Genomic DNA, 56,834 nt, shown 5'->3' with positions numbered 1-56,834 from the left:
ATGCTCCATCAGCATGTCCTCGAGCTCGTCCATGGAGATCGGCGTCGGAATGATGCCCTTGCCGCCATTGTTGTGAACCTTGGTAGCGAGATTGCGATAGTGATCGGCCTGTTTCGAGTCCGGCGCATACTCAAGCACTGTCATGCGGCGGAGTTCGGCATGCTGCACCACGTTGTCGCGCGGCACGAAGTAGATCAGCTGCGTGCCTAGCTTCTTGGCCAGTGCCTCCGCCAGTTCCAGCTCCTTGTCCGTCTGTCGTTCATTGCAGACCAGGCCACCCAGTCGCACACCGCCCGAGTTGGCGTATTTCAGGATACCCTTGGAAATGTTGTTGGCGGCATACATGGCCATCATTTCACCGGACATCACGATGTAGATCTCCTGCGCCTTATTTTCACGGATTGGCATCGCAAAGCCACCGCAAACGACGTCGCCGAGCACGTCATAGGATACGTAGTCAATGTTCTCGTAGGCGCCGTTCTCCTCGAGGAAGTTGATTGAAGTGATGACGCCACGACCGGCGCAGCCGACGCCTGGCTCAGGACCACCCGACTCCACGCAGCGGATATCTTTGTAGCCGACCTTCATCACGTCCTCTAGTTCAAGATCCTCCACGCTGCCGGCGCTCGCCGCCAAGCTCAGAATCGTGTCCTGCGCCTTGGCGTGCAGGATCAAGCGAGTCGAGTCCGCCTTAGGATCGCACCCGACAATCAGGATTTTCTGACCCATCTCGGCCAGCGCCGCCAACGTGTTCTGGGAAGTGGTCGACTTGCCGATGCCACCTTTCCCGTAGAACGCGATTTGCCTTAGTGAAGACATGTTGCTCTCCATCAACCGATTTGCCAAACGTTGCGCGCTTCTGATGCGCGAGCTTGTTTCTCTCTCAGAAACGGGGCACACGGGTTAAAGGGAAGGAGCACATCGCTCGTCTTACGCGTCGGCGTGCACTCAGCCCTCACTCAGTGTTGCTGCCCGATATTAGCAACCGCCGTGCCAACGCTCATAAGCGCTCCCCAAGTCTTTGATTACATTTGAAAAGCGAGGTGCCCGTGAGTGCGCCTAGCTGTTTTGGAACCTTTCGGTCAGCGCGGCTGTCAGAAAACGAACAAGAGCGGGCAACCGCTGGCGCGAGAAGCCCGTTTGCATGGGCTATCCAATTCTTCAGCCATGGAATGGGACTTGGAATGGTACTTGCTATTCCTCTCGTGAATCGGCTCTCTGGGACTTGAGCAGTGCGACAATGTCGGTTGCGATCCAAACTAACCGGACAGCGGATACCAGCAGCGCTCAGCCAACCGACATTGACGACGATCGGTAAGACCATCGAATGGGCGTAGAACGTAGCAGCCACATGGCAATCCAGCTCGGCCTTCCGACATAGGTATGACATGGCGACAGTCATCTTTTATCAAAAGCCCGGCTGCGCGACCAATACGCGTCAGATTCAAGCGCTCAACGCCGCCGGTCACAACATTATAGCCAAAGATATTTTGACGGAACCATGGACTTCGGACGAATTGCGCCGCTTCTTCGGCAATGCACCGGTCGTTTCCTGGTTCAACCAAGCCGCTTCCCGCATCAAATCAGGCGAAGTCAATCCCGACATGGTCGACGCCCCACGCGCACTAGCGTTGATGTTAGGTGATCCGCTCCTGATACGCAGACCTCTGATCGACGTCGACGGATCACGATGCGCTGGTTTCGATCATGAGCTCGTGCTGTCGCTGCTTGGCCGCAAGGCCCCAGCTGATCTCGAGGGATGTGCGCATGACGCACACGAGACGCGCTGTCTGCAATTGTGAGGCTGGGACAGAACGCTTTGATGTAACGCACCAGAACCAGATTTCCTGCTTCCGGCTTGCTTCGCGATCGCCGATTTTGCCTTCGCTGAGAAGGCCGGCATGGTTGCTCCGTAACACGGATCTCTCCATTTTTCGCCTTGGGTGTGCGCCCCCGATGCGAGGGGTTGCTGCATCGCTACCTTGATCGCGGATGGCCGAGCGGGACTGGTTGGACCAGGGACTCAAGCCAACAAGCAATTCGCTGAAGAGACTGAACTCAGCACAGGCCATGAATCGAACAAGCGATCTGAGCAAAAACAACGACGCTTCGACGGCCGTGCCTCTTATGCAACTCAGCCGTATAATTGCGGTGAGCCTGGCACCTTTTTGATCCGCATCAAATCCTCCGCCGCTCGTCCTGTGTGACAGAGTTCTCGCGCGCCCCATCGCGCGACTATTGGAATGGAGAATTCGATGAGAAAAAACACAATCCTGACGACGACGTCGCTCCTCACGCTCGCGATCTCGTTGGCCAGCATCTCGGCACAGGCTGCGGATCTCGGTCCGGCGCCGGTTTACTACAAGGCGCCTCCGATCGAACCGTTCAATCCATGGATGATCCGCCTGCGGGTGCTCGGCGTTCTGCCGGATACCTCAGGCAGTTCAGTCCACGTCGGCGGGGTGCCCTCACTGTCTTCTCCCAACTCTGGGCTGTCGATCAGCGATCAAGCCATACCGGAGCTCGACATCACCTATTTTTTCACAAAGAACATCGCGGCCGAACTCATTCTCGGTGTGACCCGCCATCAGATCAGCGGCACTGGCGCGCTTACTGGACACGATATCGGCAAAGCCTGGCTATTGCCGCCGACGCTGACGCTGCAATATCACTTTACAGATTTCGGCCCACTTAAGCCTTATATCGGCGCAGGCATCAACTACACCGCATTCTTCAATCAGTCGGCTGCCAATACGTCGTTCGCCGGCCTTACCGTGACCGATCTGCGCATCAGCAACCAGTTCGGCGCGGCAGTTCAATTCGGCTTCGATTACATGCTTGACCGTCATTGGGGCCTCAACTTCGACGTGAAGAAACTGTGGCTGCGACCGAACTATTCTGCGACCGTAAACAATGCGATTCCCGTCTACGGGCGTGCCAATATCGACCCATGGCTCATCAGCGGCGGCATCGCTTACAAGTTCTGACGTCAGGACAGAATCCAGAGAAGAAGACCAGGTTGATCAATCCGGACGCGGCGAGCCGTCGAGCGCGTCCTTCAACCGCACCGCAGTGCGTCCGCGAGCGAGATGGCGTGTCAAAGACGCGTCGTCTCGCGAAGAAAGTGAGCGACATCCACACCTTGGCTTACCCCGTGTCGCGTACAGATCCGACAGCTATCAAAGAAATACGTTCTTGCTTTGTCAGGCGTTGCGACGGCGCCAGTTGCCGATCGGGGCCGGAAATTTTCAAGGCGGTGCGTTGCGCCGTGACAATGACCGTCTGACAAGGGAGTTGACGCTCAAGGTTCAGGGCCCGGGCACGAGCAGCGCTCTAATCTGGGCCCCATCTTACCGAACGTCTCAAAGAGCGCCTTAACGATAAGCTCCATGACGTGCTGCTCGCACGCCCTGACGCCTGAAGGCCGCCCGGTCATCCTGAGCAGACCGACGCGCCGAGGGGACAGCTCATCGACGGAGAAGCTGTCCATGCTCGATTGCCCGGCCAAGCGGCGCGAAGCAAGGCGTTTAGCTGCGCTTTAGCACCATTACGAGGCGGTCGACTCGTTTGCCCTCCTTGAGATGGGACTGCAGGATTTCGTCAACGTCCTCCGGCGTAGTCGCGCGGTACCAGATCCCGTCCGGATATATGACCATCAAGGGACCGGAGTTACAATAGCCGAGGCAGCCAGCCATCGTGAAACCGATATCATTAAGCCCTTGCGCTTCGATCGCCTTGCCCATTCGATCCCACAATGCTTGCGCGCCAGAGGCGCCGCAACTGCCGTGCGGATGGGTAGGTGGACGCTGCGTGTTGCAGGCAAAGACGTGATGCCTATAAATTTGGGGGAGCTCGAATTCGGTTTCTGAATCCATGTGCTTATCCTGTGATCGGTGCGAGTGCTCCGAAAGAGACATGGCCCCGGGCTCGCATCGCCCTCACAGTGTCTCTTGCTGTTGAACGCCGCAACGATCGATTGATGTTACTGATTTCGACGCGCGCCCCGGGAACGCAGGCGAAATGAGCTAACGCGACACTAAATTTAATCGCTGACGATCAGCGACGGATGACGACTCACGTGCGGCACAATTTTCCTGATTCGCTTCAACGTCTTCTCCTATCATCGCAATCTCTTCGCTCCTTCATTGCTCAATGGTCCGGTAGCTCCAAAGCAAGTTCCACACCAGATGCACAATCCTCGCGTTTTTACGACGATCTCTTGTTCTACCAAGGCGCTTCTCATCGTTGATGCTGGAGTTCCGACAATGTCGTTTCTTCTTCTGTTTTGGACAGAACAATCGTTGGCTTCGCGTTTGACGCTCTCCATTCTTCCTGGGCCTTTCGCACCCAGATATGCGGCAGTTGCGATCGCCCCGTTTCGGCCGTTTCATGATCATGTCGTAACAAGCTTCGACAGGCCTATGCCGCTTTTCCAGCGGTGGGCGATGGGCTTTTGAAATCCGACGCCCTGCTCAGCCTTGGCGTGATCGGCTAGCTGCATCATCGGCGCGAGCCACCGTATCCGTTCGCCCAACACTGCATGATGCGCGCCAGCGTTGCCGGATTTCTTTACCTCAACAAGATAGCGCCTGTCGCGAAAGACCAGTCAGGAGTGATCGCGGATCTGCGTTCAAGGTCATTGTTTAGGCTTGCATGGACTTGATCGGCCGCGGCAACACAGCGGTCCCGGATCGCGCCCACAGCCGTGCACGATACCGTCAAGGCGCACTTGCCGCCTAACTGTCGAACAGCGAACACGTGTTGATTCATACATGCGTCCGTAAACTGGCGGCGCCCACTGAGGAGCCGAGCGCTATATATTGAGAGGTCACATTAAGGCGTTTGGCATCGCACTTGCAGCCCAGGCACCAAGCCAGCCATGGCGGAAGGCCAAAAGCTTCGGACACAGGATCGTCATTGTTCCTCCCAAACGATCCTGTCAGTCTGGGTCTCCCCATTCTCGCAGCCCAGGCGGTGTCCTCGGCGGACTTCCAGCCGCCGAGGACATTTTCTTGAACTGTTCTATCGGCCGGCAGCAAAAACCATGTCCCGCCTACCAGGTCCGTTTGGCGAGTTGACGTAAGAGCAGCCTTTTGTTGTTGCGGCGGAGCTCGCCGGGTGTCTGGCAGCAATGCGTTGGATTGCCGTTTGCTCTGACAAGCTAAGAAAGCGTAATACCCATCTGCACCAGCGCTCAGGAGCGACGATTTCGTCCTCTGATAAAATTCCTCAGACAACTTGAACAACAGCCAATGATCCGCCGCTAATCGGGATGGATCGTGATATCCATTGTTTCTTCGCTGTCCTCGAAGCACTCGGAAGCCCGATCCTGCTCCAGCAGCTTGACGCCGCATAGGCAAACGTCACCTTCGATCACGGCGAGCGCAACCGGCTCAAGCGCTTGTCCTTTGCAAGGACCATCGATGCACACTCCGGTTTCGATCTCGAACCTTGCACCGTGCCGGCCGCATCGGAGAAAAGAGCGGTCTGCCGAGAAAAACTCGCCAGAGCCGATGTTGAGCCAGACGCCGTCATGCGGACAACGGTTGACATAGCCAAGATAGTCATTGCCGAAGGTGCGCACCACAATAATGGAAAACAGCCGGCTCTCGCCGCTGTCATCGATACGCGACAGGCTAAAGCCCCTGGCGCCACTCCGCTCGATGGCATCGGCCGGACAGACGGCAAAAACCTCGATCTGATCGCGCATTGGGTTCCCGATCATCGCTTGGTCATCCCGGCCTCGCGGTTTCCTGCTTGAAGGCTTCGATCGTAGTGCGGCTCAGTCGGAAAATGCCACGGCCACGAGCGAGCGGCCGATATGCGGAGCTAGCGCGGGCATTGAGGACTTCAAACCATTGGTTCGGCGTGAGCTTTGCCGGGCGCTCGCTGATCTGGACCACTCTTCCGTTCGGAGCGAAGCGGACGTGAATGATGACTTCTTGTACGTTCATAGTAATCTCTGTTTGACTAACTCGAGACTGCCCAGCCGAAACCGAGGACGGCGTGCTCAGATTCGAGCACCTTGGCGCGTAGGCCTTAAGCCACGGCGTGGGCACGGCACTTTGCGACGATCGAGCATGTTTTCTGCGAGCGCGAGGCTGGCGCATTTCTTCCACAGCATCCCGAACCGTACAAGATGCAGCGGCATGCGGCGTACTCCGCATTTACACGGATCGCTATCTGCCCGCGGAGCATCGCATGACATGCGCTCGGTTAATTTCTCATCTCGCGCGCACCCAAAGCTCGGATTGTGCTCAATCAGTCCTCCTCCTTTCATGTGGTGCATAACGATCATCTCAGTAGATCGCCGCACCTGCGCCCACGTTGATCGAGGCATCTTTCATGGTCTCCACGATAAACGCGATCTGCTTGTTCGCGAGATGGGTGTGAAGCGGAAGCGCTAAAGCGCGATCGGCGACCTTTTCCGTAACCGGGAAATCGCCACGGCGATAACCGAGGTCATAATAGTGGCGTTGCAAATGCAACGGTTGGCTGTAGGCAGCGGATTGAACCTGGGCGGCGCGCAGATCATTGACAATGGCGTCCCGACCGGATCGCGTGAAGCGTGCACCCAATTGAACGAGATAAAGCATCCAGTTCACATCCGTCACATCGGGACCGACATAAGGCGGCTTGATGCCCTCAAATGACTGGATATGTGCGTTATAGAGCTGCTCGATGAGCCGACGCCGCTCCAGGATTTCATCGAGACGCTTCAGCTGCGCCAGCCCCAAGGCAGCCGTGAGATCGCTCATGCCAGCCTGGTAAGGTGCTGTGCTCGCGACGACAACTGAGAATCGCTCCTCCAGGCGGTGGGCGCGATGGCGGCGCAACCGAACCGCAATATCGATGTCATCCGTCACCACCATTGCGCCTTCACCGCAGCTTAGGGCCACCGGCTGGGCAAAGTCGAACACGGCCAGGTCGCCAAATCGGCCGACGAGCTCCCCCTTGTAACTCGATCCGATCGCCTCGGTAGAATCCTCCAAAAGCAGCAGCCGGTGGCGCTGTGCGACCGTCCGTAGTTCTGCCCATGGCGCAGGATGACCGTTCGGATTGGCGGCGACAATCGCCCGCGTGCTGGCCGTAATCCTCTCCTCGACCTTCGCGGGAACCAATGTTCCCGACCAATAGTCGACGTCGGCAAATACCACCCGTGCCCCTGCAAGACTGATGGCATGCGCTGTCTCGCGAAAGGCGTAGGGCGAGGCGATGACCTCGTGCCCTGCTCCGATCCCGAGCGCCTTCAGTGCAAGCAGGAGCCCAATAGTACCACTCGAAACCGCAACGGCATGTTTGCGGCCCAGATAAGCCGCGAAACCCTGCTCGAACGCCTCAGTGATCCGTCCACTGGAGATCTGCGACGAACACAGCAGGGTTTCCACTGCAGAGAGCTCAGCGACGGTAATATCCGGGTCCGACAGTGGGATGAAGGATACATTATTCTCCAGATTGTGAGCGCCACAGCACGGATGCCCTGCAAGCTCAGTACCGCTCACTGCGCAGCGTCTCTTTTGGCCAATATGATGCCAGTCGCCCGCGCCGGATCGGCCGTAAGCTGCACGCAGTGATCCGATCCATCGATCAGATGGAGATCGAAACGTACAAACTGCCGGAATGGCTGATCAGTGATATCCGACGCATCGCAGCGCACACAAGCAAGCTGCGGAAACCGGCGCCGCAGCTCGACAAACGGCTCCTCCTCGGCCCTGTCGACCGCAAGCAGCTGCTCGATTTCAATCAATACCTGCGTAGTGAGCGTCATCGCGGCTCCTCTGAGACCCCTCAAAAGCCGCCCCTCATTGCCAGAACAGATGCTCCGGATCCGCGTTCAATTCCTCGATCGCTGAAGTCAGGCGGTGATATAGGCTGTAAAATTCCCAGATTCCTTGGGCGTGGTTCTTGCAAAACACCTTCCAGATTCCGCTCACGCCATCATAGAGAATCAGCGCGACGTCGATTAGAGCGCCCTCCTTGTCAATATTGCGCGAGCAACAAGGGCTCTCGACGAGGTAGCCGCCCTTCACCGGCGTCACCTTCGGCGAGACGTAGAGATAGCGCGTGCGGGAGCTCAAGCTGCGCTCGATCCGCCTGCGATCAAGCTCGTTGGGGTGCGCCACCAGCCCGGTCTTGACCTTCCTCATCAGCCCGGCATTCATCGCAAAAGCCTCCCTTCAAAGAACTGTGATTTCTTCTTCAAGACAGCCGATGAGCAGCCGCTCTCCAAAATCGACAGTATAGATCGGCACGTTCGCCTCGGTATGGATGGCAACCCTGATGATCTCTCCAACCACTCCGGCGCCGAGCAAGACGCCGTCAGGCTTCGCATTGGGAAAAGAGCCGTCGTTGATGATATCGACTGCGGTCTTAACCCGCTGGCCTCGCCGATATTTTGGAAAGCCGGGTTCACTCATGACACGGCGTCTTCCGGCAATGGCAGATCATCGACCTCCCCGCTGCCATTCACTGGCTCGAGTTCCTTGCGCTTCATGCCAACGCGGTAGCCGCTTTCCAGAAACTCGACACCGTAGATGTAGAACTGCTGCAGGAATGTGCCGATCGAGATGACGTAACCGATCTCACCCTTCTTGACCAAGATGTCGCCAATCTCCTTGCCACGAAAGGTACCATCATTCCGGATCGTGCGATTGGCTCGCACCTTTTGGCTAAAACTGAAGACAGGCGGCTCGTCGAGCTCGACGACGTCGCTGTCGCGAACAATACCGCTCATGTAGCGCTCCTCATGCATCGCTCGCTGGCAGACATGCCGGGGGTGCCGCCCAGCCCGACCAGGAGACATCTTTCACGATTGTGCTCATCCCTCGCCGCACTCAGCCAATTCGTCCACCGCAATGCGGTTCGCCAGTTCGTGTCGACGTGCTGACCAGGATGTCGCTGTACTCGTGCCCCGAGTGACAGCCGTTCTGCGATATCTAGCCGCGCTCTAGCGTATCTGCCCGTAGCTACGCCAAGTAGCCCAGCAACGGCAGCGCGACGCGGCACGATATGGCGAAACTGGACGTCCTTGGCAGAGACCGATTGATTGCGGAGCTGCGCGGCGAAGTGGCGCACGAGAGTGTCGCCAGCTCCTTGTCGGTCAGCATCGGCATCATTTCCCGGTATGAAACGATCTTCCGGCTTGGACCACGAGGCTTGTATAGCCGTCAAGCATCGACAATAAGAGAACGGCATTAGCCTGCGTGGACACGATCGCTCGGACCTCGACGTCTGCGCGCCAAGCGCCGCCGTTGATGAGCGCGGGATTCCGCTAGGAGAACTTCTGGAGACGTTGCCGGCACGATCATTTGCGCAAATAGCCGGACGCCGGCAGTAGCAGCCCTTCTTGCGCGACGGACGGGCGCAGGCACGGTAATTGCAGTGATGCTCCGGGGCGGCGTTGCCAATGTGGTCGATCATCGGATTGGCTGCTCCGCTCAAGGACGTCCGCGAACGATTCGGCACCGATCGTGTCAGTCGGTTCGAGTTCGAACAGCTTGCTGGCGGCCTCGTCCCTTCTTCCAGATTGCCGGCCCATATCGGGAGGCCGGTGAAGTCCTTCAACCTGGAGGGATGCAACCGCGGCATGATGATATCGGCGTGATCAAAAGCAGCATCAGTCACGCTAACCGTCCACCGGTCTTGGCCCGGGACTTCGCCGAACAAAGTACGCGCGATCAGCGCTCCCTGACCGGCAGATGGCGACCTGGCTGCTGCCTCGAAGGTCATCGGCAGCTTCGCTCGCCCGGCCCATTTCGCGATGTTGCGGGTCGGTAAGGCTGATACCGCCGGGCATGCACGGATCGGCGTGGCCTCGTCAGTCACGTCAACGATAGCCGCGCCGCCTAGAAGCCTACGCTCGCAGTTGAGAGGCGTTTTTGGCGCGCAGCGCCAGATGAAATGCCTGCCGGCGCTCCGCTGCCAGCGAGCAACAGCACGATCGCGAGGACATCCGCAGCAGTCGCCTTCGCGAAGGAATGTGCGAAGGTCGAGACCTGCGGTGTTGAAAAAGCGCCGCGCGACGTTTGCAACGCTTTCAGCCCCAGCTCTTGGCATGCCGTTCATGGAAGCTCGCGTTCTAGGCTGGCGCCTGATAGCGGGGCAAGGAGTTGTCAATTACGCAGGTATCGTCGACCGGACAGGCCGCGGCGCATTGCGGCTCGTCGAAATGGCCAACACATTCGGTGCATTTCGTCGCTTCAATGACAAAGCTTCCTCCCTTTTCCGAGATGGCCACGTTTGGGCACGAGGGTTCGCAAGCTGAGCAACTGGTACATCGAGAGGCGATGATCTTGAATGGCATATACCCCCCTTACGCCGCGGAGATCAGAGCTCCCTGGCGGATCGCGGCGTCGCCCCGCCTCTCATGCTGGACATCACCGCTCTTCACCTTGTCGAGATAGGACCTGAACCAGGCGATCGTCGACTTCTCGATGAACTCATGCGCGTATTGATCAACCGGCTCGATCCCGGCCTTGATCAGGTTGCTTTTTGGGCAGCCGCCGATCTTGGCCACGAACACCGCATGGCAGTCATGGATGCCACGGATGATGGTCGAAAGCCTGTCCTCCTCGCCATAACCCTCCTGGCAGTAGACGTCGACGCGACGGTGACCGATGAATTTGGCGCCGGATGTAGAAAGTTCGTATACTTGGAATTCCTTTGCATGCCCAAAGTGCTCGTTGATGAGTCCCGAGCCCTTGGTTGCGACCGCCACCAGAACCGTGATCGCGTTCGTCTCGTCGGCGAACTGTGTAAGCTCTTGTTGGTGGGCCACGACGCTGGCGGCCCGCTCGTCCTCTACCCTGTCTTGATAAGCCTTGCGCGTAGCAAGGTCATATTTGACGTCCATTTTCATGATCTGATCGGTACTAAACTCTGCGCTGCGATCCTCTCCGATCAATCCGACAGCATCAGCGCGGCACTGGCGACAATGCCGCATGATGTTCATCTTCCCTTCACAAGCATCCTGCAGCGTCTTCAATTCCTGCGCCGTCGGCCCGCGTTGACCGTTTAGGCCAAACACTGTGCCGTGCTCAGGCGCGGAGATCAGCGGCATGATATTGTGCAGGAAGGCACCGCGCGCCTTCACCGCCTTGTTGACCTCGACGAGATGCTGATCGTTGATGTGGGGGATCATCACCGAGTTGACCTTGCACAGTATACCCCGTTCGCTAAGCATCTGCAGGCCTTGCAGCTGACGGTTGGTGAGTATCCTCGCCGCTTCGATGCCGATGTAGCGTTTATGGTTGAAGAAGATCCAAGGATAGATCTTGGCGCCGATTTCGGGATCGATCGTGTTGATAGTGATGGTGACGTGGTCGATTTTGGACCTGACGATCGTGTCAACATGGTCCGGCAGAGCCAGTCCGTTGGTCGACAGACATAGCTTGATGTCGGGCGCCGCCTTGGCGACCAGTTCGAATGTCTTGAACGTCTTTTCTGGATTGGCGAGAGCATCGCCGGGACCAGCGATGCCGAGCACGGTCATCTGTGGAATGGTGGTCGCGACCACCAGCGCTTTTCTCACGGCCTGCTCGGGGGTAAGCTTTTCGCTCACCACGCCCGGGCGAGATTCATTGGCGCAGTCATATTTGCGATTGCAGTAGTTGCACTGGATATTGCAGGCTGGCGCGACCGCCACATGCATGCGGGCGTAATGATGATGCGCTTCTTCGCTGTAGCAGGGATGGTTCTTCACCTTTTCCCAGATTTCGCTCGGCAGATCGCCTTGGCTTGTCTGTGACCCGCAGCCTGCTTGGGCTGTCTTGGCTGCGGTGCGACAGCCCTTATGCTCGGCGGCAGACTGCATCATCGTGCCGTTATCCAGCGCAGCTTTGGCGTATCCGCCGCTCCCCACGACCGCATTCATTCTCTTTCTTCCCCGCAGGCACATTGGCTTCCCAGGACCATCCGTGAGCGAGCCTCAAGACGAGGCGTAGCAACTCACATGCCACGGCGCAGAAGACGACATTTGGCCAGCATGTCATGGCGTTAGCCGGCCCGACCGACGTTGAGACATGTAAGAGCGGCAATGATACGCTTGTTAAGAATGCGACAGATACGTCCTCATCCTCACTCAGAACTCTGCGGGCTGGCGCATCAATTATGGTGCCAAAGCGCGCGCAACACCCGGCTTCATCTGAGCGGGCGTTTCGTGCATCACGCCATCTCACAACTGGCGATACCAGTTGGGCTATCGAGCTTCACACATCTAACGCGTGAGCAGTATCTCAACCGCGCAAGGGAGCCGAATCGCAAGTGGCGCCAGACCTTGTTCGAGTAGAAAGCGGAGCTCGTTGCGCAACAGCGTATCCGGATCGACGATCGCATAGTGGGCGCCACCCGAGCGCTTGACAATCTGCCGCGCATAGCTGCGCAACAGCTGGTCGTTAAAGCGACAGCCGATGAAAAGAAAGGTCCGTCCGCTCCGCCTTTCCTTGATGATGTCCAGAATTGGCGTCTGAATGTCGATCTCGGTCAAGGCCTCGACATAGTCAGGATCGGAGATCAGGAAGTGTTGGCCGGGTGCACGCTGCCATGCGGCTTAAAGAGCACCGTCGCCCAGCTGCCGGCCACGGCATTGTCGACCTCTTGGCCAGAGGACTCATAGAAGCGATACCAACGATTCTCGCCAATGCCGGCACGGGTAATACCCTGCACTTCACCCCATCCCTCGCGCTTGCCCAGCGCGGCGCGCATCGCCCCATCGGACCATGCATCGACGATGACGGGCGGCGACAGGGACGCGAAATGATGATGTAACGGCGTCGGCTCCGCTGATCGAGCGAAGGCCTGCACCATCAATGTCGTCAGCGTAAAGCGATGTTTGCTGACCTCGATATGCTGCGCCGACGCCCACGCATTGCCTTTGGTCCGACGAGGCAGCGCAATCTTGCTGGCGAAGAAGTCGGCAAGCGCCTCCGGCGTGGCCGGCACATCGCTAGGGCACCACGCGCGCAGCCCTTAACCCGGCAGCGATGTCGACGAGAGTGGTCTTGGCATCGGCGGCATCGACAAAGTCGATCCGCCGAGGCCCCTTCACGGACCCTCTCCGTCCGCGCTCCGCCTTTTTGCATCGATTGTGATCGGTAATTTAGTATCGCTCGCCATTTTGGGCAAATCGAGTACCCAGCCATTGGCTATTTTGATCCACCCGCCCCAGAGCGTCTCATATTCGGACTCGACGATCGGCTCTTCGAGATCTTTCTTTGGTACGTAGATCGACAGGCCTGCCTCTGGAGACCGGCGGATCATGATTTTCACATTCAACTCCTTGCCTGAGTGCTATGGCTGGCCACACGCGTAGACTCCCGCGAGACGGCGCGCAGGCGAGCCACGATGTCGGACACGGCGCACACGACCTCGTCGACCTCCGCGAATGAGGTTTCTCGCGATAGCGAGAAGCGCACCGCACCGCGCATGCTCCACGCCGGCACCTGCATGGCCTGCAAGACATGCGATGGCTCCATTGAGCCCGCATTGCAGGCTGATCCGAGCGACACGGCAATGCCGGCCCGATTGAGATGGTGGGCGATTGCTTCGCCTTCGAGGTGGTCGAAGGCAATATTGGTCGTGTTCGCTAAACGGTTGCTGATATCGCCGAGCGGAATGCACTCGCCAATGTGTAGTATTCCCTGCTCCAGACGGTCGCGCAACGCAGCAATGCGCACGCGCTCCGGTTCGAGCCGTTCCGCCGCAAGCTCTGCAGCCTTTCCAAGTCCAACGATTGCGGGAACATTCTCCGTTCCGCCGCGGCGCCGCCGTTCCTGTGATCCGCCCCAGATGAGGGGCCGGAACTTTGTCCCCTTGCGCAAATATAGCGCGCCGATGCCTTTGGGCCCATGCAGTTTGTGTGCGGATAGCGACAGCATGTCGATCGCGCTGTCCTTGAGGTCTACGCGCGTCTTGCCGACGACCTGGACCGCATCGGTGTGAAACAACGCGCCTGCCTCATGGGTCAACCCTGCAAGAAACTCGACGGGAAATATCGTACCGGTCTCGTTGTTGGCCCACATAACGGAGACAATCGCTGTCCGTGGCCCAAGCGCGTTGCGAAACGCCTCGATATCGAGCCGGCCGCGGGAATCTACCGGTACGACGTGCGTCTTGACTCCTCTTGTCGCCAATTGCTCGGTTAGCGCAAGAACGGCAGAGTGCTCGACCGAGGTGGTAACGATTTCGTCGCGACTTTCCTCGGTCTCAAGTGCGGAGTGAATCGCGGCATTGTTGGCCTCGGTCCCTCCCGAGGTGAAAACGATCTCATGATCGTAAGCGCAGCCTAGCAACTCCCGTAAGCTACGCCGAGCCTGCTTCAAGGCGACTGCAACCTCGCCGCCAAAGGCATGCGTGGATGAGGCGTTGCCAAATTGCTCGGTAAAGAACGGCAACATGGCTTGCACAACAGATGGATCGGTCCGCGTCGTTGCATTATTGTCGAGGTAAATCGGCACTTGAATTCCGCTCAATCTAGTATCTCGCCGACAGCCGCAACCGGGACGAAACGAACGCATTCGCCGATTTTTTCGACCAGCCTCGTCTGAACGCGGTCACCGTCAGTCTAGGCCGCTTACGGAACGCGGATGCGTCATACAGACTGCCGATGGTGCTGTGGCTATTGGTTCCAATGAGCCGACAGTTGCTACAATCGCCATGCAGATCCACTTGCATCTGTCCGATTGCGTCGCGAATGCAACGCTCTCTTGCAGCGACCGATGATTGCCATAATTGTTCCGGTTCCGCCAACATGCAGCGATGTTCGTCTTCGTCAGCTGAACGATTTTCCGCAGGAGCAGCTCACGGTAGCGTTCGGGTTTTGAAAGGTGAAACCGGAGCGATCCGGCGCCAAGACGAAATCAATGGTCGTGCCGATCAGATGCTCATGGCTCTTGCTGTCGACAAATACCTTCAGACCGCCGCATTCGATCACGGTGTCACCGAGCGTCGGCACCTCGGCCAAGCCCATATTGTATTTGAACCCATTGCAGCCGCCTGCTTCGACCATAATGCGCAGGCCGCCGGTCGGGTGCATCGATGATGCCATCGCGCCTCTGATTGCACTCACCGCGCTATCTGTCAGGTTGATCATGGTCTACCTCTCAAGAGCTTAGTCTGCCTGACAATGGCAAGTCATGTGCCAGCGTGCACAAGCTTGATCCCGCTTACTTTTTTTGAGCGTATCTGTCGGCTTCAGCACCGGTGTCGAGTTCATGACAACGCTGCCTGGGACGATCGCCTCTCGCATACGCGTTTTATTTCGCGGCACGGCTGGATCGTTACAGAGGCGGCGGCAAGCATTTTGCATCGCGGCTGGCATCGGCCAGCGCGCCGGTGAAAAGCTCAAATCGAGGACGAATTTAATGACTGCAATCGAGAACACCGCACTCGGTCGACTTGAAAAGGAGGGCCGCCTGCTCAATGCTGTACTCAAGGGCGAGACGACCAAGCCGGGGCGGTTTGGCTTTCGCGGCGACATTGCACTAAAATTCCAGACTCAAGTCGCGGACGAGAAGCGGCCGCCGGATTATTCGATCGAACAGGTTCTGACGGTCGCGCAGGACGGAGAAGGCACTATTCCGGTGCTGGCCGGCTACCTGCACTCCTTCGCCTATCTTGCTGACGTCGCGGCCGTGCTTGATGGTGCCTTAAGCCCACAGGGCAGTTATTTCTTATTCTGTAACAACATAGATTTGCTGGCGAAATACCAGACGAAGCTTGGTGGCATTACCTTCCACGTCCTGCCGTGCGATGAGTCCACTGTTTGGAAGGAAATGATGGACCTGGTCGGGCTCAACAAGGACGACCTCAAGAAGCTTGATGCAGGCGGTAAGCTTGACTACCTCCTCGAGGCGGCAAAGACTCTCGATCTGTCCTACGACGAGATTTCATACGAAGACGGGCTAACAAAAATGGAGCCAGTAAAAAACCGCAACGAGAACCGGCCGGTCTGAGCGCGGACGTCATTCGTTCCGGGACGCAACGTCTTCGACAAGACGCACGCCGATGACGCAGATACACCATACAGGACTGTCAAGGCGATCGGCGTGAGCGTTCTGTCCTTAGAGTCTGACTCAAAATGAGCTGAGGATTTTCAGGGCCTAGCGAGGCGTCGGGTCAAGAGCCTGAGATGGGCTACGAGGAGCCAGGCGACCTCAGTTGAGGGGGCGCCCTCGAAGTCTCTAGAGAGGCGTCGGCACCTGCCGAACCACGCAAAGGTGCGCTCGACGACCCAGCGCCGTGGCAGGAGCTGGAAGCCTTTGACCCCAGGCGGCCGCTGAACGATCTCGATGGTCCATGGCCCGCAATGGGAGAGCGCGCCAACGAGCTGCTTTCCGCGATAAACGCGGTCTGCAAAGACATGGTGCAGCTTCGGAAAGCGCTCTCGCACGTGTTCCAGTAAGGGGACCGCACCATGGACGTCCTGAACATTGGCTGGGTGAACGTGGACGGCCAGCAAGAGTCCGTTGGTATCGGTGACGATGTGTCGCTTACGTCCGTGAACCCGTTTGCCCGGATCGAAGCCGCGCGGGCCGCCGGCTTGTGTCGTCGAAGCACTCTGACTGTCGATGACAGCCGCCGTCGGTGTCGGCTTGCGGCCGAGTTTGCGCCGTGCCTGTCGGACCAGAGCCTTCACGATCCTGTGCCATCGGCGAGTATCGCGCCAAGCATAGAAATAACCCTGCACCGTCGAATACGGCGGGAACTCCCGCGGCAGAGCGCGCCATTGGCAGCCGGTGGACAGAATGAACAAAATGGCTTCGACCACCTTGCGCAAATCAACCGTCCGCGGGCGGCCCAATCGACGCCGGCCTGGCAACTTCCGGGCTATCAGACGCCACTCCGCGTCGGTCATGTCGCTTGCATAGCGCAGCCCGCTCCGCAAATACTGAGCACGAGTGATTTTGGTCCATGGCATGGTGCACTCCCTCGAATCTTCGCAAATCCGAAGGAATCACAGCCGACCGAAATCACTCACTGCTTTTTCGGTCAGGCTCTTACACGAACCACCGACGCACAGCCCGGTTGCGAGCTCGAAGTGGATCAGTGCTTGCCGCACATCACCTGAACGCCGTATGGGTCGAGGAACTCGTTCCGTTCCCAGTCTAAAGCAACGCCATTGTGCGTGCATCTATTGATATAGCCAAGCACCTTCTTGCCCCAGCGTACCACAACGATGGACCACGGGCGGCGATTGCCGTCATGATCGAGGACCATAAGGTGGAATCCCATGGCCTTGTGGCTCGGAATGTCGTTAAAGCCACAAATCGCGCAAATAGCATCTGGCTGCATTTACTGCTCGTCTACCGCAAGGGCTCTGCACTGTTGCTTGCCTTGAGCTGCAAGAACCGTCGGAGCGCTGCTCGGCGTTCGCGCAGCTTTAGCGGTGCCGTACAACTTGTCCGGCTAGCAGAACCGCAAGCGCGTACGCAACTCGTTGCTCCTGGTGTAGCGGTCCATTCCGCCTCCCAGCGTACGCGCATTGGCGCTCCCGGGCGTCTCTATGAAACTGATGTTCTATTGTACCGATAATTCCGCCCATGCGCTGCAGAGCCCGAAAAGACGCTCGATCGTACGCTGGAACGCCCGTTTGGTCGCACCCGCACACCTCGTGTTCTTCACGACCGCCAACTACGCAACCCGTTGAGTGATACCAGATTCAACAAAAGTACTGACATCGTGAGCGCAATCGGTTCTCGCATTTTCCTCAGATTGTCGCTCAAAAGCCGGATTAAAGCAGGTCCTCTCCCAAACTGGCACCAAGGCCCTGCTGGCTCGGCGCCGCAGGCCCTCCGGCACGCATGCCACAAGGCCGGCCCAGCTCCACCAACCAACACACGAACTGGTATTTGGCAAGCACAAGGGAGCGCGACGTGGCGCGCGCTCGCTTCAAGGCTACGACTTCCGCTCGGGCGCGAGCAATGGCGAAAAACCGATCAGTCCCGCCGCGCTCCGATCATTCCGAATCGTCTTCAACAGCCATTCGTCGAAGTTCGCGCTCCAAGTAAAACGAAGGATCATCGTCAGATGAGTCCGTCTCAACGCTCTCTTGACTACCGCTGCGGGCCTCTTCGACCTTGGAGAGATACTTTGTAGGCTTGCCTACTCGCTGCCACTCGCCGTTTTCGTTCTTTGTCCACACGTCGGGATGCTGGTGAGGGTCGAGCACCCAGTGATTCTGGGCCACGTGAACAAAACCCATTTCAGCTAGACGGGGCTCCATGCCCGGGCGGGCAGGACGTGACAAGACCAGTGGATGATCACCGTCCAATCGCAATTGATGCTCGAGCAGGATATCGCCTGCGTTTTCGACAAGCGGGTGAGTAACGCGTAGATCTACTACGGACGTGATATCGTTACGCCCGAACTGTTCTCGAAACCGATCTCCCTTGATCCGGACCGGGCCACCTACTGCTAGCAGGCCGACACTTTCGTTACCCAGCTGATAGCTGAAGAACCGCGTGGGGCTATTCGGGTCATGGTAAGTGTTGGCATAGGCTCCAGCGACAGTTGCAGCCCACTCAGCTTTCCTCGAGACAAACTGAGAGTACTCTTGTGGGTTGTCGGCGATGTCCATGATATCGCGACGCAAGTATCTCTCCACGAGATCCATGAATTCGTCTTGTTCGTGGATTTTGATAACGGGAGGATCGGAACTCAGAGAGTATGGCGCCGCTGCCCCCGACGACGACCCACCTCGTTCCATGCGGCCAACTGTCTCCGCGAAACGGGGGCTATCTCCCGCCTCGCTCGAATCATCAGCCTGATAAGCGCTTATGGACTGGCTGGATGAGCCAACGGTTCTGCCATACATCAGATCGCTCTCCTATCGGCGAATTGCACGCAATCGAGCTCGTGCCGCGCAAGCTCCGCCGATGAGGATACAGAATCTAGCTGACCACAACCTGACCGCAGCACCGGCCCACTCCGGGGCCGGCAAGCCGCCTCCCCGGAAGAAGGGCAGCGACTCGGCAATCGTAGGGCTCGCCCAATAGGCGAACTACGCGCCCCTTGTCGCGGGCGGGCAATCAAGACTTGGCGCTCGACATTGCTGCGCTCGACCAGCACGAAAACAGCCGGTCAACTATTTTGGAATTGATCTTGGTCGGACATTCGAGCACGCCGCCTGATCGGCACGCGAGCTCACCTGATCACGTGCGCGTCACCTCCCCCTGGCCCACGTGGCGCATTGAGTGCATGTATCTTCTCTCTGCTGCCGGACGAAGCGGCCTCCGCTCAGGCGACTTCAGCTCCAGCTGAGGCGTGGATCTGGCAATTGGCCGGGCACACCCTGGCGCAGGCGCCGCAGCCGATGCAGGCGCCCTCATCGTTCAGAACCATGATCTTCTTGTCGATCTCATCGTCCGCGTCATCGTCTAGATCGACAAGCTCACCCTCTTCGCTGATTCCTTTCAAAGTCATGACATCTCGACCGCACACTTTGAAACAACGGCCACAACCGATGCACTTCTTGCCATCGATCGATATCAAGTATTCCGGTATCCACTCGCGGCCATCGCGCGCTGCAAATGACATAGATCAGCCCCTCTGGTTATTTTCCAGCGCCTTCAAATCATGACTCTTGCGCTCGAGTTGGGCATAGGCATCGTACGCCTTCTGCGCCACCGTCATGATCGCGCCCCAGTTGACAGGTAATTCTTCCGACAGGTCGTGCAAATCCATTTTGGCTTGCAGCGCTTTGCCTGACAGCTTCTTCAGTTCTGCTTTCAATGCATCACGATCGCTCATGAGCGCCCTCAATAGTTCGCCACGTCCGGAAATCTGCGAACCATCTCGATTCCGTCGTTGACATATTTGCCGCCTTCCTCTGCCAGCTTTACGAGATTAGCGAAGCCGAAACGATGCACATCGCGTAGCTGCTTGTTCACGGCGATCAGCCGGCCAGCGATCAACACTACGCGGCCGAAGCCTTCATGATGCAGCTTCATAATGGGCTGGATCATCACGCCGGTGACCCTCTCGATCGAGAGCGCGACCGCGTCGAAGAATAGTTCAAGCCGCCACAGCGTGTCGGGATCGGGATCGCCGACAATCGGTAGTGCGCGCCGCTTCTCCTTATCCAGGATATAGGGTTCGAGCAGGTCCAGATCGCTCTTCTTCGTCCAGGCGCCGTTGGCATCCTGAGCACGCCAAATCTTGATCAACTCCATGAGGAACGGTGTGTCGATGCCGCTACCCTCTCGCACTATTTCTTCGGTCATCTCACCTCATTCGTCGAACTCAAACGCGCGGCGCTGGTCCTTGGCCATGGCCTTGCGCAGCCAGGGAGGTGGCGTTCCCTTCAGTACGTCCTGAAGCTTTTCAAGCAGCTCCACGATGCTTTCCGGCTTGCTCACCTTGATGGGATGAATCTTGTTGGCCACCACCCGCGCGGCACCAGCACCGCCGATGGCGGCGACGTACAGAATTGCGCATTCCTTGATTGCCTCGATCTTCGGCGCCAACTTATCGTCATTGCCGTCCTCCTTGAGATCGCCCTCAAACTTAATTGCTTTAAGAAAGACGTGCCCGCCCGGCGCGACATCATAGATTGCGATATTCTTAGCCCAACCGAAATGTGCATCGACCCGTCTAAGATCTTGCGTAGCGAATGCGACCTTCATGCAATGGGCCTCTCAGCTGTGCCAAGCGAGCTGTGGCCGGCTCGTCGCGGCGGTGGGGGCGGAGCCCGCCAGCTATCCGGCGTAGGCTGATGGTTCTCCTCTCGGTCAGCAATCACGAGATTGGCGATATCGAAGATCATGTCCCGTGTACCACGGTAGCCGACGGATAGCTGGTGTCCTGCACCAAGCCGATCGAACATCGGAAAGCCCGCGCGATAGAATGGGATTTTCAGCCGAGCCGCCGCTTGCCTGCCATGCGAATGCGTGATCAGCAGGTCGCATTGCCTGGTTCTGGCAAGCTCTTCGAGATCCTCGAGATCGCCAATGAAGACTTCCTCGGTCTTGACTCGTTCAATAACGACCGACTGCGTGGTTGTCACTGCTGCGGTGACCTGCGCACCCATGTCATGCAGCATACTGGACAGGTCGAACAGGAGGTCTGGCTCGGCGGCAATCGCAACTCTGCGACCACCAATATGGAAGTGCGCGTCCAGCATTGCATCGGTGAGTTGGCCACGCTGCCGCCGATATTTCACCGGAACTGGCCGGCCGCTGATCTCGCTTAAAAAGGTGATAAATTCGTCGTTGGGGTCGAGACCGCAAAGCCGTTCGAACAGGCGAAATGGCACGCCGGCCTTAGCCTGCAGGACCTCCGCCGCGCGTCGCATCTGTGCGCCGATTGCGATCGTCCACTGAGCGCGTCCCATGCTCGCAATTTCGTCGATGCCGATGCCGCCTGTGGTTGTCGGCATAAACTCATCGGGGATATGCCCATCAAGCGAGCCTGCCAGATCAGGCAAAAAGGACGGCCGCAACCCGAAATCCTCCAGGATGGCCCGGAGTTCGTCTAGATCACCGGGGGTGAGGTGGCATCCTGGAAGAACATTCACCTTGGACGGGTCGCGCAGTCCACTCACGCCCGGCCGCTCGACCAGCGCCTCCACAATGCGCACCACAGCCTTCTCCCAGCCGTCCTGGAACGCTCCCTTGAAATCGGGTGTCGAGACATAAACCAGCGGCAACTTCGCAAGTTGCGGGTGCTTGTCGCGGATCAGCTTGAGGTAAGCATCGACATCGTCGCCATTGGTCTCTGTGACCCCGGTCGAGCAGATGCCGACGATCTTTGGCTTGGCACGGCCGTAGATATTAAGTATCGCCTGCTCGAGATTCTCGTAGCCACCGAGCACGGTTGCGATCTCGCTCATGGCAGTAGTTTGCAGCGGCACTGCCTCCTTGAAATGCCGCACGAAGAGCGTGAGCCCGAAGGATGTACAGCCTTGCGAGCCGTGCAGAAGCGGCATAGCCCCACGCAATCCCATAAAGGCGAAGGCTCCACCGATCGGCTGGCTCATCTTCAGCGGATTGACCGCACAAGATTTAGTAGACGCTTTGACGAGGGCCATAACAGGTCTCTATTCTGCGGCCTGTGGCAGGGCAGATGGTGAGGCCGCCAAGATTCCCTCGATGCGCCTGTTGCAGCAGCCGCCGACAGCATTGGTGTGCTTTCTGACAGCCTCCACGCTGATCAAGCTATGCGCGGTGATTGCATCCTCGATTGTTCCGCGATCGACCTTGTTGCAGCAGCAGATCTCCTTGGCTCGGCGCGCCGTTTCGTCGAGCGCAGGATCGCAAGCGATCTCAGCCAGCGGCGATCGCATCTGCACCATAGCCTTCGCCAAGACCTGCCATGGCGCTGGTTGACGCAGTTGCTCCCACATCGGATTAGAGAGCGACTTATCGATCTCTTCCACCAGCTTGACCATTCCAACATAGCCTAGATAGGCATGGCACCGCTCCTGGTTGATATCGATCCAGGGCATCGCCGCCTTTAGTGCGACAAACTGCGATTTGCCGCCCGACAGCATGATGTCCGCTTCCGCTTCCCTCAACATTCTGTACATTTCGCGCGGCGTCATGTCTTCGATCATGTGGGTATCCTGCCCCATTAGCTCCATGATGCGTTCCTTGTCCTCCTTGGTTGATTTCTTCACGCTGGTTCCGACCAATTCGAGGCCGGCTTCCTGCAGTGCCGCCACGACCGACCATGACTTGACGCCGCCGGTAATCAACAAGACCTTTTTGCCTCTGAATCGTGGCTTGTACGGTTGGATGGCAGCCCAGGCGCGCGCTTCCTCGCGCGCGATCACCGCATCAGTGCGCCCGAGTAACTCTTTGGGAGCTCCGCGCTCGACCAACAAGCGGGCAATCTGGCGAAGCGAATCACTCGAATCCTGAATACCGTAGAAAGCCCCCTCGAAGAACGGGATCCCGTAGCGTTCCTTCATCCTGCGCGCGACGTTGATCATAGATTTTGAGCACACCAACATCGCCGCCCGCGCGCGATGAGAAGAAGCGACCTCGCGATACTTTCCGTCGCCAGAGATGCAGGAGAGAATCCGGATTCCAAGCTCGTCCAGCAACGGTTTAACTTGCCAGAGCTCTCCCGAAAGGTTGTATTCTCCGATTAGGTTGATGTCGTACGGCGTTGTGTAGTCCGGCTCCTGCGTTCCGATGACATGTTCGAGCAGGGCCTCGCCGGCGAGCTTGTTACCCAGGTTCTTGGAGCCAACGAACCCAGGGGAATTGATCGGGATCACTGGCTTACCGAACCTTTGAGACGCCGCCTTGCAGACCGCATCGATATCGTCGCCGATCATCGCCGGGATGCAAGTCTGATAGACGAAGATCGCGGGAGGGTCCCACTTATCGACGATTTCTTTGATTGCTTTGCACAGCCGCTGCTCGCCGCCGAATACGATATCGGTTTCGTTCAGATCGGTTGTGAATGCGGTCCGCCACAGGTTCAAGCCAGAAGACGCGGAGCCGCGATTGTCCCAGGAGTTGCCTTCGCACGCAATCGGACCGTGCACCAGGTGAGCGACATCGGTAAACGGCTGCAGCGCGATCTTGGCACCGTCGAAGGCACAGCCCCCCGCAGCACTGCCCGGCTGCAGTTGCTTGGTGCAGCCCTTCCTGCGTTCAGCCTCCGACTTACTGCCATTCTTGGCGCAGCCCGGCTCGTCGAAAATATTCTGGACCGTAGCCGCCAGCGAACTCATCCGTTTTTCCCTCAGCGGAAGCCAATTGAAAGGTTTAATGCGTTTGTGCCATCGCCGGGTACGGCGATGGCACGTGCGCACTATTCGTCATCAACGAATGATGTCGAAGCTGTAGTCGGTTTTGCCAAGAAGGTTGGTCTTCTTGTCGATTTCGTCGAATATCTTGTCGAGGATCTTAACCAGCACATTCAGGCCGCCCTGATAACCCCAAACGGGCGAGCGGTGATGGTGATGCCGATCAAAGACTGGAAAGCCAATTCGGATCAGTGGCGTTCCAGTGTCGCGCTCAAGGTACTTGCCGTACGTGTTGCCAATTAGAAAATCGACCGGCTCGGTAAACAGGAGCGAGCGCATGTGCCAGAGATCTCGGCCAGGGTAGACTTGGCAGCCCTGCCCAAACGGCGAGCTTGCAAGCAGCGCTGCCATTTTTGTCTGCCATGCCTTGTTGCCGTTGGTGGAAAGCACATGGGTTGGCTCGGCGCCCAGTTCGAGCAGAAAGGCAGCCACCCCATAGCAAAGATCCGGATCGCCATAGATCGCAAACTTCTTGCCATGGATATGCGCACTGGAATCAGCGATGGCATCGACCAAGCGGCCACGCTCTCGTGCGAGTTGCTCCGGAATGTCTTTACCTGCGATCCGTGATAACGCCACCAGCAAGTCATCCGTTGCGGATATGCCAATCGGGTAGTTGAAGGATACGACATCCTGCCCATGCTCGGCCACGAATGGCAGCGTTTTCTCCGTACACCACTCCTGCATGGAGATTGTCGCCTTGGCGTGAACGGCGTTGGCTGCGTCTTCCAGCGTGGTGCCACCGTCATACATCCGGAACTCGCCATCTGTCGGGGTGTCGAAGACTTCGGAGTTGTCGGCGAGTATGGTGTGCTGGATTCCCATCAACTCCAGGATGCGCTTGATCTCGCGAAGGTTACCGACGGTATAGCCATCGAACCCGCCGATGATGTTGATGGCTTGGTTCGGCCTGCGCTCCAGCTTCGGCGCTGTTCCGGCCTTGCCGTCCCAAAAATGCTCCAAGATGCCCTTGAGCGCGTTGTCGTAGCCGGTGACGTGGCTGCCGACGAAGGCGGGCGTGTGGGCGAATGGCACGTCGAACTCCGCCGGAACCGAGCCTTTCTCCTTGGACGTCTTGATGAAGGCGTTCAGGTCATCGCCGATCACCTCAGCCATGCAGGTCGTGGAGACCGCAATCATCTTAGGTTTGTACATGTTGTAGCTGTTGGCGAGCCCGTCGATCATGTTGTTCAGGCCACCGAATACAGCAGCGTCCTCCGTCATGGACGAAGAGACGCAGGAGCTCGGCTCCTTGAAGTGTCGCGACAGATGGCTGCGATAATAGGCCACGCAGCCTTGCGAGCCGTGGACGAAGGGCAGCGTGCCTTCAAAGCCGACGGAGGCGAATACGGCGCCAAGCGGCTGGCAGGCCTTGGCCGGGTTTATCGTTAGCGCCTCCCGCGCAAAGTTCTTCTCGCGGTACTCCGGAGTTTTCGTCCATTCCTTGATGCGCTCGACTTCGGCTGGCTCGCGGGGATCCTCGAACATCTTCTTCTTATCCAGCATCTGCTGGTATTCTGGACCGCGGAACAGTTCGAGATGGTCGAGCACGTGCTCGGCACTTTGCGCCATTATTTAGATCCTTTTACTATCGAAATTGATCGCCCACCCTCTGCTGAGAGCGTGACTTATTGCCCTATTCTGCAGCCAGGAGCTTTGCCCTCGGCGTTTCCTTCCAGGGCGCCTTCGTCTTTTTCCAAACAGGCGAGTTGACAGCCATGTCCATGTCGCGCGCGAAGATCGCAAAGCCGTCATAGCCGTGATATGGACCCGAATAGTCCCAGGAATGCATCTGCCGGAACGGCACACCCATCTTCTGGAACACGTATTTTTCCTTGATTCCCGAACCGATGAGGTCAGGCTGGAGCTTTTCGACGAAGCGCTCGAACTCGTAGCCATTGACGTCGTCATAGATCAGCGTGCTGTCCTTTACGTAGTTCTGAGCGGTGCGCTGATAATCGTCGTTGTGGCCAAACTCGTATCCGGTACCCACGACTTCCATCCCGAGGTCTTCGTAAGCGCCAATCACATGACGCGGACGAAGCCCGCCGACATACAGCATGACCGTTCGACCCTCCAGGCGCGGGCGATACTTCGCAACCACCGCGTTCACCAGCGGCTGGTACTTTTCAATCACCCGCTCAGCCCCTTCCTTGATCTTGTCGTCGAAATAAGCGGCAATCTTTCGCAGCGATTCTGCGATCTTTGAAGGTCCAAAGAAGTTGTATTCGCACCAGGGGATACCGAATTTCTCTTCCATGTGGCGGGAGATGTAGTTCATGGAACGGTAGCAATGAAGAAGGTTAAGCTTGGCTTTCGGAGTTGCCTCGAGCTCAGCGAGTGAACCGTCCCCGGACCACTGCGCAATCACGCGCAGACCCATTTCTTCCAGCAGAATTCGCGATGACCAAGCATCGCCGCCGATATTGTAGTCGCCGATGATCGCAACATCGTAAGGCGTCGGCTCGAACTTTGGTGCGCCGTCGGGCTCGAGCTTGTCGAAGATCCAGTCACGTACCGCGTCGTTGGCAATGTGGTGACCTAGTGACTGCGACACGCCACGAAAACCCTCGCAGCGGACCGGCACGATGGTCTTACCTCCATACTCCTTGGATTTCGCTCTTGAGACAGCCTCGATATCGTCACCGATCAGCCCGATCGGGCATTCCGATTGGATAGTGATGCCGTTGTTGAGGGGAAACAGCTCCTGGATTTCGTCAAGAACTTTGACCAGTTTCTTGTCACCACCGAATACGATGTCCTTTTCCTGGAAGTCGGAGGTGAATTGCAGGGTCACGAAGCTATCGATCCCCGTCGTGCCAACGTAATAGTTGCGCCGCGATCCCCACGAATACTGACCACAGCCAACAGGACCGTGGCTGATATGGACCATGTCCTTGATCGGCCCCCAAACCACGCCCTTGGATCCCGCATAGGCGCAGCCTCGGATCGTCATCACGCCGGGTATGGATTTGATGTTGGACTTCACCCCGCAGTCGGACTTGCCGGCCTGGTGAACGTTGAGGTGTTTGGCACGCCTTTTCGCGGTTTTCTCCGGATAGACTTTCAGCACCTCCTCGATCAGCTGTTTGTTGCGAGCCCTGATATCTGCGATACTCTGGGTCGTGGCGAGACTCATCTGATGTCCTCAAGGTTAGCTGTTGCAAGAGCGGCTTCTGACCAGGACTTTTGCAACCAGCATGCCAGCGCCTCGTGAACACAAAACCCGTAACGATTAACGGCAGTTAGCGCGTCTCGCGCGGGTGCAACGCCGTTGTTGCGAACGCGACATCGCGCTTTGCTCGCAGACTTCTTGGTTTGACCTGTTCGAAATGGAACAAGGGCGAGCTATGCGCGAAATGGCCCCGCTCAGCTTCAGCGCGTGTTTTCGTTCTAGACGTGAATCCATAAATCTGCCGAGCGGAGGGCTCGCCAGAAACCGCTATGGCCCGATAGCGACCAAATTCCGCAGCGCGACGAAATAACGCGAACGGCCAGGAGCGGACGTCAGCTCCAGCTCGCGCTCCACTATAAACTTGGCGCAATCTCAGACCTGATCCATTCCACGAAGGTCTGCAAAGCGCGGCGCTGACGGCCAGCGCGCGGGAACACTAGATGATGACCAACGTAGCGGATGTCGGTGGAGCGGCCAGCCAGTGGCGCTATCAGGCGCCCCGATGCTATCTCACTTTCAGCCAAGCGAGTTGACTCCAACGTCACGCCAACCCCGCCGCAAGCCATGGCTATTGCGAGGAAGCTGCGGTCGAATCGCATTCCATGGATTGCTGGAGGTTCGAGCCCGTTCGCGGCGAACCATTGATACCATTGAACCTGCTTCACGTCGGAGCGAATGAGAACTTGGCTCAACAAATCCTTTGGCTGGCGGATTCTCTTCGCGATCTGAGGAGCACACAGAGGGGTGACAGTTTCCTCACCAAGCGGGATCACTTCGAGGCCCTCACCGCGAGGTGAACCGTAGACGATGTCCAGGTCGAAATCGTCGTTCGTGAAGCGGGCGTACTCCGTATTGGCGGCGAGCCGAACCTCCAGTTTCGGTTCGGCCGCGAGAAATTTGGTCAGGCGCGGGGCCAGCCATTGCGCTGCGAAACTTGGGGCACAATGCACCCTCAGGAGCTTCGGCCCGCGACCTGCGACTTCTTCGATCCCGCGCCGCAAATTGTCGAAGGCCGCACCGGCGTGGCGCATCAGGTTCTCGCCAGCGGGCGTTAGACGGACGGAACGAGCACTCCGCTCGAACAGAACGGTGCTCATGGTGCTTTCCAGCTTGCGGATCGCGTGGCTGACGGCGCTCGGCGTCAAATGCAACTCGTCGGCCGCGTCGCTGAAGGAGCCAGTGCGCGCAGCCGCTTCGAAGGCCCGGATGGCGGAGATCGGGATGCTCGACAGCAGCATACCCATAAGTGAACCAGATTCACACATCCAAGACAACTGCGCGTTTGTCCCAGCCGGCCCCTCGGCTCTAGCAATGGGGCAAGAGGACCGGCTGCCTACCGCGGCGTCCAAAACGACAGGGACAGGGAGGATTCGAATGCTGCTTCGCGGCAAAACGGCGATCATCACAGGGGCGGCCTCGCCTCGCGGGATTGGCCTTGCAACCGCCAGGCGATTTGCCGAAGAGGGCGCGCGGGTCGCCATCCTCGACATCGATGGGACCGCTGCGCAAGCCGCCGCTCAAGGCCTTGGCGACGCTCATATCGGTATTGCTTGCGACGTCGCCGACCACGCTTCGTGTCAGAAGGCAGTCGAAGCTGTCGCTGACGCTTTCGGCCAAATCGATATCCTGATCAACAATGCCGGCATCACACAACCGGTCAAATTCCTCGACATCACGCCGGCCGACTGGGACCGTATCCAGGACGTCAACCTGAAGGGCATTCTGTTTCTGTCCCAGGCAGTAATCCCGCATATGCGGAAGCAAAAATCGGGATCGATTGCATGCATGTCGTCGGTATCGGCCCAGCGCGGCGGCGGCATTTTCGGTGGTCCGCACTACTCGGCGGCGAAGGCGGGGGTCCTTGGGCTTGCCAAGGCGATGGCTCGGGAATTTGGCGCCGATGGTATCCGCGTCAACTGCGTCACCCCAGGATTGATAGGTACCGACATTACCTCCGGCAAGCTCGACGACGAGATGAAGGCGAAGATTCTGGAAGGCATTCCGCTCGGACGGCTCGGGGAGGCCAAGGACGTTGCCGGCATCTACACATTTCTTGCATCGGATCTCTCGGCATACGTCACCGGCTCCGTGATCGACGTCAACGGCGGGATGCTCATTCACTAAGAGCAGCGATGGAGAGAGAGATGTCAACGAGTTCACTTGTTAACGCGCCTAGCCTTTCGCAGCGTGCGCGCAACATTCGCCGCAACGCCCTGCGCATGGGCGAAGTTCAAGGCCAAGGCTATATCGCGCAGGCGCTCGATATTTCCGACGTGTTGGCGGTCGCATATTTTCACGCGATGCGCTACCGGCCCGAGGAGCCCACCTGGGAAGATCGCGATCGTTTCCTCCTTTCCAACGGTCACTACGCGATCGCCCTTTATGCCGCACTGATCGAGGCCGGCATTATCTCCGAAGTCGAACTCGAGACGTATGGCTTCGACGAAAGCCGCCTGCCGATGTCAGGCATGGCGTCCTACACGCCCGGTATGGAAATGTCCGGCGGGTCTCTGGGGCTCGGACTGAGCATCGCGGTCGGCATGGGCCTCGGGTTGAAGCGCAAGGGCTCCAAGAGCCGCGTCTTCACGCTGTTCTCGGACGGAGAGCTCGACGAGGGTTCAAAGTGGGAAGCAATGATGTCGGCTGCACACCACAAGCTCGACAATTTGATCGCGATAATTGACGTCAACAACCAGCAGGCCGACGGCCCTTCGAGACAGATGATGGGGTTCGAGCCGTTGGTCGACAAGATCGAGGCCTTCGGCTGGTTCGTACGTCGAGTCGACGGCAATGACCTGGACGCCGTCGTGGCAGCATTCGACGCAATGATTTCGCATCCCGAGCCGCAACCGAGGATCATCATCGCCGACACTCTCATGGGCAAGGGAGTTTCGTTCCTCGAACAGCGAGAAAAGAATCACTTCATTCGGGTCGAAGCGCACGAATGGAAATTGGCGCTGGCAGAACTTGATGCGGGAGACAGGTCATGAAGTCGGTTACCTCAGGTACGCCCGGAAAACCTCGGCTCACCACCTCCGCGATGATCGCGTCGATCGCCGCCGAGGGACAAAAGACAAAACCAGCGCCGTTCGGTCACGCACTTGTCGAATTGGCCCGGAGCCGCCCCGAGGTGGTGGGCCTCACCGCCGATCTGAGCAAGTACACGGACCTGCACATTTTCGCAAAGCAGTTTCCAGACCGCTACTATCAAATGGGTATGGCAGAGCAGCTCCTCTACGGTGCGGCTTCGGGCATGGCGGCTGAAGGATTCATGCCCTTTGCTACGACGTATGCGGTGTTCGCCTCGCGGCGCGCCTACGATTTCATCCACCAGACGATTGCAGAGGAAGACCGCAACGTAAAGATCGTCTGCGCCTTGCCCGGCCTCACTTCCGGCTACGGCCCAAGCCACCAGGCGGCGGAAGATCTCGCACTGTTCCGCGCAATGCCGAACATGACCGTGATTGATCCCTGCGACGCTCATGAGATCGAGCAGATCGTTCCGGCCATCGCGGCGCATCACGGGCCCGTATATATGCGGCTCTTGCGTGGTCAGGTGCCCCTCGTCCTGGACGAGTACAACTATCAATTCAGGCTCGGCAGGGCATCCTTGATTCGGGACGGTCGGGACGTCCTGATCATCTCCTCTGGAATTATGACCATGCGAGCGCTGGAAGCCGCAAAGGAACTCGCCGGTGATAGCGTGGACGTAGCCGTGCTGCATGTACCGACAATCAAGCCGCTCGACCACGGAGCGATACTGCGCGAAGCAGCGAAACCCGGCCGTCTCGTCGTGGTCGCCGAGAACCATACCATCATAGGCGGGCTCGGAGAGGCGATTGCAGCGCTGTTGATGCGCTCCGGCGTCCATCCAGCCTTCCGCCAGATCGCGTTGCCCGATGAGTTCCTTGCCGCTGGGGCGCTTCCCACGCTGCACGATCGCTACGGCATTTCGACTGCCGAAGTTGCAAGGCAGATCAAGGGGTGGCTGCGCTAAACGCGCAAACCTCGATCGTCAACTTCGACGAAGAGAAGAATCGCCTACGCGGCGCCGCCGCGGAGAACGATGGCCGCTGCCTGACGGCCGGTGCCCGAGAACCGGCCGGAATTGCAGAAGCGTGCTGCGGCCGATCAACAGACCGATACTCAAAGGAGGAAGCAATGCCCCAACGAAAATCGACTGCCATCACCCGCCGCCATTTGCTCCTTGCCGGCACGGCCGTCCCGTTGTGCACCGTCCTCAGCCGCCCGGCCGCCGCCACAGAGTTCACTTACAAGCTCGCGACCGGGCAGGACCCCGCGCATCCGGTGAATGCTCGGGCCAAGGAGGCCGCCGATCGCATCAAGGAAGCGACGAGCGGGCGCCTGGAAATCAATCTCTTTCCCGCCAACCAGCTTGGCTCGGATACGGATCTGCTGACGCAGGTTCGCAACGGTAGCGTCGAGTTTTTCAACCTCTCCTCTCTGATCCTCGCTACCCTTGTACCCGCCGCCGGCGTCGTAAATCTCGGCTTCCTCTTCCCCAACTACGATGCCGTCTGGAAGGCCATGGACGGCGAACTGGGCGCTTACATCCGTGCGCAGATCGCCAAGACGCCCATCATGGCGGTGTCCAAGCCTTGGGACAACGGCTTCCGCCACATCACTTCGTCGGGCCGTGAGATCAAGACACCGGACGACCTCAAGGGCTTTAAGCTCAGGGTACCTGCCGCACCCAATCTAACGTCGCTGTTTCTTGCGCTCGGGGCAGGACCAGCTCCGATCAACTTCAACGAGGTCTATTCCGCGCTCCAGACCAAGGTCGTGGACGGTGAGGAAAATCCCCTTCCGATCATAGCAACGGCGCGCCTATATGAGGTGCAGAAGACCTGCAGCCTGACGGGGCACGTCTGGGACAATTACTGGATCCTCGGCAACAAGCGCGCGTTCCAGAAGCTTCCGCAGGACGTGCAAGAGATCGTGACGCACGAGCTCGATCGCTCGGCCAACGATGAACGAGCCGACATCGCAAAGCTTAGTGCATCCCTCCGCACCGATTTGACGGCCAAGGGGATGCAATTCCTCGACGTCGACCGATCTGCCTTCCGGCAGGCGCTGGCAAAGACGAGCTTCTATACCGACTGGAAATCCAAATTCGGCGCAGAGGCCTGGATTCAACTTGAGAAAGCCGCGGGCAAGTTGGGGTGAGCCATGGAACATGCGCACATGGACGGGGCGACACTTGCTCTTCCTGAGCCTGCCTCCGGATGGCGCAAGGCTGTTGTGAACCTGAACAAGGCACTGAAGCCCGTCGTCGCCATTCCTGCCGCATTGCTGGTCATTGCAGAGGTGATAGTCCTTTTCGTCGGCATCGTCTCTCGCTACGTGCTCCATACCCCGATTGTCTGGTCGGATGAGCTCGCCGGCATCCTGTTTCTGTGGCTGGCGATGCTGGGATCGGTCGTCGCCTTCCAGCGGGCCGAGCATATGCGGATGACGGCTATTGTTGGCATGATCCGCCCGGAAGCCAGGTTGTTCCTTGACGTCTTTGCGACGGCTGCCTCGTTCGCGTTCATGCTTCTGGTGATTCGCCCCGCCTACGAGTTTGCAGCCGACGAAGTCTTCGTCACAACTCCGGCTCTGGGCATAGTCAACACTTGGCGCGCCGCCGCCCTGCCGGTCGGCATCGGCTTGATGCTGGTCGTTGCCACTCTGAGGCTGGCAGCCACGGCCAATGTGAAGCACCTCGCCGCTGCAATCGCTGCGGTGGGAACGCTGATCGGAGTTCTCGCGCTGCTCGCACCGATCCTTAAACCGCTCGGCAATCTGAACCTGCTGATCTTCTTCGTGTTTATCGTTGGCGCCATGGTTTTCGCAGCGGTGCCGATCGCCTTCGCGTTCGGCCTAGCGACCATCGGCTACATAACGCTGACGACCAGCACACCCGACGTGGTCGTTATCGGTCGCATGGACGAAGGCATGAGCCATCTCATCCTGCTTGCGGTACCGATGTTCGTGTTCCTCGGCTTGTTGATCGAAATGACCGGGATGGCCCGCGCCATGGTCGGTTTCCTCGCCAGCCTGCTCGGCCACGTTCGGGGCGGCCTCCAATATGTGCTGGTCGGTGCGATGTATCTGGTCTCGGGTATTTCGGGGTCCAAGGCGGCCGATATGGCAGCAATAGCGCCTGTGCTCTTCCCCGAAATGACCAGACGCGGCGCGAAGCGTGGTGATCTCGTCGCACTCCTGGCCGCGACCGGCGCTCAGACCGAGACGATCCCCCCATCATTGGTATTGATCACAATCGGATCGGTGACGGGCGTGTCGATCGCGGCCCTGTTCACGGGCGGGTTATTGCCGGCGATCGTGCTGGCGGTCGGACTGTGCGCAGTGGTGTGGTGGCGGTACCGTGGAGAGGATTTGTCGCACGTTCAGCGGGCAACTAGGCGTGAAATCGGCCGTTCGTTTCTGATCGCGATTCCCGCCATTGCCCTTCCATTTGTGATCCGCGCCGCAGTGGTCGAGGGGGTCGCAACAGCCACCGAGGTCTCGACGATAGGCATCGTCTATTCCGTATTGGCCGGGCTTTTTATCTATCGCCGGTTCGACTGGCGTCGCCTCTATCCGATCTTGGTTGAGACCGCGGCTCTTTCCGGCGCGATCCTCTTCATCATCGGTGCGGCGACGGGGATGGCCTGGGCTTTGACCCAATCGGGCTTCTCGGCATCACTTGCGAACTTCATGACCTCCTTGCCGGGCGGTGCACCGATATTTCTGATCGTCACGATCCTTGCGTTCGTCGTCCTGGGAAGCGTGCTCGAAGGCATCCCTGCCATCGTGCTCTTCGGTCCGCTGCTTTTCCCCATTGCCCGCCAGGTTGGGGTGCATGAGGTCCACTATGCCATGGTCGTCGTTTTGGCGATGGGGATTGGACTTTTCGCGCCGCCATTCGGGGTCGGCTACTATGCGGCGTGCGCCATCAGTCGGATTCATCCCGACGAAGGCATGGGTCCGATCCTGGCGTACATGCTGGCCCTGCTCCTCGGCACGGTCATTGTGGCTGCTGTGCCGTGGATTTCCATAGGTTTCCTTTAAAATCTGCGAAACGTCTCAGTTGCGGAGATCGTCCGCACCTCTCTCCTTTCACCGCGGTCAGACGGACGCAAGGTGAGCTTCTGGCGAGCTAGACAGGTTGTTCGCACAGTTCTTCGCTCCTCGTGGAGGCAACGATCCGCCTTCCTCCGGGCGCGGAGCGACGCACGGCGTTCAAGGCCATAAGCGACTATGGATCGCGCATCGACCAGATCGCCATGCGAGTTTTCGAAAAGGCCTGACGTGAATGCGGGTCGCGCCTTCGCTCGAAGCTCCGATTGCTTTCACGACAGCGCGACTAGAGCGTGATCGTTTTGGTCTGAATCGATTGGGGATTCCCAAATCAGCGGGGTTCTGATTCAAGATGCTGGCTGGAGGAGGCCAGCATCTGATGGGACGGGCCTATTCTCTTGATTTGCGCGAGCGCGTTGTTGCCGCGGTAGCGGCGGGAGAGAGCTGCCGGTCGGTGGCTGCCACCTTCAAGGTCAGTGTTGCGAGCGTGGTGAAGTGGTCGCAGCGGTTTCGCGCGACCGGAAGCGCGGCGGCGCGGCAGATGGGCGGCAATCGTCCCTACGCGCTGTCTTCCGAACGCGACTGGCTGCTCAAGCGGCTTGCCGAACAGCCGGACGTGACGTTGCGCGCCCTGCTGGCGGAGCTGGCCGAGCGCGGGATCAAGGTCAGCTATTACGCGGTGTGGCACTTCTTCGAGCACGAAGGCATCAGCTTCAAAAAAAAGCCTGCACGCCAGCGAGCAGGATCGCCCCGACGTCGCCCGGCGGCGGGCGCAATGGCGAAAATATCAAGGACGGCTTGATCCTTCCCGGCTGGTCTTCATCGACGAAACCTGGGCCAAAACCAACATGACGCGCACCCACGGCCGTGCGCCACGTGGCGAGCGACTGATCGCCAAGGCCCCGCATGGCCGCTGGCGGACGCTGACCTTCCTGGCCGCCCTGCGCCATGATCGCATCGAGGCGCCCTGCGTGATCGATGGTCCGATCAATGGCGAGAGCTTCCTGGCTTACGTCGAGCAAATGCTGGTTCCGACACTTAAGCCTGGCGACATTGTCATCATCGACAACCTCGGCAGTCACAAAGGCAAGACCGTCCGTCGCGCCATCCGCGCCGCCGGCGCAAAGTTGTTCTTCTTGCCGCCCTACAGCCCGGATCTCAATCCGATCGAGCAGGTCTTCGCCAAGCTCAAGACCTTGCTCCGAAAAGCTGCCGAGCGAACCGTCGAAGCAACCTGGATGCGCATCGGCGCTCTACCCAACTGCTTCACGCCCCAGGAATGCGCCAACTACATCGCAAACGCCGGATACGCTTCAACATGAACCAATCATGCTCTAGCCTCTGGAAGGACGCTCTTACGTCATGTCCACTTCGGTCATGGACGACCGGATCGAGCCACTAGCATGCCCGCCCAAGTCCGCTATGCCGCCGAAAGCTGACGTATATTCAGAGCGTTAGCGGCTCGGCCGCGAGGCGTTGCCGGTTGATGGCGCGAGCCCGAGACATGATTCAAGTTCCGAAACCGGAGCCTCAAATCATGCGCTACAAACTCAGCGATTACGAATGGACGCCACCAAACCGATGCTGCCAGACAAGCCGCGCGACCTTCAGCGCATAAATGACCGTCGCGTGCTCAATGGCATCTTTTGGGTCCTGCGTATGGTGTGCCATGACGCGACCTGCCTTTAGAACTACGCCCCCGCGCTCGACGAAGGCGGACGCAAAGAAGCAACGGCTGCAAGCTGCCCTGGCCGAAGAGGATTGCCAATGCGACCTTTGCTTGCCGAGACCTGCGATGATGATGATGATGCTCAGGAGCACGACGTCATTCAACTTCGCAGCTCAATACAGGCTCAATCTCACCTCAACGCAGCTCGCTCGCCGATCATGCGAATAGCTGGCGTGCCTTGATAAGCGCGTGCACAAGCACATCAATTTCTTCACGGGTGTTGTAAAGTCCAAGGGACGCACGGCATGTTGCCAGTGCGCCGAAGCGCTTGAGCAGCGGCATCGCGCAGTGCGCCCCCGCCCGCACCGCTACACCGGCGCGATCGACGACGGTGGCAATATCGTGCGCATGCGCACCTTTCACATCGAACGAGATGATCGGCCCCTTCTCGGCCGGCGCCCCGATCATACGCACGCAGTTGATGTCACCGAGCTTCTCCCGCGTGTAAGCGAGCAGTGCGCTCTCGTGCTTGCGGATCTGCGCCTTGCCTATTGAATTGATGTAATCCACGGCCGCGCCCAACCCGATCGCCTCGACAATCGGGGGCGTACCCGCTTCGAACCGGTGCGGCGGATCACCATAAATGACGCCGGAACGTGAGACCTCGCGGATCATCTCGCCGCCACCATTGAAGGGCGTCATCGATGCCAGATGATCGAATTTTCCGTAAAGCACGCCGATTCCGGTCGGACCATAGAGTTTGTGGCCGGTCATGACGTAGAAATCGCAATCAATGTCGCAAACATCGGCGCTGAGATGGACGCATCCCTGCGAGCCGTCGACCAACACCGGGATACCACGAGCATGTGCGACTGTGACCAGCTCTTTTACCGGCAAAACCGTGCCGAGCACGTTCGACATCTGTGTGATTGCAACCATCTTGGTGCGGGAGGTCAGCAGTCGTTCAAATTCGTCGAGCAAGAAGTTACCGTCATCATCTACTGGTGCCCATTTGATCACTGCACCGAGCCGCTCCCTAAGAAAATGCCATGGCACAATGTTGGAGTGGTGCTCCAAAATTGACAGAACGATCTCATCACCCGGGCTGATGCGCTCTCGACCGAAAGTCTGTGCGACAAGATTGATCGCCTCGGTAGCGCTGCGGGTAAAGACGATCTCTTCGTTCAAATGCGCGTTCACAAACCGCGCTACCTTGGTACGGGCCCCCTCATACGCCTCGGTTGCTGCATTGGCGAGATAGTGCAAGCCACGATGAACGTTGGCATATTCGCTGGAGTACACCTGCGTCATGCGGTCAAGCACCGCATTTGGCTTTTGCGCGGACGCAGCGTTATCGAGGTAGACAAGCGGCTTGCCGTACACGGTCGTGGCCAACGCCGGAAAGTCATTACGCAAACGGTCGACCTCGTAACGACCATTGCTGACCGCGGGATGTTCGCTCATTGCCGCTCCTGCAGCCAGTGTTCAGCCTGCGCGGTCACAAAATCGCGCAGGTTATCGGCGGAGATCTCCTCAATCGACTCTCCAATGAACGCTTTAATGAGCAACATCTGCGCATCCTTCTCGGACAGCCCCCGCGCGCGCAGATAGAATACGAGATTGCCATCCAACGCTCCTGAGGTCGCTCCGTGGCCGCAGGTCACGTCGTCGGCCGAGATTTCAAGTTCCGGCTTATTGTCCGCCTCGGCCTGGTCGGATAAGAGCAGCGCTCGCGTCGACAGGCTGGCGTCGGTCTTCTGGGCGACGGGACGAACGACGATTCTGCCCTGAAACACCGAGCGGCCGCGATCATCAACGACCGCGCGGAATTTCTGCCGACTGGTGCAATGCGGCACGGCGTGGTCGACCACGATTGTTGTGTCGGCGTGCAGTTCATCTTTGATGAGATTAACCCCGCTCGCAGAGAGCTTGGATCCCTCGCCACCCAGCGTCACGAATCCCTGATAGCGATTGATGGAGCCGCTGCACGTCATGCTGAAGAGATCGAGCTTAGCTTTCGTGCCGACTGCGATGATCGCCGACGAGATGTTCACCGCATCGGCGGCGTCAGCCGCGATGCGGATATGCGAAAGGCTCGCCTCGTCCCCAGCCAGGGCGATTAAAACATCGTTGGCCTGATAGCCGATCGCGCCTTCGACCGAGATGAAACTTTGCACCACGGTCGCTTGCGCCCCTTTATCCAGCTGCAGATATGAGCGTGTAAAAGCGGACACCGACGATCCCGTTGCGACCTGAACGATTTGAATAGGGCGTCTAATCTTGCTGCCTTCGGCAATCGAAATCACCAGACCATCTGAGGCCATTGCCGCATTGAGCGAGATCACCGCATCGTCCGTCGTCGAAAGCACCAAACCGGCCATTGCGCCAGTGGCCGAATTCTCCAACAGCTCTCGCAGTGACTGCACATGAAGCTCATTTTGCAGTTCGCCGAGATCCGATAGCTCGGGCGAGAATATGCCGTCCACCAAGACCAATTTGACCGCCTGATCGACAGCCACTCGTCTGGCCGCACCCTTTGCGCGCGCCAACGCCGCCGCGTCCGGTCGCGGAGCGAGTGGCAATACCTCGCCGATCAGGGCGCGCAGATCCGTGTATCTCCAGGCCTCCATGCGCCGATGCGGCAGGCCGGCGCGCTCATAGGCTTCGAATGCCCTCGCACGGATATGGGGAACGAGGCCCGCGCCAGGCAGCCGTCCGAGCGCAGCTGCGAGAAAATTGCTCGTTGCGCACCCGGCATCGGCCTTAGCCAATACTTGCTTCATGGGGAAATCCCTTGAGCCGTCAGGCCGCGGTTTCGAACTGGGCGTAGCCACAGGCCTCGAGTTCCAGCGCGAGTTCCTTGCCGCCACTCTTCACGACGCGGCCTTTCGACATCACGTGCACATAATCGGGCACGATGTAATGAAGGAGCCGCTGATAGTGGGTGATCAGGATCATCGCCCTTTCCGGCGAACGCAGGCCGTTGATGCCGCTCGCGACAATACGCAGGGCGTCGATATCCAGCCCGGAATCGATTTCGTCAAGGATGCATAGACTCGGCTCGAACAACGCCATCTGCAGGATCTCGTTGCGCTTCTTCTCGCCGCCCGAGAACCCGACATTGACGCCGCGCTTGAGCATGTCCCGGGTAATGTTGAGTGACTCGGCCACTTCACGGACCTTTTTCAGAAATTCGGGCGTGGAGAATTCCCCTCGGCCGCGCGCCTTGCGCTGGGCGTTCAGCGCCGCGCGCAGGAAGTTCATGGTGGTGACGCCGGGGATCTCGACCGGATACTGGAACGCGAGGAACACGCCCTTGGCGGCGCGCTCGTTGGGGTCCATCTCCAGGAGGTCCTCGCCGTTGAACAGGATCTGCCCGCCGGTGACTTCATAGCCCGGCTTGCCGGCAATGACGTGGGACAGCGTCGACTTGCCGGAGCCGTTCGGCCCCATGATCGCGTGCACTTCGCCCGCATTGACCATGAGATCGAGGCCACGGATTATTTCGCGACTGTCGACACCAACATGCAGATCTTGAATTTCGAGCAGCGTCATTTTTGATCTGATCCCTCAAAATACGTCGTCCGGAACGGCGAGCCGCACTCAAAGGCTCGCGGGACGTTTGGTTATCCGACAGATCCCTCGAGGGAGATCGAGATCAGCTTCTGCGCCTCCACTGCGAACTCCATCGGAAGCTTTTGCAGGACATCTTTCGCGAAACCGTTGACGACAAGGCCGATGGCCTGTTGCTCGTTCAAGCCTCTTTGCAAGCAGTAGAGCAGCACGTCCTCGGAAATCTTCGACGTCGTCGCTTCATGCTCGAACGTCGCCGAGGAATTCTTGGCCTCGACATAGGGCACAGTGTGCGCGCCGCATTTGTCGCCGATCAGGAGCGAGTCGCAGGCGGTGTAGTTGCGCGCGCCGGTCGCCTTGCGATGGGCGCTGACCAGGCCGCGATAGGTGTTCTGGGACTTGCCGGCGGCGATGCCCTTGGAGATGATCCGGCTCGACGTGTTCTTGCCGAGGTGGATCATCTTGGTGCCGCTATCGACCTGCTGGAAGCCGTTCGAGATCGCGATCGAGTAGAACTCGCCGCTCGAATTGTCGCCGCGCAGGATGCAGCTCGGATATTTCCAGGTGATCGCCGAACCGGTTTCGACCTGGGTCCAGGAGATCTTGGAATTTTTGCCGCGGCAGTCGCCACGCTTGGTGACGAAATTGTAGATGCCGCCCTTGCCTTCCGAATTGCCGGGGTACCAGTTCTGCACCGTCGAATATTTGATCTCGGCGTCATCGAGCGTGACGAGCTCGACCACCGCGGCATGCAGCTGGTTCTCGTCGCGCTGCGGCGCGGTGCAGCCTTCGAGATAGGAAACGTAGGAGCCCTTGTCGGCGATGATCAGCGTGCGCTCGAACTGGCCGGTGTTGCGCTCGTTGATGCGGAAATAGGTCGAGAGCTCCATCGGGCAGCGCACGCCCGGCGGCACGTAGACGAACGAGCCGTCGGAGAACACCGCCGAGTTCAGCGTCGCGAAGTAATTGTCCGAGGTCGGCACCACGGTGCCGAGATATTTTTGCACCAGCTCCGGATGCTCGCGGATCGCCTCCGAGATCGGCATGAAGATCACGCCGGCGGCCTTCAGCTCCTTCTGGAAGGTGGTCGCAACCGATACCGAATCGAACACGGCATCGACCGCGATCTTGCGGTTCGGTGTCTGCGGTCCACCCGGCGGCGGCTCGACGCCTTCGAGGATCGCGACCTCACGCAGGGGAATGCCGAGCTTCTCATAGGTCTTGAGGATCTCAGGATCGATCTCGTCGATCGAGGACAGCGTCTTCTTCGGCTTCGGCGCCGCGTAATAATAAATGTCCTGGTAGTCGATCTTCGGATAGTCGACGCGCGCCCAGGTCGGCTCGGTCATGGTCAGCCAGCGGCGATACGCCTCCAGGCGCCACTCCAGCATCCAGGCCGGCTCATTCTTCTTTGCGGAGATGAAGCGGACGGTGTCTTCCGACAGGCCCTTCGGGGCCTTGTCGGACTCGATCTGCGTCTCAAACCCATATCGATACTGGTCGACGTCGATGCGCCGGACGCGCTCGACCGTCTCTTGTATAGCTACCATTGCCCACTCCGTTCGCGCATGGACGATCTCCCCACGGCGATAATTGCGTCACCTCTCCTCCGAGCAGATCGCCCCGTCACGACCGACTCGAACCGGGGTGTGAAAGAACTAGGAGACCGCCCCGAAAGGTAGCCGCCCTCGATAGGATTTCGATCATGTTCTGCGCCGGAAGCCACCCGTCGGCTATTCGATCTATGCCGGCACACAGGTATCGGGCACAGGACAAACGACGACGCATTGCGGCGCATCAAAATGCCCTTCACATTGAGTGCACTGACTCGGATTGATCACATATATGTCGTTCTTCAGGCTGATCGCGGCATTAGGGCATTCATACTCACACGCACCGCAGACCGTGCATTGTGACGCGATTATTTTGTAGGCCATCACTCCGATTCCATAAGCAAAGGTGCGGGACTACGCCTTGCCTTCAAGTCTCATGCCAAGGAGTCTTGTGCTTGATTTGTCTCGGCTACTTTCGATAGCGCAAGCCGCCGGCTCGACCAGGTGTCGCAAACCCTACAATCGGCATCGCAGCTGCTTGATCTCGTAGCTTGCGCATTGTCGATATTTCGCGATAGCCAGCGATCATGTGAAGGGGTTCGCCAATAAGACGCAGCTCGGCTCGACCTGACCTGACGGCGGAGCGCTTTTGAAGTGGTATCGATTGCAGCCCTGCCACCGCCTCGGTGGGGATCGCAGATCGCCCTCTGGTGATGGCTTTGCTCACCCGGACAGCGGCAGCGAAGCACCACGATGTCAATCGGGCGAGGTCGTCATCGGCTCCACCAACGTCTCGAAATCGCAACCAGAAAAATCGTCGCGATGGCGCTAGAGCATTTTCGGTTCTGATTGAATCAGAACCGAAGCTCGAGCTTCTTGTTTTGACGCGTTTTCTTCACGCGAACCGGTATCCGCTTCGCTCGAAAACGCTCTAGTTAGATAAAGCCGCTCCGGTGATCGAGGCTCCTGGCCGAGCCGACGCACGCAAACGTTCAGATCTCGCAGACTACGGCCGCGCTCGGGGGTCGCAAATAAATCTCAGCGGACCCCAGGAGATTGACAGAGCAAAAAAAAGCCACCCCGGAGGGTGGCCCAAGTCAGGGAGGAAACGCCCGTAGGGGCCTCTGGGATCAGGCTGCAGCCTGCTCGATCGGTGAGAATGGGAGCCCGAGACTGTCGGCCACCGCCTTGTAAGTCAGCCGGCCTCGATGGACGTTGAGGCCTGCACGCAAATGCGGATTTTCCAGCACGGCGGAAAAACCCTTATTGGCCAGAGCCAAGCCAAATGGCAGCGTGGCGTTATTTAGTGCCTGGCTCGAGGTCAGCGGCACGGCGCCGGGCATATTGGCCACGCAATAATGAATGATGCCATCCACTTCATAGGTTGGATCGGCGTGAGTAGTTGGGTGCGAAGTCTCAAAACAGCCGCCCTGATCGATAGCGACATCCACGAGCACGGCCCTCTTACGCATCGAGCTCAGCATGCTCCGGCGGATCAGCTTCGGCGCACTCGCACCTGGAACGAGCACGGCACCAATCACAACATCAGCCGCAAATACCTCTTCCTCCACAGCTTCGATGGTCGAAAACCTGGTTCGAACGCGCCCTTCGAACAGCTCATCCAACTCGCGCAACCGAGGTATCGAGCGGTCGATGATGCTCACCTCTGCACCCAGACCGACCGCCATCCGTGCCGCGTGCGTACCAACGACGCCACCACCGATCACCACGATGCGGGCTGGCTGAACACCGGGCACGCCACCGATCAACAGCCCTCGTCCGCCTGCACTGCGCTTTAGGGCGCTACCCGCCGCTTCGACCGCGAGCCTGCCTGCGACCTCGCTCATCGGAGCCAGCAGCGGAAGGCCACCATGCCCATCAGTCACGGTCTCATAGGCGATCGCGGTGCAACCCGATTTTAGAAGCCCCTTGGCCTGCTCCGGGTCTGGCGCCAGATGCAGATATGTGAACAGGATCTGGCCCTCCCGCAGCTGGCTCCATTCGGACAGCTGAGGCTCCTTGACCTTTACGATCATTTCGCTCGATGCGAATACCTCTATTGCAGAATCCAGAATCACTGCGCCGGCGCTGCGATAATCCTCATCGGTTGCGCCAATGCCAGCGCCGGCATTGGTCTCAATCATTACGCGGTGTCCTGCTGCCGCGTATTCGCGGACAGCTCCAGGGGTCAGGCCCACTCGATATTCGTGTGCCTTGATTTCCTTGGGAACTCCGACCTTCATTTGCAAACTCCCTGCCTAGTGCGCCTTTCTAATTGAAAGAGCGTAGCGATATCGCGACGCAGCAGCCCAAATGGCGCAGGAATTCAGCGATCTTTGACCAGCCGCGCAGGTTTTCGAATAAGCCGATGCCGAGTGGGTTGAGCGACCGTGCTCGCTAAGCTTAACCGTCGTACTCCGCGATGCGGTGTCTCGGTTAATCGGGCTTTCGGCTCGTGGAAAAGCGAACAAGGATTCCAGCCTTGCGGACCTTGTTGAAGAACGAATATTGTAGTTTGCCAGTGAGGCGAGATTTGCCCAGAGACTGGATTGTTTGCCACCGCTGATAGCCACATGACCATTATTGATCATCAATCGGGTTCCCAGAACGGCGGTACCGACGCTTGACGCCTTCATGCTCGTCGCAGTTGGGCGAGGATTGTTCAACAAATCCGAGGCAACTGTTCCCCCGACAACCAATCGACGATCCGTCCGCCGCCGAAACTGGTCGCTATCTGCACAAACTTGTGATCGTCAGCTACCGTCTCGCCGATATCAGCAGCATCGCATCCGAGGGGATGCGTCTTCATGGCTGCAAGCACAGCATCGGCCAAATCGGGCGCGACGATCGCAACGAGCTTGCCCTCATTAGCGACGTGGACCGGATCGAGCCCGAGGAGTTCGCAGGTTGCCGCAACCGCTGGCTTAACGGGAATGGCTGCTTCCTGTAGACGGAAGCCAAGGCCCGATTGATGCGCAATCTCATTGAGGGTTGCCGCAAGACCGCCGCGCGTAGGGTCGCGCATCACCCGGATGCCGGCGCCGCCAGCCGCAATCATGACCGCGACGAGGTTATGCAGCGCTGCGGAATCCGACACGATCTCGGTTTGAAACGCGACGTTCTGACGTTTTGACATGATTGCCACGCCATGGTCGCCAAGGCTGCCGGACACCAGCACACGGTCCCCGACCATGGCCTTATCGGCGGAGAGATCGAACCCATGGGCCACAGCGCCGATCCCGGTCGTGGAGATAAACAGACCATCCGCCTTGCCGCGCTCGACGACCTTAGTGTCCCCCGCAATGATGTAAACGCCCGCGCAGCGCGCTGCCGCGCCCATCGAATCCGCAATCGTCTTCAGATCAGACAGCGGGAAACCCTCCTCGATGATGAAGCTGGCCGACAGATAGAGGGGGCGCGCGCCGGACATCGCGACGTCGTTAATCGTCCCGTGCACCGCCAGAGAGCCGATATTGCCGCCGGGAAAGAACAGCGGCGAAACCACATAACCATCGGTCGTCATCACCATTTTACCCGCGTCAACGTCAAAGGCTGACTGATCATTGCTGCGGGCAAGCCATTCATTGCCGAAGGCTCGGTGAAATAGGCTGGAGATCAGCTGTGCCATCGCTCGTCCCCCGGACCCATGGGAAAGATCAACGCGTCCGTTCTCGAGATCGAGGTTGCGTTGATAGCCCTGTACGCTCATGACGTTCGCCTCACCTGATCATCGCGAACCCGGCCGTATGTCCAATATGCCGCACAAGCACCTTCCGATGAGACCATGCAGGATCCTATGGGAGTTTCCGGCGTGCAGAGGGTTCCAAACAGCTTGCAGTCGACTGGCTGCTTGGCGCCGCGCAGGATCGCGCAGCACTCGCAGGCCGGATTTTCGGCGACACGCAGTTCGTGCATCGCAAAACGCGCCTCAGCGTCGAACCGCGCGTAGACGCGCTTCAGCTTCAGTCCACTATTTCGTACGAAACCGAGCCCGCGCCATTCGAACTGCTCACGCGCTTCGAATACCTGCGAGATCTCGTCTTTGGCGCGCCGATTGCCTTCACGCCTCACTGCTCGGCTGTATTGGTTCTCCACGTCGTAGCAGTCTTCGTTCACCTGCCGCACCAGCATCAGGATCGCCTGCATCACGTCGAGCGGTTCAAATCCGGCGATCACGATCGGCTTGCCGAATTGCTCCGCCAGGAGCTCGTAAGGCTGCGTCCCGATGATCGTGCTCACATGTGCAGGCCCGACGAAACCGTCGATTGCGACCCCGCCAATATTGCGGATCTTCGGGTTCTCGAGAATGCTCTGCATCGCAGAGGGTGTGAGCACGTGGTTGCAGAACACGCTAAGGTTCTTCAGCCGCTTCTTTTCGGCTATCCGGATCATCACGGCCGTCGGGGGTGTCGTGGTCTCAAATCCGATGGCAAAGAACACAACCTCGCGGCTCGGCGCCTGTTCGGAGATCCGGATGACGTCGAGCGTCGAGTAGACCATCCGGATGTCTGCGCCAAGCGCCTTGGCTCGTAACAGGGACTGTCCTTGCGAGCCAGGCACCCGCATCAGGTCGCCGTAGACGCAAAGGGTGACCTCCGGCCGCTCGACGAGACGAAGCGCCATATCGATGCGGCTGGCGGGTAGAACGCAGACCGGACAACCGGGCCCGTGGATCATGCGCACATTTGCGGGCAGCAGATCCTCAAGCCCATAGCGTGATATCGCATGCGTGTGTCCACCGCAAAATTCCATGAACCGATAGGCTTTTTGCTGATCGGCTTCCGCGCTAATCGCACCGGCGAGCCCCTGCGCGAGGGTCTTGTCGCGAAATTCGTCGGCATATTTCATGGCCGGAGTTCCTGCCCTGCGCTGCCTAGCTCCTGCAGCAGCTCCAGCGTGCGCTTGGCTTCTATTGGATCGATCTTGGCCAGTGCATACCCAACATGGACAAGGACGTGATCGCCGACGTCGAGCTCGTCGATAAGAGCAATCGATATCTCCAGGCTAACACCATCGATGCACACGGCGGCCATGTGATCGGGAAGAAGTTTGACGATCTTTGCCGGAACCGAAAGACACATATCAGGCTCTCCCTTCGCTGGCGGACGACTGTCCAGCAATCTGCAAAGCGGCAATCCAGGCTTGGCCTAGGCTCAAACCACCATCATTGGAGGGCACCCGCTGCGGCACCAGCGGGGTCAGGCCGGCAGCGCAGCACCCGCGCCAGATTTCATCCATCAGTACCGCGTTCTGAAAGCAGCCTCCGCTCAGAACGACGGTATTGACGCCGGTTGTCCGCGCGGAGTGCATGACCCAGTCAACGCAGGCGGCGGCGAAGGTGCCATGAAACAAACCCGCTCCGCCCGCAGCGTCAATGTCGTCTGCAATCAACCGCGCAAACAGCGGACGAAGCGACAGCACGCCACCATCGATCATCCACCCGGCCTCTAGAATCGCAGTCCGCCGCACGAGCGCCTCGAGCTTGATCGCGGCTTCACCTTCATAGCTCTGCCAACTCACAATCCCCAGCAGCCCCGCCACCGCGTCGAACAACCGGCCCGCGCTGGTCGTGGTGGCCCCGCCTGACTGATCGAGCAAGGCCGACATACACCCAGCTTGCCGTTGCGCTGCAAAGCGCGGCGCAATTTCGTTACCCCGCCCGAGCCAATGTAGTACCGCGCTCGCCATGCGCCACGGCTCACGGGCTGCGCGATCACCACCAGGCATTTGCAGCCGCGCGAGATGCCCAATGCGTCGGCACATCGCGCCTTCGCACAACAATAGCTCGCCACCCCAGTTACCAGCGTCCGAGCCAAAACCATGACCGTCGAGCACCAGAGCTAGCGCCGGTCCCGCATGGCCATGTTCAGCCATCACGGCGGCAGCGTGTGCATGGTGGTGCTGGACTGCAATCAGCGCGCGGCCGCTTGCTTGCGCAAAGCGGGTGGATGCCATGTCGGGATGCAGATCATGAGCGATGACGACAGGCTCTACGTCAAGGATCGATGTGAGGTGTTGGATCGTCTCCTCGAACACACGGATGCCTTCGGGCGTATTGAGATCACCAATATGTTGGGAAACGAACGCTTGGTTGTCCCGCGTGATGGTGACGGTCGATTTCAGCGCGCCGCCGACGGCGAGCACGGGCGGCACAGAATGCGCGAGCTGGATCGGTTCGGGAGCATAGCCCCGAGCGCGACGAATGAATTGGGAGCGGCCAGCGACCACCGCGACCACGGAGTCATCAGCACGCGTTAAAATATCCCGATCATGGGTCACGACAAGGTCGGCGATCGCCTCGAGCCGGCGCAGCGCCTGCGCATTGTCGATCAGGAGCGGCTCGCCGCAAGGATTTGCACTGGTGACGACCACGACCGGGCTTGGTTCCGCAATCCACGCTCTTGTCGAGCGAAGCGCATGAAAGATCAGATGATGCAGCGGGGCTACAGGCAACATGACGCCAACGCGAGACAAACCGGGCGCTATGGCGGGCGCCAGACAGTTGCGCGAAGTTAAGAGCACAATGGGCCGTGCTGCGGATTCGAGCAGGGCGAGCTCGAGAGCGTTCGCTTCCGCGATCTCGTTGACGCACTCTATGGAACCGAGCATAACCGCAAATGGCTTCTGACGGCGCTGCTTTCTGCTGCGCAGGCGCTGCACAGCGTCCTGGTTATGGGCATCGCAGAGGAGCTGGTAGCCGCCGAGACCCTTTATGGCGATGACTTGACCGCCTGCGATTGCAGCGACAATGGCGTTGATCCCATGGCTAAGCCGAGGGCCGCATTCTGGACACGCGATCGCCTCTGCATGAAACCTCCGGCTCGCCGGATCCGCATGTTCGGCCGTGCAGGCGGCGCACAGCCTAAACGCCTTCATCACCGTGTTGTGGCGATCGTAGGGGAGCCGCCCGGCAATAGTGTAGCGTGGGCCACAATGGGAGCAACTAATGAAGGGATAAAGGTAATGGCGATTCTCTGGATCGAATAGCTCGCTGAGGCATTGCCCGCAGGTCGTGGCGTCGGCGATGATGTGCGTTGACACTTTTCCGTCTTCGCTCGCGCCGATCGAAAAGTCTTCTGTCGCGAGCGCCGCTGTCTCCTGAACGCAGATGTGGTCGATGCGCGCCAACGGAGGAGCCTCGAGCGGCAATGTGGCAACAAATTCCGACGCACGGCCACCTTCGACTTCGATTGTGACGCCCTCCGGGCCGTTGGCGACAAATCCCGCCAATCCGTACCGCGTAGCGAGGCCATAGACGTAAGGACGAAAGCCGACCCCTTGCACCGCTCCGCTCACGCGCACGCGCAGTCGTGTTCGGTCGCAAATGGCTGCGGCGCTCATCGCCTGGCGTCCTTTACGGCCAGCCTTTGGCGGGCCACTTGTCTATCGATCCAAGCGTAGAGCGCGCCAAAACCCTCGCCGGTACGGGCCGAAACCGTAACTACTTCGATCTTCGGATTCGCGCGTCTGGCATATCCAATGGTCTTGTCCAGATCGCACTCAAGCAGTGAAGCTAGATCGATCTTGTTGATCACCATGAGTGAAGAAGCCGCGAACATATCGGGATATTTCAGCGGCTTATCTTCACCTTCGGTCATCGACAACACAACGATCTTGCAGGCCTCGCCAAGATCGAAGGCCGCGGGACAAACCAGGTTACCGACGTTCTCGATGAAGAGAATACCGCGCGTGAGCCGCGGCAAGCGGCGATAAGCCTCGCCAATCATTGCAGCATCGAGATGGCACCCCTTACCCGTATTGACTTGAATAGCTGGCACGCCGGCCGCTCGAATGCGTTCGGCATCGTTTGAGGTCTGCTGATCGCCCACGATGACTCCGGTCGGATAGCTGAGCTTGAGCTCGGATACGGCGCGGACGAGCAGCGAGGTTTTGCCCGCACCGGGACTCGACATGAGATTAAATACCAGTAGCTCATCGGCCGCAAAGCGCGTCCGATTGTCGGACGCGATCGCATTATTCTTGCCGAGGATGTCACGCTCGACCCGAATGATGCGTTCGCGGGTTATACCCATGACCTTCAATCCAGTTGGGCCCGCGCCGGAGCTCAGAAGCGCTTGCCGACCATCACTCTGATAATGTTCGTGATCATGACTGTGGCGGGCATAGGATGAATGCTGCACTTTCTCGTCGCCGTGAAAATGTGCGTCATGGCGCTCACCATCGTCCTGCCCATGAGGATAGCAACGGCCTCGGGTCTCCGGATCACGCGCTCTGGCAGGTTCGATTGAAGACGTCGCTTGGCTGCAACCGCAAACGGTACACATCAATCGATCTCCAGTTCTTTCACTCGCATCTGCTCGCCGCCGGTCACTTGCAACTGATAGCTGCCGCAGCAAGGACAGGGGTCACCGCGGCCAGCAATTTCGACACTGTTAGAACAGCTCATGCACCAGGCGATACCCGGAAGTTCTAGGATCTCAAGAGCTACCCCCTCGGCAATCGTACGCGTCGCAACGACAGCAAAGCAGAACCTGATCGCATCAGGCGCGACATGACTCAGCGCCCCGATTTCCAGACAGATGCTCCGCACCCGCGACAACGATCGCTGACGCATCTCCTCCTCGACGATTTGGATGATGCCCAGACAAATCGCCATTTCATGCATCGTCAACTTTGCGAAACCTGAGTGTGAATCCGCCACAGGGATCAAGCGATTCAATCACCGCACGAACCGCTTTCTGATGCCGTCTCGCCGTCAGAACCGCGCCATGCAGGTTCCGGACAAGCGGTCCGGTCCTATGGAAATTCCATTCCGTCGGAGCAAGAAATTCGAAGCGGTCTATCCGGCCCTGAGGATCAAGCTCAACCGCATGATAGAGCCTGCCCCTGGCGCATTCGACCGCGGTCGCGGCGCAGCCCGGACCCAACCTGTAGCTTTTGATAATCTCAGGCTCTGCTGAGTCGATATGAGCACCGGCCTTGAGCCAGTCGCATAGCCGAACGATTTCTGCAATTCTGGCCTTCAGCCGCTCGGCCGCACCCGACCGGCCCAGCCAGAGCCGATCACGCGTCATCTGGCGTGCCCATGGACCCGTCTCGGGCGCACGCCCCCCAAGGTCGGGACAATGGCAAAATGTCGGGTCATCGCCGAGCAGCCGTTCAATGATGTTGCGGTCGTCAGCAACGGACAGGAACGAGTGCGCGATCCGGATCGATTTCAGGTCGATCTCGTCCAGCGCAGCTATGCGAATTGCCAATGGGCTGCAGGGCCTCGGCGCGCCATCTCCGTTCGGTATGCCGATCGCGCCCAGCCCAGCCACAATTCTTGCCGTCGCTTCGCGTCGAGCAGGACCGCAGGCCGGTTGTCCGCTACCGATAAGCGCTGACATTCCCTGCATCACGGAACGAATAGCCGTGGCACTGGCGGTGTCCCGGGCAAGATGTCCGACAAAGAGACCCCGCAGCAATTCCGCGATGCGCTCGGCAACGACCAGCGCAACACGATGCTGCCTTGTCGTGGGGCTGATCGCTTCGCCGCGCGCCGTCTCGATCGCAGACAGAAGCGCGGTTTGCTGCGCAACGGCACACAATGCGAAGAGCCGCGGGATCTGTCTGAGCAGTAACGAGGCCGGTTTGCCGGCGAACAGCCGCGCCAGCGGTGGCCGAACTCGGGGCATGATCTCGACCGCGGCAATTACGTCGGCAGCAAGCCAGACCGAGACATCGATTTTGTTGCGGACCGCGACGCTCATATGCACCGCTGCGTCATTAGCTCGCGCAAAACATGTCGGCAGCGGCCGTCCGCGCGCAATCTGCGAGGTCCCACCGGATTGCGAGCATTCTTTGAGTTCTTCATGTGAAGTACGCCTCCATAATTTCCTGCAGGCGCTCGGCAGAGTCCTCGAAATCCTCGTCAGCAGCCAAGGCAACGATCGGCACGTCTCCGACCTCCACCGTATTAAGGATGACGTCGTCCAAAGAATTGAAGTACTGCACCGACCAGACGTTCCTCACCCCGGTCGCCTGCACGCGGCACGTGCCGTAACCGCGGAAGATGAGCTGGACCGGACCATTGCCCAAACTTTGCTGAAGGAACGCCATGTCCACAGCACTCATCGGCAGCAACGTCAGATTGATAACATGCGCCCGCATGCCCGACCGCCAGACACGCGCCCGCTCGCGTATCTCCGCAAGCACCGCGCGCACGTTCATGGCACCGTCCGGTGCCGTGCCGATCAGAAAGTCGGCAGACGTCAACTCAGTTGCGGCGCGCTGCACAATCTGCGGGATTGCCCCAACCTCAACATATTCGTGCGCCGGTTCGGCCCCGATACGCACGCGCCAGATTCCCGCAAGGACCGCCTCCCGGAGTTGCGCAAAAGAGCCATCTGGCAGCGCAACTACGCCGGTGACCTCGCCCTCGCCGAGCACTTCGCCAATCAGCTTGCGCTCGAGCTCGCTGAGATTGGCGAGTCCGTACAGCTGCGTCCGAGTGCTCTGCCGATGGCCGCGAGCGGCAGCGGCGACATTCGACAACAGCACCGTGACATTCGGATAGTTCCTTGCAAGCTCGTCGCCGTCGCGCCGGGCGCGCTTGGCTACCGCCTCCATAGTCGCCGGCCCGCTATGGAATACATCGAGACTTTCCGTGCCCGTTGCAGACTTGCCCACCACCTGCTCGGCGTCCTCGGATACGACGCGGACCGCTGTCTTCATGATGCGATGTCCGGTTGGACCTATCGGGAGGCATTGCCGGCACAAATGCTACCAGCGTACAGCCAAACGATCGGTAGGACGATGCGGTCGATCTTGACCAAGCGGCCCAGACGCCTGACGATCAGGTCAAGCGTATCGTGCCGATGGCACCAAATTAGCGTCGATCGACGACGCGGGCCGAGCCGTCCGACCAGCTTTCCAGCCAACGCATGCGCAGGCACTGCGCCTTGCACGCAACGCCGAAGAGCCTTGATCAATTCAGGGAGGGATAATGCGACATAGACGCCCCGGAGCGAATGTACGGCATCGACCGTCAGCAGCACTTCGGGTGCGCTCGGAGAAGGGTGCGTGACCAGGCGTGCATGCGCGCTGATGCTCTCTACCTCAGACGGACAGGGTCCGAGGTTATACCGCGCCGGCTGGAACTTCATCAGACTCCTTTCAGATAGTCCTTGGTTTGAGCTAGGTGAGATGTAGCAAGGCACGTGCCAATCATCGTCGCGCTGTGAAGGAGACTCGATTCCATGCGGACGGTGCGCGCGATTGATCGATTTGGGGGCAGGCGTAGTCACCGCAACATTCGCAGCAGAACCGCTAACGTAGGTGCTTGGGCAATTGCGGCTCACGACCGACCAGGTCCGCAAAGAAGGGGCCGCAGTCCTGGCCGTTACGGCTGGCGTCAAGCCCATCGAGTGCTTCCGAGATCAGTCTTGCTTCATCCTCATCCAAGAGTCGCACGGCGGTGTCGATATGAACGAGCACCCTGGCGCCGACCGGGGCGCAGTCGAGCAGCATGACCGAGACACGCCGCTGTTCGTTGCGATACTCACAAAGTGCCGTGATGTCGTCCGTCTCAACAATCGTCATTGGTAAGCCAAGGCACATGATTCAATCGCGGGCCGCTAGATCGGCTGCGCTCCCATCTCATAACTTGCATGGTCGATATTGTTCGCCAACAGCCGTTCTGATGCAGGCAGCGGCGTCGTTCGCAGTGTGGCCGGCGAGCCCCACTGCGCCAGGAGTTCGCAAGCCAGTTCGATCGCCGGCGCAATCTGCAAGCGCACCGGAGCTGTCAGCGGACCGCCCCAATGCTCCAGGTCCCGCGCCTGACATCCGATGAGAGCGAGGTCTCGCGGGCAGCGACCAAGCAGATCGGCTGCACTCAAGACCTCCTGAAAGCCGGTCTGATGTAAGCTTATCTTCTTGGCGCCAGCAAATTTTGGCACCTCGGCATCCCGCATGAGCTTCAACTGTCCGGGCTGGAGTGCGAAATCGATGGCATCGAACACGATCAGGCAATCAGCCTGCTCAAGATAACTGACGAGGTAGAGTCCCTGCGTGCCGCCATCGAGGATGGTGACGTTGTCAGCGACTACATAGCGGCGATGGAATTCCTCTACCGCCCGCACGCCGAACCCCTCATCGGCCCACAGGATATTGCCGATGCCAAGCACAAGGATCCGTTGCTTGTTCTCCGGAACTAGTAACCGCTTGCCATTCAATCGCGAAACTCGCGCTCACCTGAAATCATGGAGGAGATGCTCCGGCGCGACATGATGTCCTCCCGAATCACCGCGTAGATGTGAACCAGCACAAAGACCGCGATCACCCACAGGCCGAGATGATGCCAGGTATGGACGTCCTGGCTATTCGGCCAGATTGAAAACACCCAACCGAACAGCCTGTCCTGCCAACTGTCGCTACCGGCGTCCTGCCCATAAAGTGCAAAACCTGTGACGATCATGAACGTGATCGTTTGCGTAAACATAAGGAACATTGCGAGCTGAGCCAGGGGGTTGTGCCCGACGCGTCTATCGGCCTCAACTGCAAGGAACGCGTACCAGCGAATCTCGTGGTGCACCTCGCGCCAAAAGCACCTGCGCCAGAGCGGAACACAAAAGATCTGCATGGCATATCGATTTCCGATCAGGGCCGAGTAAATGCGCAGAACAAAGCCGACGCTGAGGACATACCCTGCAGAGAAATGCGCAAATCGGATATAGCCGAACAGGAAATTGCCGCTTGCCTGTCCCGACATCGCCGGTGTGCCCGTTCCGATCAGATAGCCGGTTAAGGCCAGCATCAGAACGGCCGCCGCATTGACCCAGTGCCACAGTCGCACGGGCGCGTCATAAACGTAGGCGTCGCGATCGCCGATGCCGCGCTCGGTCGGTGCCGCATCGACAGCAGCGGGGGGCTGCCGAGCCTCGTTTCGCATGTCCCTAACGAACACTGACTGAAACCATTTCTTGGCCGTCAGGACTCATCACATGGGTCGAGCACGCCAGGCACGGATCAAAGGAATGGATCGTACGCAAGATCTCCAGGGGTCGCAGCGGATCGGCCAACGGAGTGCCGATCAGCGAGGCTTCAAAGGCGCCAATATTGCCCTTGGGATCGCGAGGAGATCCGTTCCATGTCGTCGGCACGACACATTGATAGTTGTCGATCTTTGTGTCCTTGATCTTGATCCAGTGTCCAAGCGCACCGCGCGGCGCCTCAGCGAAACCGTAGCCCATGGCCTCCTTGGGCCAGCTTTCGGGCTTCCATCTTGCGACATTGGCAGTTGCCGTATTGCCTGCCTTAATGTGGGCGACCAACTTATCCTGGAAATAACGCAGCTGATGCGCCGCCCACTGACATTCGAGTACCCGCGCCGCGGTACGGCCAAGCGTCGAGAACATCGCCGTCAGGGGAAGATTCAGTCCCTTGAGCAGTCTGTCGGCCGGCTCCTTGAACTCGGCTTTGCCCTGCGCATAACCGATGATGTATCGCGCCAAAGGCCCGACCTCGACGGCGTGGCCGCGCCAGCGCGGCGCCTTGATCCACGAATACTTGCCGCCTTCGTCGAGTTCCTTAATATCAGTCTTACTGCCCTTGACTTTTGGCCCGAGCTCGAAACTCGGTTCGGTGATACCATCCCATGGATGCAGTCCACAGCAATCGTGCGGGTATTTATACCACGAATGCGTGACGAACTCCTGGATCTGCTCGGGATCACTATGGTCGATCGGCAATATCTCCGAGAGGTTGCCATCAAGGATCACGCCGCGCGGCAGCTTGAGATTGTTCGCAGAACAGTCGTTGGCGTTCTCGAGGATGTCGCCATAGGACATTACGCTTTTGCTTGAAAGTCCGCCGCCATGGAGCCAATCCTTATAGAACGAGCCGATCATTGCGACGTCCGGCAGATAGACCTGCTCGACAAACTCGATCGAACGGTCGATGATCGAGGACACGAGATTAAGGCGCTCCATGTTGATCGCACCCACCGCACCAGTTCCGTCGATGTTGATCGCGCAGGGCACGCCGCCGACCAGCCAATTCGGATGCGGATTTTTGCCGCCATAGACGGCCTGTATTTTGACGATCTCCTTCTGGAAGTCGAGCGCTTCCAGATAATGTGCCAGGGCCAACAGGTTCGCCTCCGCTGGCAGCTTGTAGGCCGGATGCCCCCAATAGCCGTTCTTGAAGGGACCTAGTTGCCCTGATCCAAAGAATTTAGTCAGCCTGATCTGCAAATCCTTGAAATAGCCAGGGGACGACAATGGCCACGGCGAGATGGACTGTGCCAGCGCAGAGGTCGACTTGGGGGCGGCCTTGAGCGCGGATACCACGTCGACCCAATCGAGCGCGTGAAGATGGTAGAAATGCACGAGATGATCATGCACGAGCAAGCACAGCTGCATGATATTTCGGATCGAATTGGCGTTCTCCGGAATCGTGATCCCTAACGCATTCTCAACCGCACGCACGGAGGTCAGCGCATGGGTGCCGGTGCAGACACCGCAAATCCGCTCAGTAAACGCCCAGGCGTCGCGTGGATCGCGCCCGCGCAGGATGACTTCGATGCCACGCCACATCGTCCCGCTCGAAACCGCATTGCGGATCACGTTGTCGGAATCGACATTGGCTTCGACACGCAGGTGGCCTTCGATGCGCGTCAACGGATCGATGACAATTCGCTTGCCCGAGCGATCGAGATTGAACACATTTGATATCTGTCCGGCCACCGTTACCCTCTTCTCAATTTCGTTTACTTGGGTGGCGCGCTGCGATCCGGCTTGGTCAACCGTTTCACGGCGGTGACCGCCGCATGGGCGGCGACGGTCAGCCCAACCACCCCGGCAGCAGCCATACCAATCTGATCGGCGTTCTTCTCAATGCCGAACTGCTTGATGGTCGTGAGTCGGTCGTAAAATGAACCCTTGTCCCAAAAACCGTCTTCGGAGCAACTCAGGCAGCCGTGGCCAGATTGAATCGGAAATGAAACACCGCCGTTCCACCGAAGGGCCGAACAGGCATTGTAGGTGGTTGGTCCCTTGCAGCCCATCTTGTAGAGGCAATAGCCCTTGCGTGCGCACTCATCGTCCCACTCTTCGACGAATTGGCCGGCATCGAAATGGGAACGTCGATAGCATTTGTCGTGAATGCGCTCGGAATAAAACATCTTGGGGCGCCCTTGGCGATCGAGCTCCGGAAGCTTTCCGAACGTGGTGATGAAAGTCACCAAGCCGCTCATGACCTCTGCGATAGGCGGACACCCGGGCACCTTGATGATCGGCTTGTTCTTGATCACCTGATCGATCGGCGCAGCGCCAGTCGGATTGGGCTTGGCCGCCTGGACGCATCCCCAGGATGCACACGTGCCCCAAGCGATGATCGCCATCGACTCTTCAGCCATCGACCTGAGCTTTTCAACGAATGGCTTGCCGCCGTCGATGCAGAACATACCCTCCTGCTTCAGCGGCGGATTACCTTCGACCGCAAGCAAATACCTGCCTTTATACTTGGCGCGGGCTTCCTCCAGGATGGCTTCAGCCTGCTCTCCTGCCGCCGCCATGATCGTATCGTCATAGTCGAGCGAAATCATCGACAGCAGCGTGTCTTTGATCAGCGGATGGGCCGAGCGGATAAAGCTTTCCGAGCAGCAGGTGCACTCGAGCCCGTGCAGCCAGATCACGGGTACGCGCGGTTTGGTCTCCAGGGCGGCGGCAATAGTGCTTGCGGCAAGCGGACCAAGTCCCAAGCTTGCGGCCGTCAAACTGCAGAATTTGTGGAAACTACGACGCGTGATGCCCTGGCCTCTGATCACGCTATAAAACGTCTCCGTTGCCCCACCCATGAACCCTTCCATGTGAGTCGTCGTCGGCAGTAACGAACTGCTGACGCAGCAGCAAGAAACAGGCCATCGGAGCGCAACGCTTGACCGGGTGGCCAAACCAGCCTTTCGACTCTTGCCCTATCGGCGGGCGAACCAGCAAGCCCCAGGCGCGCGCCGTCGAGCCCTGTCATGCCAGTGATGTCGGGCTTTGAACGTCGATGTGAGAACTTGAACAGAGCAGCACA

At 58.8% G+C, this 56,834-nt stretch carries 57 protein-coding genes and 1 pseudogene (1 of these 58 only partly in view); 11 read left to right on the top strand and 47 right to left on the bottom strand.

Annotated features, from left to right (window positions below):
- A protein-coding gene (gene nifH, locus ACVISU_RS28615; RefSeq protein ID WP_229157553.1) for a nitrogenase iron protein crosses the window boundary here: on the bottom strand, positions 1-819 show its 5' portion. It extends 66 nt beyond the left edge of the window; 819 of the gene's 885 nt are visible here — the first part of the coding sequence; the start codon lies at positions 817-819; its stop codon lies beyond the left edge, outside the window.
- A 569-nt stretch (positions 820-1,388) separates the two neighbouring features.
- On the opposite strand from nifH, the gene ACVISU_RS28610 reads away from it, so the two are divergent.
- Together ACVISU_RS28610 and ACVISU_RS28605 are read left to right on the top strand one after the other, a co-directional pair.
- Positions 1,389-1,802, top strand: a complete 414-nt coding sequence (locus ACVISU_RS28610; protein WP_456709103.1) for an ArsC/Spx/MgsR family protein — start codon at positions 1,389-1,391, stop codon at positions 1,800-1,802.
- Between the two features lie 453 nt (positions 1,803-2,255).
- Positions 2,256-2,987 carry an OmpW/AlkL family protein gene (locus tag ACVISU_RS28605; protein WP_456709102.1) on the top strand — a complete coding sequence of 244 codons (732 nt, stop codon included), beginning with the start codon at positions 2,256-2,258 and terminating at the stop codon, positions 2,985-2,987.
- Between the two features lie 540 nt (positions 2,988-3,527).
- Here the strand turns inward: ACVISU_RS28605 and ACVISU_RS28600 are convergent.
- From ACVISU_RS28600 to ACVISU_RS28565, 8 genes are all read right to left on the bottom strand, one after another.
- Positions 3,528-3,875, bottom strand: a complete 348-nt coding sequence (locus ACVISU_RS28600) for a (2Fe-2S) ferredoxin domain-containing protein (RefSeq protein ID WP_456709101.1) — start codon at positions 3,873-3,875, stop codon at positions 3,528-3,530.
- Positions 3,876-5,263: 1,388 nt separating this feature from the next.
- On the bottom strand, positions 5,264-5,725 hold the full coding sequence (locus ACVISU_RS28595) for a Rieske (2Fe-2S) protein (protein WP_456709100.1): 462 nt from the start codon (positions 5,723-5,725) through the stop codon (positions 5,264-5,266).
- A gap of 7 nt (positions 5,726-5,732) precedes the next feature.
- Positions 5,733-5,954 carry a hypothetical protein gene (locus ACVISU_RS28590; protein WP_456709099.1) on the bottom strand — a complete coding sequence of 74 codons (222 nt, stop codon included), beginning with the start codon at positions 5,952-5,954 and terminating at the stop codon, positions 5,733-5,735.
- A 345-nt stretch (positions 5,955-6,299) separates the two neighbouring features.
- Positions 6,300-7,454, bottom strand: coding sequence for a DegT/DnrJ/EryC1/StrS family aminotransferase (locus ACVISU_RS28585; RefSeq protein ID WP_456710922.1), 1,155 nt, complete (start codon positions 7,452-7,454; stop codon positions 6,300-6,302).
- Positions 7,455-7,498: 44 nt separating this feature from the next.
- Positions 7,499-7,768, bottom strand: a complete 270-nt coding sequence (locus ACVISU_RS28580) for a hypothetical protein (protein WP_456709098.1) — start codon at positions 7,766-7,768, stop codon at positions 7,499-7,501.
- Between the two features lie 34 nt (positions 7,769-7,802).
- On the bottom strand, positions 7,803-8,162 hold the full coding sequence (locus ACVISU_RS28575) for a DUF3024 domain-containing protein (RefSeq protein ID WP_456709097.1): 360 nt from the start codon (positions 8,160-8,162) through the stop codon (positions 7,803-7,805).
- 15 nt (positions 8,163-8,177) lie between these two features.
- Entirely contained in the window at positions 8,178-8,417 is a 240-nt protein-coding gene (locus ACVISU_RS28570) for a nitrogen fixation protein NifZ (protein WP_456709096.1), read from the bottom strand.
- Positions 8,414-8,734 carry a nitrogen fixation protein NifZ gene (locus tag ACVISU_RS28565; protein ID WP_456709095.1) on the bottom strand — a complete coding sequence of 107 codons (321 nt, stop codon included), beginning with the start codon at positions 8,732-8,734 and terminating at the stop codon, positions 8,414-8,416. Before ACVISU_RS28565 ends, ACVISU_RS28570 begins: the two co-directional genes overlap by 4 nt.
- 672 nt (positions 8,735-9,406) lie before the next feature.
- Between ACVISU_RS28565 and ACVISU_RS28560 the strand changes: the two genes are divergently transcribed.
- Complete coding sequence (locus ACVISU_RS28560; RefSeq protein WP_456709094.1) at positions 9,407-9,604, top strand: hypothetical protein; 198 nt, start codon at positions 9,407-9,409, stop codon at positions 9,602-9,604.
- Positions 9,605-10,078: 474 nt separating this feature from the next.
- On the opposite strand, the gene ACVISU_RS28555 is transcribed toward ACVISU_RS28560, so the two are convergent.
- The 7 genes from ACVISU_RS28555 to ACVISU_RS28525 all read right to left on the bottom strand — a co-directional run bounded on the left by ACVISU_RS28555 (position 10,079) and on the right by ACVISU_RS28525 (position 15,088).
- A complete protein-coding gene (locus tag ACVISU_RS28555) occupies positions 10,079-10,303 on the bottom strand; it encodes a 4Fe-4S binding protein (protein WP_456709093.1) in 225 nt (74 codons plus the stop codon).
- Positions 10,304-10,312: 9 nt separating this feature from the next.
- Positions 10,313-11,872, bottom strand: coding sequence for a nitrogenase cofactor biosynthesis protein NifB (gene nifB, locus ACVISU_RS28550; RefSeq protein WP_456709092.1), 1,560 nt, complete (start codon positions 11,870-11,872; stop codon positions 10,313-10,315).
- A 342-nt stretch (positions 11,873-12,214) separates the two neighbouring features.
- Positions 12,215-12,484, bottom strand: a complete 270-nt coding sequence (locus ACVISU_RS28545; protein ID WP_456709091.1) for an SIR2 family protein — start codon at positions 12,482-12,484, stop codon at positions 12,215-12,217.
- Positions 12,485-12,510: 26 nt separating this feature from the next.
- A complete protein-coding gene (locus tag ACVISU_RS28540) occupies positions 12,511-12,939 on the bottom strand; it encodes a hypothetical protein (protein ID WP_456709090.1) in 429 nt (142 codons plus the stop codon).
- 102 nt (positions 12,940-13,041) lie between these two features.
- Positions 13,042-13,266 (bottom strand): putative nitrogen fixation protein NifT, encoded by a 225-nt coding sequence (gene nifT, locus ACVISU_RS28535; RefSeq protein WP_456709089.1) that lies wholly within the window; start codon positions 13,264-13,266, stop codon positions 13,042-13,044.
- Between the two features lie 2 nt (positions 13,267-13,268).
- Positions 13,269-14,468: a cysteine desulfurase NifS gene (nifS, locus tag ACVISU_RS28530; RefSeq protein WP_456709088.1), complete on the bottom strand. Its 1,200-nt coding sequence runs from the start codon at positions 14,466-14,468 to the stop codon at positions 13,269-13,271.
- A 299-nt stretch (positions 14,469-14,767) separates the two neighbouring features.
- Positions 14,768-15,088, bottom strand: coding sequence for a HesB/IscA family protein (locus tag ACVISU_RS28525; protein ID WP_456709087.1), 321 nt, complete (start codon positions 15,086-15,088; stop codon positions 14,768-14,770).
- A gap of 271 nt (positions 15,089-15,359) precedes the next feature.
- On the opposite strand from ACVISU_RS28525, the gene ACVISU_RS28520 reads away from it, so the two are divergent.
- Positions 15,360-15,950 (top strand): hypothetical protein, encoded by a 591-nt coding sequence (locus ACVISU_RS28520; protein WP_456710921.1) that lies wholly within the window; start codon positions 15,360-15,362, stop codon positions 15,948-15,950.
- Positions 15,951-16,090: 140 nt separating this feature from the next.
- On the opposite strand, the gene ACVISU_RS28515 is transcribed toward ACVISU_RS28520, so the two are convergent.
- The 12 genes from ACVISU_RS28515 to ACVISU_RS28460 all read right to left on the bottom strand — a co-directional run bounded on the left by ACVISU_RS28515 (position 16,091) and on the right by ACVISU_RS28460 (position 28,165).
- Positions 16,091-16,915: an IS5 family transposase gene (locus ACVISU_RS28515; RefSeq protein WP_456709086.1), complete on the bottom strand. Its 825-nt coding sequence runs from the start codon at positions 16,913-16,915 to the stop codon at positions 16,091-16,093.
- Between the two features lie 125 nt (positions 16,916-17,040).
- Entirely contained in the window at positions 17,041-17,289 is a 249-nt protein-coding gene (locus ACVISU_RS28510; RefSeq protein WP_456709085.1) for a hypothetical protein, read from the bottom strand.
- Positions 17,290-17,953: 664 nt separating this feature from the next.
- Positions 17,954-18,811, bottom strand: a complete 858-nt coding sequence (locus tag ACVISU_RS28505) for a host specificity protein (protein WP_456709084.1) — start codon at positions 18,809-18,811, stop codon at positions 17,954-17,956.
- 422 nt (positions 18,812-19,233) lie between these two features.
- Complete coding sequence (fdxB, locus tag ACVISU_RS28500) at positions 19,234-19,533, bottom strand: ferredoxin III, nif-specific (protein ID WP_456709083.1); 300 nt, start codon at positions 19,531-19,533, stop codon at positions 19,234-19,236.
- Positions 19,534-19,536: 3 nt separating this feature from the next.
- Positions 19,537-19,746 (bottom strand): CCE_0567 family metalloprotein, encoded by a 210-nt coding sequence (locus tag ACVISU_RS28495; RefSeq protein ID WP_456709082.1) that lies wholly within the window; start codon positions 19,744-19,746, stop codon positions 19,537-19,539.
- 8 nt (positions 19,747-19,754) lie between these two features.
- Positions 19,755-20,219 (bottom strand): NifX-associated nitrogen fixation protein, encoded by a 465-nt coding sequence (locus ACVISU_RS28490; protein WP_456709081.1) that lies wholly within the window; start codon positions 20,217-20,219, stop codon positions 19,755-19,757.
- A 6-nt stretch (positions 20,220-20,225) separates the two neighbouring features.
- Positions 20,226-20,621 (bottom strand): nitrogen fixation protein NifX, encoded by a 396-nt coding sequence (gene nifX, locus ACVISU_RS28485; RefSeq protein WP_456709080.1) that lies wholly within the window; start codon positions 20,619-20,621, stop codon positions 20,226-20,228.
- Positions 20,618-22,024: a nitrogenase iron-molybdenum cofactor biosynthesis protein NifN gene (gene nifN, locus ACVISU_RS28480; RefSeq protein ID WP_456709079.1), complete on the bottom strand. Its 1,407-nt coding sequence runs from the start codon at positions 22,022-22,024 to the stop codon at positions 20,618-20,620. Before nifN ends, nifX begins: the two co-directional genes overlap by 4 nt.
- A gap of 9 nt (positions 22,025-22,033) precedes the next feature.
- Complete coding sequence (gene nifE / locus ACVISU_RS28475; RefSeq protein WP_456709078.1) at positions 22,034-23,680, bottom strand: nitrogenase iron-molybdenum cofactor biosynthesis protein NifE; 1,647 nt, start codon at positions 23,678-23,680, stop codon at positions 22,034-22,036.
- Positions 23,681-23,770: 90 nt separating this feature from the next.
- The gene (gene nifK / locus ACVISU_RS28470; protein WP_456709077.1) at positions 23,771-25,327 is read right to left on the bottom strand and encodes a nitrogenase molybdenum-iron protein subunit beta; all 1,557 of its coding nucleotides are present in this window, start codon (positions 25,325-25,327) and stop codon (positions 23,771-23,773) included.
- Positions 25,328-25,391: 64 nt separating this feature from the next.
- Complete coding sequence (gene nifD, locus ACVISU_RS28465) at positions 25,392-26,894, bottom strand: nitrogenase molybdenum-iron protein alpha chain (RefSeq protein ID WP_076828183.1); 1,503 nt, start codon at positions 26,892-26,894, stop codon at positions 25,392-25,394.
- A 389-nt stretch (positions 26,895-27,283) separates the two neighbouring features.
- Entirely contained in the window at positions 27,284-28,165 is an 882-nt protein-coding gene (locus tag ACVISU_RS28460; RefSeq protein WP_456710920.1) for a LysR substrate-binding domain-containing protein, read from the bottom strand.
- A gap of 139 nt (positions 28,166-28,304) precedes the next feature.
- Between ACVISU_RS28460 and ACVISU_RS28455 the strand changes: the two genes are divergently transcribed.
- The 7 genes and pseudogenes from ACVISU_RS28455 to ACVISU_RS28425 all read left to right on the top strand — a co-directional run.
- Positions 28,305-29,054 carry an SDR family NAD(P)-dependent oxidoreductase gene (locus tag ACVISU_RS28455; RefSeq protein WP_456710919.1) on the top strand — a complete coding sequence of 250 codons (750 nt, stop codon included), beginning with the start codon at positions 28,305-28,307 and terminating at the stop codon, positions 29,052-29,054.
- Between the two features lie 20 nt (positions 29,055-29,074).
- Positions 29,075-29,920, top strand: coding sequence for a transketolase (locus tag ACVISU_RS28450; protein WP_456709076.1), 846 nt, complete (start codon positions 29,075-29,077; stop codon positions 29,918-29,920).
- A complete protein-coding gene (locus ACVISU_RS28445; RefSeq protein ID WP_456709075.1) occupies positions 29,917-30,927 on the top strand; it encodes a transketolase family protein in 1,011 nt (336 codons plus the stop codon). Before ACVISU_RS28450 ends, ACVISU_RS28445 begins: the two co-directional genes overlap by 4 nt.
- A gap of 164 nt (positions 30,928-31,091) precedes the next feature.
- Entirely contained in the window at positions 31,092-32,117 is a 1,026-nt protein-coding gene (locus ACVISU_RS28440) for a TRAP transporter substrate-binding protein (RefSeq protein WP_456710918.1), read from the top strand.
- Between the two features lie 3 nt (positions 32,118-32,120).
- Entirely contained in the window at positions 32,121-34,004 is a 1,884-nt protein-coding gene (locus ACVISU_RS28435) for a TRAP transporter large permease (protein ID WP_456709074.1), read from the top strand.
- A 388-nt stretch (positions 34,005-34,392) separates the two neighbouring features.
- Positions 34,393-35,335, top strand: a protein-coding gene (locus ACVISU_RS28430) for an IS630 family transposase (protein ID WP_456709073.1) whose coding sequence is annotated in 2 segments (ribosomal slippage) — positions 34,393-34,728 and positions 34,730-35,335 — 942 coding nt in all. Because the reading frame shifts where the segments join, the coding sequence is not laid out codon by codon here.
- A gap of 215 nt (positions 35,336-35,550) precedes the next feature.
- A pseudogene (locus tag ACVISU_RS28425) lies at positions 35,551-35,672 on the top strand (IS5/IS1182 family transposase); the annotation flags it as partial.
- Between the two features lie 226 nt (positions 35,673-35,898).
- On the opposite strand, the gene ACVISU_RS28420 reads toward ACVISU_RS28425, so the two are convergent.
- The 19 genes from ACVISU_RS28420 to ACVISU_RS28330 form a co-directional block, all read right to left on the bottom strand.
- Entirely contained in the window at positions 35,899-37,146 is a 1,248-nt protein-coding gene (locus ACVISU_RS28420; RefSeq protein WP_456709072.1) for a cysteine desulfurase, read from the bottom strand.
- On the bottom strand, positions 37,143-38,465 hold the full coding sequence (gene sufD / locus ACVISU_RS28415; protein ID WP_456709071.1) for a Fe-S cluster assembly protein SufD: 1,323 nt from the start codon (positions 38,463-38,465) through the stop codon (positions 37,143-37,145). Before sufD ends, ACVISU_RS28420 begins: the two co-directional genes overlap by 4 nt.
- 19 nt (positions 38,466-38,484) lie before the next feature.
- The gene (gene sufC / locus ACVISU_RS28410; RefSeq protein ID WP_456709070.1) at positions 38,485-39,237 is read right to left on the bottom strand and encodes a Fe-S cluster assembly ATPase SufC; all 753 of its coding nucleotides are present in this window, start codon (positions 39,235-39,237) and stop codon (positions 38,485-38,487) included.
- A gap of 71 nt (positions 39,238-39,308) precedes the next feature.
- On the bottom strand, positions 39,309-40,805 hold the full coding sequence (sufB, locus tag ACVISU_RS28405; protein ID WP_456709069.1) for a Fe-S cluster assembly protein SufB: 1,497 nt from the start codon (positions 40,803-40,805) through the stop codon (positions 39,309-39,311).
- 192 nt (positions 40,806-40,997) lie between these two features.
- A complete protein-coding gene (locus ACVISU_RS28400; RefSeq protein ID WP_076827827.1) occupies positions 40,998-41,192 on the bottom strand; it encodes a 4Fe-4S dicluster domain-containing protein in 195 nt (64 codons plus the stop codon).
- 746 nt (positions 41,193-41,938) lie between these two features.
- A complete protein-coding gene (gene ald, locus ACVISU_RS28395) occupies positions 41,939-43,051 on the bottom strand; it encodes an alanine dehydrogenase (protein ID WP_456709068.1) in 1,113 nt (370 codons plus the stop codon).
- 419 nt (positions 43,052-43,470) lie between these two features.
- A complete protein-coding gene (hypE, locus tag ACVISU_RS28390; protein ID WP_456709067.1) occupies positions 43,471-44,517 on the bottom strand; it encodes a hydrogenase expression/formation protein HypE in 1,047 nt (348 codons plus the stop codon).
- Positions 44,514-45,656, bottom strand: coding sequence for a hydrogenase formation protein HypD (gene hypD, locus ACVISU_RS28385; RefSeq protein WP_456709066.1), 1,143 nt, complete (start codon positions 45,654-45,656; stop codon positions 44,514-44,516). Before hypD ends, hypE begins: the two co-directional genes overlap by 4 nt.
- Positions 45,653-45,889: a HypC/HybG/HupF family hydrogenase formation chaperone gene (locus tag ACVISU_RS28380; protein ID WP_456709065.1), complete on the bottom strand. Its 237-nt coding sequence runs from the start codon at positions 45,887-45,889 to the stop codon at positions 45,653-45,655. Before ACVISU_RS28380 ends, hypD begins: the two co-directional genes overlap by 4 nt.
- Position 45,890: 1 nt before the next feature.
- Entirely contained in the window at positions 45,891-48,149 is a 2,259-nt protein-coding gene (gene hypF, locus ACVISU_RS28375) for a carbamoyltransferase HypF (protein WP_456709064.1), read from the bottom strand.
- Positions 48,146-49,093 (bottom strand): hydrogenase nickel incorporation protein HypB, encoded by a 948-nt coding sequence (gene hypB / locus ACVISU_RS28370; RefSeq protein ID WP_456709063.1) that lies wholly within the window; start codon positions 49,091-49,093, stop codon positions 48,146-48,148. Before hypB ends, hypF begins: the two co-directional genes overlap by 4 nt.
- Positions 49,093-49,434, bottom strand: a complete 342-nt coding sequence (gene hypA, locus ACVISU_RS28365) for a hydrogenase maturation nickel metallochaperone HypA (protein ID WP_456710917.1) — start codon at positions 49,432-49,434, stop codon at positions 49,093-49,095. Before hypA ends, hypB begins: the two co-directional genes overlap by 1 nt.
- Positions 49,427-50,521 (bottom strand): hypothetical protein, encoded by a 1,095-nt coding sequence (locus ACVISU_RS28360; RefSeq protein ID WP_456709062.1) that lies wholly within the window; start codon positions 50,519-50,521, stop codon positions 49,427-49,429. Before ACVISU_RS28360 ends, hypA begins: the two co-directional genes overlap by 8 nt.
- A 100-nt stretch (positions 50,522-50,621) precedes the next feature.
- Positions 50,622-51,485: a hydrogenase expression/formation protein gene (locus tag ACVISU_RS28355; protein WP_456709061.1), complete on the bottom strand. Its 864-nt coding sequence runs from the start codon at positions 51,483-51,485 to the stop codon at positions 50,622-50,624.
- A gap of 594 nt (positions 51,486-52,079) precedes the next feature.
- Complete coding sequence (locus ACVISU_RS28350; protein ID WP_456709060.1) at positions 52,080-52,370, bottom strand: HypC/HybG/HupF family hydrogenase formation chaperone; 291 nt, start codon at positions 52,368-52,370, stop codon at positions 52,080-52,082.
- Positions 52,371-52,387: 17 nt separating this feature from the next.
- Entirely contained in the window at positions 52,388-52,987 is a 600-nt protein-coding gene (locus tag ACVISU_RS28345; protein WP_456709059.1) for a HyaD/HybD family hydrogenase maturation endopeptidase, read from the bottom strand.
- Positions 52,984-53,703 (bottom strand): Ni/Fe-hydrogenase, b-type cytochrome subunit, encoded by a 720-nt coding sequence (gene cybH, locus ACVISU_RS28340; RefSeq protein WP_456709058.1) that lies wholly within the window; start codon positions 53,701-53,703, stop codon positions 52,984-52,986. The genes ACVISU_RS28345 and cybH overlap by 4 nt, the downstream gene beginning before the upstream one ends.
- Positions 53,704-53,707: 4 nt before the next feature.
- Positions 53,708-55,498 carry a nickel-dependent hydrogenase large subunit gene (locus ACVISU_RS28335; RefSeq protein WP_456709057.1) on the bottom strand — a complete coding sequence of 597 codons (1,791 nt, stop codon included), beginning with the start codon at positions 55,496-55,498 and terminating at the stop codon, positions 53,708-53,710.
- Positions 55,499-55,521: 23 nt separating this feature from the next.
- Positions 55,522-56,610 carry a hydrogenase small subunit gene (locus tag ACVISU_RS28330; RefSeq protein WP_456709056.1) on the bottom strand — a complete coding sequence of 363 codons (1,089 nt, stop codon included), beginning with the start codon at positions 56,608-56,610 and terminating at the stop codon, positions 55,522-55,524.
- Positions 56,611-56,834: the final 224 nt, after the last annotated feature.

It is taken from the genome of Bradyrhizobium sp. USDA 4452 (genome assembly GCF_054063575.1).
This window is presented reverse-complemented; position numbering and strand designations above follow the sequence as displayed.

What these genes read in the sequence shown, in the direction of transcription:
- ACVISU_RS28610 (WP_456709103.1), top strand. Translation starts at nt 1,389, where the DNA reads ATGGCGACAGTCATCTTTTATCAAAAGCCCGGCTGCGCGACCAATACG.
- ACVISU_RS28605 (WP_456709102.1), top strand. Translation starts at nt 2,256, where the DNA reads ATGAGAAAAAACACAATCCTGACGACGACGTCGCTCCTCACGCTCGCG.
- ACVISU_RS28600 (WP_456709101.1), bottom strand. Translation starts at nt 3,875, where the DNA reads ATGGATTCAGAAACCGAATTCGAGCTCCCCCAAATTTATAGGCATCAC.
- ACVISU_RS28595 (WP_456709100.1), bottom strand. Translation starts at nt 5,725, where the DNA reads ATGATCGGGAACCCAATGCGCGATCAGATCGAGGTTTTTGCCGTCTGT.
- ACVISU_RS28590 (WP_456709099.1), bottom strand. Translation starts at nt 5,954, where the DNA reads ATGAACGTACAAGAAGTCATCATTCACGTCCGCTTCGCTCCGAACGGA.
- ACVISU_RS28580 (WP_456709098.1), bottom strand. Translation starts at nt 7,768, where the DNA reads ATGACGCTCACTACGCAGGTATTGATTGAAATCGAGCAGCTGCTTGCG.
- ACVISU_RS28575 (WP_456709097.1), bottom strand. Translation starts at nt 8,162, where the DNA reads ATGAATGCCGGGCTGATGAGGAAGGTCAAGACCGGGCTGGTGGCGCAC.
- ACVISU_RS28570 (WP_456709096.1), bottom strand. Translation starts at nt 8,417, where the DNA reads ATGAGTGAACCCGGCTTTCCAAAATATCGGCGAGGCCAGCGGGTTAAG.
- ACVISU_RS28565 (WP_456709095.1), bottom strand. Translation starts at nt 8,734, where the DNA reads ATGAGCGGTATTGTTCGCGACAGCGACGTCGTCGAGCTCGACGAGCCG.
- ACVISU_RS28560 (WP_456709094.1), top strand. Translation starts at nt 9,407, where the DNA reads ATGTGGTCGATCATCGGATTGGCTGCTCCGCTCAAGGACGTCCGCGAA.
- ACVISU_RS28555 (WP_456709093.1), bottom strand. Translation starts at nt 10,303, where the DNA reads ATGCCATTCAAGATCATCGCCTCTCGATGTACCAGTTGCTCAGCTTGC.
- nifB (WP_456709092.1), bottom strand. Translation starts at nt 11,872, where the DNA reads ATGAATGCGGTCGTGGGGAGCGGCGGATACGCCAAAGCTGCGCTGGAT.
- ACVISU_RS28525 (WP_456709087.1), bottom strand. Translation starts at nt 15,088, where the DNA reads ATGATCAACCTGACAGATAGCGCGGTGAGTGCAATCAGAGGCGCGATG.
- ACVISU_RS28520 (WP_456710921.1), top strand. Translation starts at nt 15,360, where the DNA reads ATGACTGCAATCGAGAACACCGCACTCGGTCGACTTGAAAAGGAGGGC.
- ACVISU_RS28515 (WP_456709086.1), bottom strand. Translation starts at nt 16,915, where the DNA reads ATGCCATGGACCAAAATCACTCGTGCTCAGTATTTGCGGAGCGGGCTG.
- ACVISU_RS28510 (WP_456709085.1), bottom strand. Translation starts at nt 17,289, where the DNA reads ATGCAGCCAGATGCTATTTGCGCGATTTGTGGCTTTAACGACATTCCG.
- ACVISU_RS28505 (WP_456709084.1), bottom strand. Translation starts at nt 18,811, where the DNA reads ATGTATGGCAGAACCGTTGGCTCATCCAGCCAGTCCATAAGCGCTTAT.
- fdxB (WP_456709083.1), bottom strand. Translation starts at nt 19,533, where the DNA reads ATGTCATTTGCAGCGCGCGATGGCCGCGAGTGGATACCGGAATACTTG.
- ACVISU_RS28495 (WP_456709082.1), bottom strand. Translation starts at nt 19,746, where the DNA reads ATGAGCGATCGTGATGCATTGAAAGCAGAACTGAAGAAGCTGTCAGGC.
- ACVISU_RS28490 (WP_456709081.1), bottom strand. Translation starts at nt 20,219, where the DNA reads ATGACCGAAGAAATAGTGCGAGAGGGTAGCGGCATCGACACACCGTTC.
- nifX (WP_456709080.1), bottom strand. Translation starts at nt 20,621, where the DNA reads ATGAAGGTCGCATTCGCTACGCAAGATCTTAGACGGGTCGATGCACAT.
- nifN (WP_456709079.1), bottom strand. Translation starts at nt 22,024, where the DNA reads ATGGCCCTCGTCAAAGCGTCTACTAAATCTTGTGCGGTCAATCCGCTG.
- nifE (WP_456709078.1), bottom strand. Translation starts at nt 23,680, where the DNA reads ATGAGTTCGCTGGCGGCTACGGTCCAGAATATTTTCGACGAGCCGGGC.
- nifK (WP_456709077.1), bottom strand. Translation starts at nt 25,327, where the DNA reads ATGGCGCAAAGTGCCGAGCACGTGCTCGACCATCTCGAACTGTTCCGC.
- nifD (WP_076828183.1), bottom strand. Translation starts at nt 26,894, where the DNA reads ATGAGTCTCGCCACGACCCAGAGTATCGCAGATATCAGGGCTCGCAAC.
- ACVISU_RS28455 (WP_456710919.1), top strand. Translation starts at nt 28,305, where the DNA reads ATGCTGCTTCGCGGCAAAACGGCGATCATCACAGGGGCGGCCTCGCCT.
- ACVISU_RS28450 (WP_456709076.1), top strand. Translation starts at nt 29,075, where the DNA reads ATGTCAACGAGTTCACTTGTTAACGCGCCTAGCCTTTCGCAGCGTGCG.
- ACVISU_RS28445 (WP_456709075.1), top strand. Translation starts at nt 29,917, where the DNA reads ATGAAGTCGGTTACCTCAGGTACGCCCGGAAAACCTCGGCTCACCACC.
- ACVISU_RS28440 (WP_456710918.1), top strand. Translation starts at nt 31,092, where the DNA reads ATGCCCCAACGAAAATCGACTGCCATCACCCGCCGCCATTTGCTCCTT.
- ACVISU_RS28435 (WP_456709074.1), top strand. Translation starts at nt 32,121, where the DNA reads ATGGAACATGCGCACATGGACGGGGCGACACTTGCTCTTCCTGAGCCT.
- ACVISU_RS28420 (WP_456709072.1), bottom strand. Translation starts at nt 37,146, where the DNA reads ATGAGCGAACATCCCGCGGTCAGCAATGGTCGTTACGAGGTCGACCGT.
- sufD (WP_456709071.1), bottom strand. Translation starts at nt 38,465, where the DNA reads ATGAAGCAAGTATTGGCTAAGGCCGATGCCGGGTGCGCAACGAGCAAT.
- sufC (WP_456709070.1), bottom strand. Translation starts at nt 39,237, where the DNA reads ATGACGCTGCTCGAAATTCAAGATCTGCATGTTGGTGTCGACAGTCGC.
- sufB (WP_456709069.1), bottom strand. Translation starts at nt 40,805, where the DNA reads ATGGTAGCTATACAAGAGACGGTCGAGCGCGTCCGGCGCATCGACGTC.
- ACVISU_RS28400 (WP_076827827.1), bottom strand. Translation starts at nt 41,192, where the DNA reads ATGGCCTACAAAATAATCGCGTCACAATGCACGGTCTGCGGTGCGTGT.
- ald (WP_456709068.1), bottom strand. Translation starts at nt 43,051, where the DNA reads ATGAAGGTCGGAGTTCCCAAGGAAATCAAGGCACACGAATATCGAGTG.
- hypE (WP_456709067.1), bottom strand. Translation starts at nt 44,517, where the DNA reads ATGAGCGTACAGGGCTATCAACGCAACCTCGATCTCGAGAACGGACGC.
- hypD (WP_456709066.1), bottom strand. Translation starts at nt 45,656, where the DNA reads ATGAAATATGCCGACGAATTTCGCGACAAGACCCTCGCGCAGGGGCTC.
- ACVISU_RS28380 (WP_456709065.1), bottom strand. Translation starts at nt 45,889, where the DNA reads ATGTGTCTTTCGGTTCCGGCAAAGATCGTCAAACTTCTTCCCGATCAC.
- hypF (WP_456709064.1), bottom strand. Translation starts at nt 48,149, where the DNA reads ATGAGCGCCGCAGCCATTTGCGACCGAACACGACTGCGCGTGCGCGTG.
- hypB (WP_456709063.1), bottom strand. Translation starts at nt 49,093, where the DNA reads ATGTGTACCGTTTGCGGTTGCAGCCAAGCGACGTCTTCAATCGAACCT.
- hypA (WP_456710917.1), bottom strand. Translation starts at nt 49,434, where the DNA reads ATGCATGAAATGGCGATTTGTCTGGGCATCATCCAAATCGTCGAGGAG.
- ACVISU_RS28360 (WP_456709062.1), bottom strand. Translation starts at nt 50,521, where the DNA reads ATGAGCGTCGCGGTCCGCAACAAAATCGATGTCTCGGTCTGGCTTGCT.
- ACVISU_RS28355 (WP_456709061.1), bottom strand. Translation starts at nt 51,485, where the DNA reads ATGAAGACAGCGGTCCGCGTCGTATCCGAGGACGCCGAGCAGGTGGTG.
- ACVISU_RS28350 (WP_456709060.1), bottom strand. Translation starts at nt 52,370, where the DNA reads ATGTGCCTTGGCTTACCAATGACGATTGTTGAGACGGACGACATCACG.
- cybH (WP_456709058.1), bottom strand. Translation starts at nt 53,703, where the DNA reads ATGCGAAACGAGGCTCGGCAGCCCCCCGCTGCTGTCGATGCGGCACCG.
- ACVISU_RS28330 (WP_456709056.1), bottom strand. Translation starts at nt 56,610, where the DNA reads ATGGGTGGGGCAACGGAGACGTTTTATAGCGTGATCAGAGGCCAGGGC.